This is a genomic window from uncultured Agrobacterium sp., assembly GCA_913777615.1.
GTDB lineage: Bacteria > Pseudomonadota > Alphaproteobacteria > Rhizobiales > Rhizobiaceae > Agrobacterium.
In genome coordinates this window covers 1-43968 of record CAJYTK010000010.1, presented here as the reverse complement: position 1 = coordinate 43968, position 43968 = coordinate 1, and the positions used below count along the sequence as shown (strand labels likewise).

At 57.7% G+C, this 43968-nt stretch carries 43 protein-coding genes, 3 tRNA genes and 1 pseudogene; 20 read left to right on the top strand and 27 right to left on the bottom strand.

Features of this window, described 5'->3' with window-relative positions:
- Positions 1-163, bottom strand: a 163-nt coding sequence (locus tag QZ862_RS09135) for a GTP-binding protein (RefSeq protein WP_296099205.1), incomplete at its 3' end; no start/stop codon positions are given.
- 350 nt (positions 164-513) lie between these two features.
- Between QZ862_RS09135 and QZ862_RS09130 the strand changes: the two genes are divergently transcribed.
- Both QZ862_RS09130 and QZ862_RS09125 read left to right on the top strand, forming a co-directional pair.
- Positions 514-1146 carry a TerC family protein gene (locus QZ862_RS09130; RefSeq protein ID WP_296099197.1) on the top strand — a complete coding sequence of 211 codons (633 nt, stop codon included), beginning with the start codon at positions 514-516 and terminating at the stop codon, positions 1144-1146.
- A gap of 246 nt (positions 1147-1392) precedes the next feature.
- Entirely contained in the window at positions 1393-1515 is a 123-nt protein-coding gene (locus tag QZ862_RS09125) for a hypothetical protein (RefSeq protein WP_296017134.1), read from the top strand.
- A 296-nt stretch (positions 1516-1811) separates the two neighbouring features.
- On the opposite strand, the gene QZ862_RS09120 is transcribed toward QZ862_RS09125, so the two are convergent.
- Positions 1812-1885, bottom strand: a tRNA-Gly gene (locus QZ862_RS09120).
- A gap of 25 nt (positions 1886-1910) precedes the next feature.
- Positions 1911-1995, bottom strand: a tRNA-Tyr gene (locus QZ862_RS09115).
- A 235-nt stretch (positions 1996-2230) separates the two neighbouring features.
- On the opposite strand from QZ862_RS09115, the gene rlmB reads away from it, so the two are divergent.
- Both rlmB and QZ862_RS09105 read left to right on the top strand, forming a co-directional pair.
- On the top strand, positions 2231-3112 hold the full coding sequence (rlmB, locus tag QZ862_RS09110) for a 23S rRNA (guanosine(2251)-2'-O)-methyltransferase RlmB (protein WP_296017132.1): 882 nt from the start codon (positions 2231-2233) through the stop codon (positions 3110-3112).
- Positions 3113-3176: 64 nt separating this feature from the next.
- Positions 3177-3587, top strand: coding sequence for an acyl-CoA thioesterase (locus QZ862_RS09105; RefSeq protein WP_296085279.1), 411 nt, complete (start codon positions 3177-3179; stop codon positions 3585-3587).
- Positions 3588-3666: 79 nt separating this feature from the next.
- Here QZ862_RS09105 and QZ862_RS09100 read toward each other — a convergent pair whose 3' ends face one another.
- Entirely contained in the window at positions 3667-4848 is a 1182-nt protein-coding gene (locus QZ862_RS09100) for a DUF1501 domain-containing protein (RefSeq protein WP_296017129.1), read from the bottom strand.
- Between the two features lie 3 nt (positions 4849-4851).
- Positions 4852-6423: a DUF1800 domain-containing protein gene (locus tag QZ862_RS09095; protein ID WP_296099195.1), complete on the bottom strand. Its 1572-nt coding sequence runs from the start codon at positions 6421-6423 to the stop codon at positions 4852-4854.
- Between the two features lie 175 nt (positions 6424-6598).
- Here QZ862_RS09095 and QZ862_RS09090 point away from each other — a divergent pair, with 175 nt between their 5' ends.
- Positions 6599-7003: a DUF2946 domain-containing protein gene (locus QZ862_RS09090; protein WP_296085273.1), complete on the top strand. Its 405-nt coding sequence runs from the start codon at positions 6599-6601 to the stop codon at positions 7001-7003.
- A gap of 176 nt (positions 7004-7179) precedes the next feature.
- Complete coding sequence (locus QZ862_RS09085) at positions 7180-8619, top strand: PepSY domain-containing protein (protein WP_296099193.1); 1440 nt, start codon at positions 7180-7182, stop codon at positions 8617-8619.
- Positions 8620-8656: 37 nt separating this feature from the next.
- On the opposite strand, the gene QZ862_RS09080 is transcribed toward QZ862_RS09085, so the two are convergent.
- Both QZ862_RS09080 and QZ862_RS09075 read right to left on the bottom strand, forming a co-directional pair.
- Positions 8657-9121, bottom strand: a complete 465-nt coding sequence (locus QZ862_RS09080; RefSeq protein ID WP_296099191.1) for a GNAT family N-acetyltransferase — start codon at positions 9119-9121, stop codon at positions 8657-8659.
- Positions 9118-9402, bottom strand: a complete 285-nt coding sequence (locus tag QZ862_RS09075; protein ID WP_296017116.1) for a hypothetical protein — start codon at positions 9400-9402, stop codon at positions 9118-9120. The genes QZ862_RS09080 and QZ862_RS09075 overlap by 4 nt, the downstream gene beginning before the upstream one ends.
- Here QZ862_RS09075 and uvrB point away from each other — a divergent pair.
- Together uvrB and QZ862_RS09065 are read left to right on the top strand one after the other, a co-directional pair.
- On the top strand, positions 9390-12350 hold the full coding sequence (uvrB, locus tag QZ862_RS09070; RefSeq protein WP_296099188.1) for an excinuclease ABC subunit UvrB: 2961 nt from the start codon (positions 9390-9392) through the stop codon (positions 12348-12350). The two genes, QZ862_RS09075 and uvrB, sit on opposite strands and share 13 nt — an antisense overlap.
- 86 nt (positions 12351-12436) lie before the next feature.
- Positions 12437-13395, top strand: a pseudogene (locus QZ862_RS09065) (alpha/beta hydrolase family protein).
- On the opposite strand, the gene QZ862_RS09060 reads toward QZ862_RS09065, so the two are convergent.
- Genes QZ862_RS09060 through QZ862_RS09050 form a run of 3 tightly spaced genes read right to left on the bottom strand, consistent with a single transcriptional unit; the run spans position 13392 to position 15402 of the window.
- On the bottom strand, positions 13392-14468 hold the full coding sequence (locus tag QZ862_RS09060; RefSeq protein WP_296099185.1) for a hypothetical protein: 1077 nt from the start codon (positions 14466-14468) through the stop codon (positions 13392-13394). The pseudogene QZ862_RS09065 and the gene QZ862_RS09060 overlap by 4 nt on opposite strands.
- Positions 14468-14974, bottom strand: coding sequence for an ImmA/IrrE family metallo-endopeptidase (locus QZ862_RS09055; RefSeq protein WP_113327949.1), 507 nt, complete (start codon positions 14972-14974; stop codon positions 14468-14470). Before QZ862_RS09055 ends, QZ862_RS09060 begins: the two co-directional genes overlap by 1 nt.
- Positions 14971-15402: a hypothetical protein gene (locus QZ862_RS09050; RefSeq protein WP_296099180.1), complete on the bottom strand. Its 432-nt coding sequence runs from the start codon at positions 15400-15402 to the stop codon at positions 14971-14973. The genes QZ862_RS09055 and QZ862_RS09050 overlap by 4 nt, the downstream gene beginning before the upstream one ends.
- A gap of 167 nt (positions 15403-15569) precedes the next feature.
- Between QZ862_RS09050 and QZ862_RS09045 the strand changes: the two genes are divergently transcribed.
- Together QZ862_RS09045 and QZ862_RS09040 are read left to right on the top strand one after the other, a co-directional pair.
- On the top strand, positions 15570-16046 hold the full coding sequence (locus QZ862_RS09045) for a PRC-barrel domain-containing protein (protein ID WP_296036447.1): 477 nt from the start codon (positions 15570-15572) through the stop codon (positions 16044-16046).
- A gap of 340 nt (positions 16047-16386) precedes the next feature.
- On the top strand, positions 16387-16938 hold the full coding sequence (locus tag QZ862_RS09040) for a DUF922 domain-containing protein (protein WP_296099203.1): 552 nt from the start codon (positions 16387-16389) through the stop codon (positions 16936-16938).
- Positions 16939-17067: 129 nt separating this feature from the next.
- Here the strand turns inward: QZ862_RS09040 and QZ862_RS09035 are convergent, their stop codons facing one another.
- Positions 17068-17670: a J domain-containing protein gene (locus QZ862_RS09035; protein WP_296014901.1), complete on the bottom strand. Its 603-nt coding sequence runs from the start codon at positions 17668-17670 to the stop codon at positions 17068-17070.
- 427 nt (positions 17671-18097) lie between these two features.
- Here QZ862_RS09035 and QZ862_RS09030 point away from each other — a divergent pair, with 427 nt between their 5' ends.
- The 3 genes from QZ862_RS09030 to QZ862_RS09020 all read left to right on the top strand — a co-directional run bounded on the left by QZ862_RS09030 (position 18098) and on the right by QZ862_RS09020 (position 19397).
- Positions 18098-18574, top strand: coding sequence for a VOC family protein (locus tag QZ862_RS09030; RefSeq protein WP_296099178.1), 477 nt, complete (start codon positions 18098-18100; stop codon positions 18572-18574).
- Between the two features lie 321 nt (positions 18575-18895).
- Positions 18896-18971 (top strand) — tRNA-Thr (locus QZ862_RS09025).
- Positions 18972-19157: 186 nt separating this feature from the next.
- The gene (locus QZ862_RS09020) at positions 19158-19397 is read left to right on the top strand and encodes a hypothetical protein (protein WP_296099175.1); all 240 of its coding nucleotides are present in this window, start codon (positions 19158-19160) and stop codon (positions 19395-19397) included.
- 82 nt (positions 19398-19479) lie between these two features.
- Here the strand turns inward: QZ862_RS09020 and QZ862_RS09015 are convergent, their stop codons facing one another.
- The 6 genes from QZ862_RS09015 to QZ862_RS08990 form a co-directional block, all read right to left on the bottom strand.
- Positions 19480-20589, bottom strand: coding sequence for an endonuclease/exonuclease/phosphatase family protein (locus tag QZ862_RS09015; RefSeq protein ID WP_296099172.1), 1110 nt, complete (start codon positions 20587-20589; stop codon positions 19480-19482).
- 61 nt (positions 20590-20650) lie between these two features.
- Complete coding sequence (locus tag QZ862_RS09010) at positions 20651-21679, bottom strand: ABC transporter ATP-binding protein (protein WP_296099171.1); 1029 nt, start codon at positions 21677-21679, stop codon at positions 20651-20653.
- A complete protein-coding gene (locus QZ862_RS09005) occupies positions 21667-23361 on the bottom strand; it encodes an iron ABC transporter permease (protein ID WP_296099169.1) in 1695 nt (564 codons plus the stop codon). Before QZ862_RS09005 ends, QZ862_RS09010 begins: the two co-directional genes overlap by 13 nt.
- 9 nt (positions 23362-23370) lie before the next feature.
- Positions 23371-24357, bottom strand: a complete 987-nt coding sequence (locus QZ862_RS09000; RefSeq protein ID WP_296099167.1) for an ABC transporter substrate-binding protein — start codon at positions 24355-24357, stop codon at positions 23371-23373.
- A gap of 89 nt (positions 24358-24446) precedes the next feature.
- Positions 24447-25280 carry a PhzF family phenazine biosynthesis protein gene (locus QZ862_RS08995; protein ID WP_296099164.1) on the bottom strand — a complete coding sequence of 278 codons (834 nt, stop codon included), beginning with the start codon at positions 25278-25280 and terminating at the stop codon, positions 24447-24449.
- A 165-nt stretch (positions 25281-25445) separates the two neighbouring features.
- Entirely contained in the window at positions 25446-26690 is a 1245-nt protein-coding gene (locus QZ862_RS08990; RefSeq protein ID WP_296014801.1) for a PLP-dependent aminotransferase family protein, read from the bottom strand.
- 240 nt (positions 26691-26930) lie between these two features.
- Here QZ862_RS08990 and QZ862_RS08985 point away from each other — a divergent pair, with 240 nt between their 5' ends.
- Positions 26931-27383, top strand: a complete 453-nt coding sequence (locus QZ862_RS08985) for an RbsD/FucU family protein (RefSeq protein ID WP_296099162.1) — start codon at positions 26931-26933, stop codon at positions 27381-27383.
- A gap of 48 nt (positions 27384-27431) precedes the next feature.
- Here the strand turns inward: QZ862_RS08985 and QZ862_RS08980 are convergent, their stop codons facing one another.
- The 4 genes from QZ862_RS08980 to QZ862_RS08965 form a co-directional block, all read right to left on the bottom strand.
- The gene (locus QZ862_RS08980; protein ID WP_296099160.1) at positions 27432-27935 is read right to left on the bottom strand and encodes a nuclear transport factor 2 family protein; all 504 of its coding nucleotides are present in this window, start codon (positions 27933-27935) and stop codon (positions 27432-27434) included.
- 135 nt (positions 27936-28070) lie between these two features.
- Positions 28071-29090, bottom strand: coding sequence for a ketol-acid reductoisomerase (gene ilvC / locus QZ862_RS08975; RefSeq protein ID WP_296014809.1), 1020 nt, complete (start codon positions 29088-29090; stop codon positions 28071-28073).
- 45 nt (positions 29091-29135) lie between these two features.
- Positions 29136-29789 (bottom strand): TetR/AcrR family transcriptional regulator, encoded by a 654-nt coding sequence (locus tag QZ862_RS08970; RefSeq protein WP_296014909.1) that lies wholly within the window; start codon positions 29787-29789, stop codon positions 29136-29138.
- A 156-nt stretch (positions 29790-29945) separates the two neighbouring features.
- Positions 29946-30374, bottom strand: a complete 429-nt coding sequence (locus tag QZ862_RS08965) for a helix-turn-helix domain-containing protein (RefSeq protein ID WP_296099158.1) — start codon at positions 30372-30374, stop codon at positions 29946-29948.
- A 110-nt stretch (positions 30375-30484) separates the two neighbouring features.
- Here QZ862_RS08965 and QZ862_RS08960 point away from each other — a divergent pair, with 110 nt between their 5' ends.
- Positions 30485-31372, top strand: a complete 888-nt coding sequence (locus tag QZ862_RS08960) for an SDR family oxidoreductase (RefSeq protein WP_296099201.1) — start codon at positions 30485-30487, stop codon at positions 31370-31372.
- A gap of 79 nt (positions 31373-31451) precedes the next feature.
- On the opposite strand, the gene QZ862_RS08955 is transcribed toward QZ862_RS08960, so the two are convergent.
- Complete coding sequence (locus tag QZ862_RS08955; protein ID WP_296036413.1) at positions 31452-32366, bottom strand: AraC family transcriptional regulator; 915 nt, start codon at positions 32364-32366, stop codon at positions 31452-31454.
- A 187-nt stretch (positions 32367-32553) separates the two neighbouring features.
- On the opposite strand from QZ862_RS08955, the gene QZ862_RS08950 reads away from it, so the two are divergent.
- Positions 32554-33600, top strand: coding sequence for an NAD(P)-dependent alcohol dehydrogenase (locus tag QZ862_RS08950; protein ID WP_296099156.1), 1047 nt, complete (start codon positions 32554-32556; stop codon positions 33598-33600).
- A 61-nt stretch (positions 33601-33661) separates the two neighbouring features.
- Here QZ862_RS08950 and QZ862_RS08945 read toward each other — a convergent pair whose 3' ends face one another.
- Both QZ862_RS08945 and QZ862_RS08940 read right to left on the bottom strand, forming a co-directional pair.
- Complete coding sequence (locus QZ862_RS08945) at positions 33662-34948, bottom strand: NAD(P)/FAD-dependent oxidoreductase (protein WP_296099155.1); 1287 nt, start codon at positions 34946-34948, stop codon at positions 33662-33664.
- Between the two features lie 82 nt (positions 34949-35030).
- Complete coding sequence (locus QZ862_RS08940) at positions 35031-35786, bottom strand: pyridoxine 5'-phosphate synthase (RefSeq protein ID WP_296014819.1); 756 nt, start codon at positions 35784-35786, stop codon at positions 35031-35033.
- Positions 35787-35810: 24 nt separating this feature from the next.
- Here QZ862_RS08940 and QZ862_RS08935 point away from each other — a divergent pair, with 24 nt between their 5' ends.
- Positions 35811-36755 (top strand): MerR family transcriptional regulator, encoded by a 945-nt coding sequence (locus QZ862_RS08935; protein WP_296099153.1) that lies wholly within the window; start codon positions 35811-35813, stop codon positions 36753-36755.
- Between the two features lie 14 nt (positions 36756-36769).
- On the opposite strand, the gene QZ862_RS08930 is transcribed toward QZ862_RS08935, so the two are convergent.
- The gene (locus QZ862_RS08930; RefSeq protein ID WP_296014833.1) at positions 36770-37897 is read right to left on the bottom strand and encodes an ATP-dependent RecD-like DNA helicase; all 1128 of its coding nucleotides are present in this window, start codon (positions 37895-37897) and stop codon (positions 36770-36772) included.
- Positions 37898-38036: 139 nt separating this feature from the next.
- On the opposite strand from QZ862_RS08930, the gene QZ862_RS08925 reads away from it, so the two are divergent.
- Positions 38037-39317 (top strand): SDR family oxidoreductase, encoded by a 1281-nt coding sequence (locus QZ862_RS08925; protein WP_296099149.1) that lies wholly within the window; start codon positions 38037-38039, stop codon positions 39315-39317.
- A gap of 7 nt (positions 39318-39324) precedes the next feature.
- Positions 39325-39807 (top strand): DUF2269 domain-containing protein, encoded by a 483-nt coding sequence (locus QZ862_RS08920; protein WP_296076930.1) that lies wholly within the window; start codon positions 39325-39327, stop codon positions 39805-39807.
- A gap of 21 nt (positions 39808-39828) precedes the next feature.
- Here QZ862_RS08920 and QZ862_RS08915 read toward each other — a convergent pair whose 3' ends face one another.
- Positions 39829-40422, bottom strand: coding sequence for a LysE family translocator (locus QZ862_RS08915; protein WP_296099147.1), 594 nt, complete (start codon positions 40420-40422; stop codon positions 39829-39831).
- Positions 40423-40563: 141 nt separating this feature from the next.
- On the opposite strand from QZ862_RS08915, the gene QZ862_RS08910 reads away from it, so the two are divergent.
- Positions 40564-41409, top strand: coding sequence for an aldo/keto reductase (locus QZ862_RS08910; protein ID WP_296014869.1), 846 nt, complete (start codon positions 40564-40566; stop codon positions 41407-41409).
- 160 nt (positions 41410-41569) lie between these two features.
- Here the strand turns inward: QZ862_RS08910 and QZ862_RS08905 are convergent, their stop codons facing one another.
- Positions 41570-43492, bottom strand: a complete 1923-nt coding sequence (locus tag QZ862_RS08905; RefSeq protein WP_296099145.1) for a methyl-accepting chemotaxis protein — start codon at positions 43490-43492, stop codon at positions 41570-41572.
- Between the last annotated feature and the right edge of the window lie 476 nt (positions 43493-43968).

The following is a 43968-nucleotide window of genomic DNA, read 5'->3' as shown; positions in this document are numbered from 1 at the left end:
CACGAGCCTTTTCTTCAGGAGCGGCGTCGATCTGGTCATACGCCTTGAACTCGCCGAAGAACTTCGTGATCGCTGCCGTCAGAGACGTCTTGCCGTGGTCAACGTGACCGATCGTGCCGATGTTGACGTGCGGCTTCGTCCGCTCAAACTTGCTCTTTGCCATGTGAATTGCTTCCTGTGAACGTGAAGTAGTTTCCCCGGCGAACCGGTTTGGTGTCGCCGTTTAAGGCTTTGTAACCGAATGCGCAAGACTTAATTGTCAAGGCACCGAATCCACAGCCGAAAGCGGCAGGATTGGCGCCATATGGGGATCTTCATCCGCGTTATCAACCACTTTAATGGCGAGCGGAGCGCCGCAGCGGCACTTACTCTTTACGCTCCTTCGATTCATGTCATATTGCAAAACGAAGTCGCCAGGGGGAAACGGCGATTTGAAAAGGACTCTCGCAATCTCAACACCTCTTTCGGCGTCGCGTCTTGCGCGGCCCTCGAGCATACGCTTCGGGATATAGAATGGAAATCTTCACAGCAGCAGGCTTCACAGCCTTTCTACAGGTCATTGCCATCGACCTGGTTCTTGCGGGCGACAACGCCATCGTCATCGGCCTTGCCGCAGCAGGCCTCCCGGCTCATCTGCGCCGCAAGGCCATCCTTGTCGGCATTATTGCCGCCACCGTATTGCGCATCGCCTTCGCGGCATTGACCGTGCAGCTCCTCGCCATCGTCGGCCTCCAGCTTTTCGGCGGCCTCCTGCTCGTTTGGGTGTGCTGGAAGATGTGGAGCGAACTGCGCGAACAAAATTCCTCGGGCGCAGACACGGTCACCGATGAGGAGGCCGATCTGACCAAGGGTCACAAGACCTTCTTCCAGGCGGCCACCCAGATCGTCATTGCTGACGTGTCCATGTCGCTAGACAATGTTCTGGCCGTTGCCGGTGCTGCGCAGGACCACGTGACGGTTCTCATTATCGGGCTCGTCGTGTCGATCGCACTCATGGGCCTTGCCGCCAACCTCGTCGCCAAGCTGCTCCACCGTTATCGCTGGATTTCCTATGTCGGCCTCGCTGTCATCGTCTATGTAGCAGCGAACATGCTTTACCACGGCGCACTGGAAGTCTGGCCTTACGTACAGCCTTACTTCAGCTGAGGCGAGAAGCGATCGCTCTCATATTGGAGAGCCCGAATACCGTATTTCGGGCTTTTCATTCCGGCTTCGGATGCATCGCCTGCGTGCGCGTTTATTACTATTGATTCTTCTTATGAGCGACTATCGCTTGGCAAGAGGCAAGCCAATGAATTTGCCTATCCGATCTGATAATTTCCGTCAGCTTCGCGCAAGCATAAAAGATCATTACTTTAGATGTAAAAAATAATCAGAAGGATGCCTGAATCAATGGCTTATGACTGGTCCGGCGGCCGCACACGGCGCTTTCGACAGTTAAAGATCGGCGCAGCACTCACCTTCATCCTGCTGGCCTTACTGGTCGTGCAGTTACTTTATACCGCAACGAGCTGACCATCCTGAGTTCTGACGACCTGTAGCGACAGCACAGACGTAAAGCAGACGCATTTGGCCTCAACCATTTACGTCACTGCCGATGCCCCGACCAGACCCGCAAAACAGCGCTGCGAATCCAAATTGGCAATACCGCGCCTGGGTTTGGACAATACGAAGTGCAGGCGATAAGGCCGCAGCCATACTCACTCTGATTCTGCTGACGGAATGGAATCACGTTGCCGAAGGTGGGCGTAGCAAAGAGCGACATCGACCGGTGATCGCTCAACAACATCAAATTAAAAAAGCGGGAAAATTGGAGCGGGTAGCGGGAATCGAACCCGCGTATTCAGCTTGGAAGGCTGCTGCTCTACCATTGAGCTATACCCGCGGCGGTGATTTCGATCCGTGCAGAATGGTGGAGGGAGTTGGATTTGAACCAACGTAGGCTGAGCCAACGGATTTACAGTCCGTCCCCTTTAACCACTCGGGCATCCCTCCAGTATTCTGCGAGGATCAAGCGACCAAGCTTAGTCCAGATATCCGTTCGGCGCTGCGCCGTTCGTCGTCTGTGGCCGCGTATATGACGGCCCTTCATCGTTCTGTCAACACGATCAGTGACGAAATTTCAGGAAAAAATTCCAACAGTGTCAAAGCCCTGTGGATGGCGTTGGTCGATGCCCTGCGCAACAGTGGGGGGACTGGTGCGGATGATGCGGCAACGATATAAGGCGACATGAGCAAAGACGATCCCAAAGACAAAACCACCCGCGACACGCACTATGCCAACCTTCGACGCGCTGTGCGCGACGGTAAGCGCGAACGCGGAGAAATCCCCACGCCGCCACAACAGAAGCGCCGCAACAGAGGCGCTGACGAATGGAAACCGCCGCAGCTTGGCGCGGATCAGGTCTACCTCTACGGCCTGCATACGGTGCGCGCGGCACTCGCCAACAAAGAACGGCAACTCATCAAGCTGTCCGTCACCCAAAACGCGTTCGCGCGCCTCGAAATCGGTGAAGCAAGCGCCCAGCCCTTCCCCGTCGAGATGGTCGCGCCGCAGGAGATCGACAAGGTTCTCGGGCCCGACGCTATTCATCAGGGCGTGATGCTGGAAACCCGGCCGCTGCCGGTGCGCAAGCTTTCGGCCTTGAAGGAAAGCCCGCTGATCCTGGTTCTCGATCAGGTGACCGATCCGCACAATGTCGGCGCCATCATGCGCTCGGCGGTCGCCTTCAACGCCGGCGCGCTGATCACCACCATGCGCCACAGCCCGACCGAATCCGGCGTCTTGGCTAAATCAGCCTCCGGCGCGCTGGAAATGATCCCCTACATCCAGATCACCAATCTTGCCGATGCTCTCTCCGAACTCCACAAGCTCGGCTTCACTTCCATCGGCCTCGATTCAGAAGGCCCCGCCCCCATCGAGCAAACCTTCAGCGGCAACAAGATCGCGCTCGTCCTTGGTGCCGAAGGCAAAGGCCTGCGCCAGAAGACACGCGAAACGGTGACGCATTTGGCGCGCCTCGACATGCCGGGCGAAATCAAGTCGCTCAATGTCTCGAATGCAGCCGCCATCGCACTGTATGCAACGCAGCAGTTTCTGGCGAAGGCGTAAGGCACGCAAAGAACAGACGCCTCCGCAATAGTAAGACTTAGAACAGCCCTGGAGAGACAACCCCATGAACCAAGCCCCCAAGCCCACCGGCGAACTGACGCTTCGCACGCTGGCCATGCCGGCCGATGCCAACCCGGCGGGCGATATTTTCGGGGGCTGGGTCATGTCTCAGATGGACTTGGCGAGCGGCATTCGTGCCGCCGAACGGGCGCGCTGTCGCGTGGTGACGGCAGCGGTGAAGGAAATGGCTTTCGAGCTTCCAGTCAAGATCGGCGATACGCTCTCCATCTACACCGACATCACACGCACGGGCCGCACATCTATCACCCTTTGCGTCGAAGCGTGGGCGCAGCGGTCGCGCTACGACAAGCTGGAGAAGGTCACGGCGGGCACCTTTATCATGGTTGCCATGGATGAGAACGGCAAGCCGGCACCGCTTCCCCCGCAAATCCCCGTCGAGACGATCGACGTCTGAGCGGCCGCTGTCACGACAGGCGCTCAGACTCAACACTGAAGCGTGAGAAGCGGATCAAGAAGATCGCGGCACGCTTCTGTCATATCTTGAGATAGGCCGACGATCTGTCAAAGGACAGTCCCGGAAAAATGCCATTGGTTAGAGCTTCGCTACCGACATCGAACTGGCGGTAGAGCATGGCGGCGGCCACTTCACGCACGTCGCCGGTCGGCATCAGATCCCGGTCGTCCAGCAACTTGCCCTCGCCCAGCTCCGGCCATTTGCCCAGCACCCTACCACCCTGGATGCCTCCACCTGCGAGAATGGCAACGCCGCCCGTGCCATGATCTGTGCCGCCAGTACCATTTTCCCGCACGGTGCGGCCGAACTCGGTCATCGCCAGAACCATGGTCTTCTTCCAAACATCGGCTCCCAACGCATCTTTCAGCGTGGTCAGTGCGATGGTCAGGTCCTTCACCGTGCGGGCGAACTGCGCCTTCTGGCCCGCATGCGTATCCCAACCATCGACGGAGAAGCTGGCGATGCGGTAATCCTCGCGCAGCATGCCGCCCGCAAGTTTCGCAATGTCGCGAATGCCCTGCCCGCGCTTTTCGTCCTGGAAAAGCTGCTCGGCCGCCATGTCGGTGCGCAAGGCTTCGGCAAGCACCCGGCTAAACTCGGCATCATTGGCATAGAGCCGCTTGAAGAAACCGACTTCATCCGCTGCCATCGTCATATTTGAACTCGAAGCCCAGACATCCGCCTCATTCGGCCCTGATAGAATAAGCTCCATCGATGTGTTGATATCGATGGCCTTGCGATCCTCCGACCGCGGAATGGCGGAAAGCGCCCGGTTCAGCCAGCCAGTGCGCTCGCCGTGCACAGCCTGCGAACCACTCTCCAGCATGTCCTGACCATCGAAATGACTCCGCTGGTCGCGATAAGGCGTCGAAACAGCATGGACGAAGGCCAACTCCTTCGCCTGCCACATGGGCATCAGAGCATCAGCCGCAGGGTTCAGGCCAAAATGTCCATCAAGATCGATCAGGCCGTCGTCTGGCTTCAGCGCCAATGTCGGACGAAACTGAGCGAAGGCGGGATCGCCATAAGGCTGCACCAGATCGAGCCCGTCCATAGCACCGCGTAGAACAATCGTGACGAAACGGTTCTCGCCCGGCATCGCGGCAAAGCTGACCGGGGAAAAAACCGGCACCGCCGCCGCACAACAAGCGGTCACCAGGAAGCTGCGGCGGCTCAAAATCATATCCTGAGAGAAGGCCATGTCCTATCTCCTGTTGAATTCGGGGGAAGACAACGCGAGCGTCAGACCGCTGACACGGTTCGGCGCCTGTCCCACCACACGGATCGTGTCGTCGCGCGCCTGTTCGGCCAGCGACACTTCGAGAAGCTTTTTAGGTTCCATGTCCTTGCCGAGCGTGCCGGCTGCTTTACGCGCCCAGAGAATGCGCTCGCTCATCTGGCTTGGCGAAAGCCAGGATGCGACGCCCTCCTCGAATCCGGCTGGGCTTGGCGGCTGCCAAACCGGCTGGCCCATGCGGCGAAGTGCTGCGACCGTCAGCGTCCGGGCAAGGCTTGCTTTCGGCTTTGGCAGTTGCGCTGGATCGGATGGCATCACGGCCTTCATACTCGCAGCAGGCTTGTCCATCGCCATCTGTCCGGCATCGCCAGGCATCGCCGGCGCCATCTCCTCACCGCTGCTCTTCAGCGCCTGCTGTGCCGCGGCTGCGGTCGGCGTATCAAACGGCGTGTAGCTGTCATCACCATCCGGAGACATGCGCTCTCGCCAGTTTTTACGGGTAATTCCGAAAGCCCGAAGTCCGGAGACGACGTAGTCGAATGGCAGTTTCATCTTGGCGCCGGGCTCCTGCCACGCGCGCGGGTGGTCGAGCATTGCGGCATAGACCTTGGCCAGATGCCCGTCGCTCGCCTTCCATTCTTGTACCATCGCAGTGACGACATCCGGGGGCGGATCGTCGGAAATGAAGTGGGTCACGAGTTTGCGGCAGATATGCTGCGCCGTCTCGGTTCTGCTCGCCAGATCGTCCAGCATGACGAGACAGTCATCGGCCGAGCGCGGGTTCCCACCGTATTTGACGCCCAGGACCTTGATCTCACCGGGTTCCGCCATGCGCGGGCGAAACAGCATCTCGTAATGATCGTCCACCGTCATACCGGTCAGCACCAGCGCCGCGGATCGCACATCGGCCTGCGTATAGCCGCTGCCCGCGCCCATCGTGTGCAACTCAATCAGTTCCCGACCAAGATTCTCATTCAGGCCCTTCTTGCGGTTCTGCGCCGCGGCAGACTGTGGGCCGGTCGATTGCGCCTGATCGAGATAGATCAGCATGGCGGGATGGAGAACCGCCGCCTGCAACAGGTCGCGGAACGATCCTGCAAGGTGCGGACGAATGGCCTCGACCTCATAGAGCGGCGTGATCATCCGCATTGGAAAAGACTTATGCGCATTGACCGAGAAGTGGTCGAACCAGAAAGCCGCCAGCCGCTCATGAAATCCATAGGGCGAGAATGTCGCCTGAAGCACGCGTGCAAGGCTATCGCGCTGGAAACTTTGCTCTGCTTTGCGTTGCAATTGCTGGCGAGTCGCGCGATCGTTCTCGGCGTCTTTCTTCGCAATCTTCAGAGCCTCAAACCCCTTGGCGAGGTCATCGGCCCGTTGCCGCGCATCAAAGGCACCGCCTATGGGAAAGAAGCTTTCCTTTAGCGGCGCGTCTACCAGTTGGACCAGTAGATCGTCCCTGTTCCGGCTGAGTATCTGGTCCGGCGCAAGACCGTAACCATAGCGGATCGCCGCTATCGTTGGAGAAAACGGAGCCATGTTTGCCACTCCTGCCAACTGTCAATGGCAAGAGAATCCCAGCCAAATCCGGCGGAAAAGCTGCAGAACTGCGGCATTTTGCCGACATGGACAATTTGTAACCCACCGCGGTGGTGTTTACCGTGTCACCTTTGCCGCAGTGACATGATGGCGAAAATGTGCCACTGCATATGCCATGAAGCTTATTCGCAGGATCATGCAGGATCGCAGTTCGGCTGGCGCTGTCGCAGTGCTGGCCCTGCTGCTGTTTCTGCTGCAAGGTCTTGCCAATGGCGTGGCGCACGGCAGCATGGCGGCCACCGCACTTGCGGCTGATGATATCATCTGTGCGGCTCATCTACCGGATGGCAGCGTTCAAAAACAATCGCCTGCCGAGAAGCTCGCCAATAGCTGCTGTGGCACACTCTGCCGCCTCGCTTCTGCATCCTTCACTGCTTTGTTGGCAAGTCCGAGCGAAATTGCCGGGCGTATCGTGCCGCATGTCCACGTCACGCTTTGGCGTTGGAGTGAAAGCAGGATCCCTGCGCCGCCCACGCACGAGCAGCAGCCCCGCGGCCCTCCCACTCCTTTTCACGCATGATCCGAGGCGCATCTCTGAAACAGAGAACGCGTCGATAACAATCAGCCTCGGCGCTGGTTACGGACATACGTCGCGTAGATCGCCTCGATTCCCGGCGGCGATTCTACTGTCCGACCTGCGTTGAAATCTCCAGCGGGCATGTCACCGACTGCCTGCACCCTTTCGCGGAGTCAATAATGTCGATCAGCACCACTTCCGTGGGTGAACGCGTGAGCGCGCCGTCATCGCTCAATCTCTATCGCGCCGTCTGGCGCTGGCATTTTTACGCCGGTCTCTTCGTCCTTCCCTTCATGATAACGCTGGCCATCACCGGCGGGCTCTATCTCTTCAGGGATGAGTTGGACAATGCTTTCCATTCCAACCTGAAGCGGATCGAGGTAACAGAAACCGCCGCTGTCCTACCGTCGACAATCGTCGCCAACGCCGTCGCAGCTTTCCCAGGCACTGCCGTCAAACTCACTCAACCCGCCGATCCCGGCGCATCAACGGAAGTCACCGTGAGCACACCGGAGGGTAAGCGCGCCGTCTATGTGAATGGCTACACCGGACAAGTACTCGGCTCCCTGCCGGATCGCGGCACCGTCATGTGGACTATCCGTACGCTCCATAGCCTCAAATACTTCGGCACCTACGCCCGCTACCTCATCGAGATCGCCGCGGGTTGGTCGATCCTGCTCGTGGCGACCGGCATCTATCTCTGGTGGCCGCGCAACCAGACCGGCGGCGTGGTTTCCGTTCGCGGTACGCCCAAGAAGCGTGTCTTCTGGCGGGATATGCACGCCGTTACCGGCATCTTCGTCGGCGGCTTCATCGTCTTCCTCGCCATCACCGGCATGCCATGGTCGGGCGTGTGGGGTGGGAAGGTCAACGAATGGGCCAACGGCAACAATTTCGGTTACCCGGCAGGCGTGCGCGTCGATATTCCCATGTCTGGTGAACGGCTCGACGATGTCTCGAAAACCTCTTGGTCGCTGGAGCAGGCAAAGATACCGACGTCAGAGGGTCACGATCATGGGCAGCACGTGGAGACCGCACCCTCAATGCCTACGGATCATATGGCGATGAACCACGACCATGGCGATGAGATGACGGCCCCCATCGGCATCGATAAGGCGATCGCTCGCTTCGATGAACTCGGCCTCTCAGCCGGTTATGCAGTGGCACTGCCGACCAAACCGCAGGGCGTCTATAGCGGCTCCATTTACCCGGACGATCTCTCCAAACAGCGGGTCATCCATCTGGATCAATATACCGGCAAGCCGCTGATCGACACGAGCTACGCCGATTACGGCCCGCTTGGTCGCGGGCTGGAATGGGGCATCAACGTGCATATGGGCCAGCAATTCGGCCTTGCGAACCAGATCGTGCTGGCACTGGCCTGCCTCGCCATCATCCTGCTTGCCGTGTCGGGCGGCGTGATGTGGTGGAAGCGTCGTCCGAAAGGCTCGCTCGGCGTTCCGCCCATGCCTCAGAGCAAGCGTGCGCTTTACGGACTAGCCGCAATCCTGGCCGTGGGTGGGATCATCTTCCCTCTGGTCGGCGCAAGCCTGATCGTCATGCTGATTCTCGATCTGGTGGTCCAGAAGGTCGGGCAAAAGCACAAGACCGCTTCATGAACTGAACGGTCCCGGCTCGGATGACGACCGGTCAGCGTCAACCGAGTCGATAGGCCTTGCAGACACGATCGTCCGTCGTACGATAGGTTCGGAACCCGATGGCTTCGTAATAAGCCTGCCCCATGTCATTATCGGCGCCAATACTGGCGTCGATATCCTTTAGGCCAAAAGCCTCGGCTGCTTTGAGTGTCACCTTGAACAGCGCCTTGCCAACACCGCGTCGCGCAGCGAAGGGGCTGACATGCGTGCCGATGATGCCCCAACCTTCAGCTACACCGTAAGGATTGCCAGCAGCGGTGGCGAGCTTCAGCGACTGAAAGCCAAGAATGCGCCCATCCTCATCGACGGCAACCGTGCAGGCGATTCGGGCCGGATCCGAGATATAGTTCGTCGTGACAGTCTCAACATCCGTCGGGGTGTTTCGCAGCCCCGCCGCAAAGATTTCGTTCTGCACTCCAGCCATACCTTGCGCGTCTTCTGCTGTTGCGGGGCGCGTAATCATGACACTACCTCTTGTCTGCAAGGTTCAAGCCAGACCTTGATCCGCCGTCCAGCGGCGATGACGAGAACCAATATCGTTTTGTCTCCTGCTGCGTAACCCACACTCAAAGCATTTGACCCCGACCAGAACTGCTTTTCGAAGCGGGCTAAAAAACGACGATAAGAACGCGGCGGATAGCCTCTTGTTCCAATAAAACCGTTGCCTTTTTGTACTCGTTTTTTAGCGCTCGCCTCTTCCCTTTGCGCATCAAGCTCTCCATATTCCTCGCATGGCCAGATCACCCAAAAAACCCTCCGAAAGCTCCCCCTCAAATGGTTTTGAAGAGATGCCGCAGGCGTCCTTCGAAGGCGCTCCCCTCTCCGGCTCTGTTGCCGATTGGGTGAAGCAGCTGGAAGCGGAAGCCGAAGCGACCTCCGTCGAAACCCAGCGCGAAGTCGCCTCCAAGGCGGGCAAGCACCGCAAGAAGATCGAGATCGAAGCGCGCAAGGAAGCGGAAAAAGCAGCCGCAAAGGCCAGCAAGACGCCGACAGCCTCCAAGACCTCACGCGGCGTTTCCATCGGCGGCTCGTCCGATCCGAAGACCCGCGCCGCTGCTGGCCTCAATCCGGTCGCGGGCATGGACATATCGCTGGAAGATGCCGCATCCCTGGCGCCCGGTGCGGTAACAGCCACGGTGGACGCACTCTCAAAGCTCATCGAAAGCGGCAACCCGCTCTTCAAGGATGGCAAGCTGTGGACGCCCCACCGGCCTGCGCGGCCGCCGAAGTCCGAGGGCGGCATCGCCATTGAAATGGTGACGGACTACAAGCCCTCCGGCGACCAGCCGACGGCGATTGCCGATCTGGTGGAAGGCATCAATTCCGGTGACCGATCCCAGGTGCTTCTCGGCGTCACCGGCTCGGGCAAGACCTTTACCATGGCCAAGGTCATCGAGGCCACCAATCGCCCGGCGGTCATTCTGGCTCCTAACAAGACGCTTGCTGCGCAGCTCTATTCCGAGTTCAAGAACTTCTTCCCCAACAACGCGGTCGAGTATTTCGTCTCCTATTACGACTACTACCAGCCGGAAGCCTATGTGCCGCGCTCGGATACATTCATCGAGAAGGAATCCTCGATCAACGAGCAGATCGACCGGATGCGCCACGCCGCTACCCGCGCCATTCTGGAGCGTGACGACTGCATCATCATCGCCTCCGTCTCCTGCATTTACGGTATCGGCTCGGTGGAAACCTACACCGCCATGACCTTCCAGATGCAGGTGGGCGACAAGCTGGATCAACGCCAGTTGCTGGCTGACCTCGTGGCGCAGCAATACAAGCGGCGCGACATGGATTTTCAGCGCGGCTCCTTCCGCGTGCGCGGCGATACGATCGAGCTTTTCCCGGCCCACTTGGAGGATGCTGCCTGGCGCATTTCCATGTGGGGAGACGAGATTGAGAGCATCACCGAATTCGACCCGCTGACTGGTCAGAAGACCGGCGATCTGCAATCGGTCAAGATCTACGCCAACTCGCACTATGTGACGCCGCGTCCGACGCTGAACGGCGCGATCAAGGCGATCAAGGAAGAGCTGAAACATCGTCTGGCGGAACTGGAAAAGGCTGGCCGCCTGCTGGAAGCCCAGCGCCTGGAGCAGCGCACCCGCTATGACATAGAAATGATGGAAGCCACCGGCTCCTGCAACGGCATTGAAAACTACTCTCGTTACCTGACGGGGCGCACGCCCGGCGAGCCGCCGCCGACGCTGTTCGAATATATTCCGGACAACGCGCTGATCTTCATTGACGAATCCCACGTCACCATTCCGCAGATCGGCGGCATGTATCGCGGCGACTTTCGCCGTAAGGCAACGCTGGCCGAATATGGCTTCCGCCTGCCCTCGTGCATGGACAACCGCCCGCTGCGCTTCGAGGAGTGGGATGCCATGCGTCCGCAAACCGTGGCCGTGTCGGCGACACCCGGCGGCTGGGAAATGGAACAGGCGGGCGGTGTCTTCGCCGAACAAGTCATCCGCCCGACGGGCCTTATCGATCCCCCGGTGGAAGTGCGCTCCGCACGATCTCAGGTGGACGATGTTCTGGGAGAAATCCGCGAGACCGCGGCCAAGGGCTATCGCACGCTCTGCACCGTGCTGACCAAGCGCATGGCCGAAGACCTGACAGAATATCTGCATGAACAAGGCGTTCGCGTGCGCTACATGCACTCGGACATCGACACGCTGGAGCGCATCGAAATCATTCGCGATCTGCGCCTCGGCGCTTTCGACGTGCTGGTGGGCATCAACCTGCTGCGCGAAGGTCTCGACATTCCCGAATGCGGCTTCGTCGCCATTCTGGATGCGGACAAGGAAGGCTTCCTGCGCTCCGAAACCTCGCTCATCCAGACCATCGGTCGCGCTGCGCGTAACGTCGATGGCAAGGTCATCCTCTATGCGGATAAGGTGACGGGCTCCATGAAGCGGGCGATGGAGGAAACAACCCGCCGTCGCGAAAAGCAGATGGCCTATAATGAAGAGCACGGAATTACGCCAGAATCGGTCAAGGCCAAGATCTCCGACATTCTTGATTCAGTTTATGAACGCGACCACGTAAGGGCCGATATTTCCGGCGTTTCCGGCAAGGGCTTTGCCGATGGCGGCCACCTTGTCGGCAACAATCTTCAGGCGCATCTCAACGCCATGGAAAAACAGATGCGCGACGCCGCAGCCGATCTCGACTTCGAAAAGGCTGCCCGCCTGCGCGACGAAATCAAGCGCCTCAAAGCCGTCGAGCTTGCGGCAATGGATGACCCGATCGCCAAGCAAGAGGCGTCGAATGCCGAAGGCGTACGGGGGAAAGACACCTCGGGCAAAGCCAGAAAGAGGGGACCGGAGGGGGACGCCAAGTCCTTAGACGCCAACGGCAAATCCCTGTTTGCCAAACCCTCGCTGGACGACATGGGCCCTGGCACCGACACGGCAAAGCCCCTCTTCCGCAAGAACACGCTGGACGAAATGACGGTTGGCCGCACGGAAAAACCCGTCCGCGGCGCAGCGCCGGAAAAGCCTGCGACCCAAACCGGCAAGCGAGTCTCCCCCCTTCTGGAAGGCCTGCCGGAAGTCGCGCATGGCGGCAAGGACGATCCTCGTCCATTGAAGCGTGGCAAGGTTGGCGTCGGCTCCTATGAGGATCCCGGCGAACAGAAGCGCAAGGGTCGCACAAAAGGCAAGACGGGCCGTCCGGGACGATAGCCCGCGCGCAGACAAACGTCTCTCGGGAACATTCAGGCGCGCAACGACATTGCCGTTGCGCGCAATGAAACGGAAGGAGAAGCGATATGCGGCTGCACACCCTGGCTCTTTCCGCCATCGCCCTCGTCTGCCTCACCTCGCCCGCCCTCTCCGGCACCCTCAGCGACGCAACGTTCCACAGCAATGCGCTAAACGCCGATGTGCCGGTGAAGATCTACCGCCCGGATGGCGGGCCCCCGGACAACGGCTGGCCGGTTCTCTATCTGCTGCACGGCCATGATGGCGACCAGAACAGCTGGCGCGATCTTGGCAATATCGAAAAGACGCTGGACGGAATGATCGCCGCCGGCACGATCCGCCCGCTGGTCGTCGTCATGCCGGGCGTAAAGAACAGCTGGTATGTCGATTCCGCCGCCGTTGATGGCCCCGGCGATTACGAAACCGCTCTCACCGGCGATCTGCGCGTCCATGTCGAAAAGACGTTACCGGTGCGCAACGACAGGCAAGGCCGCGCCATTGCGGGCCTCTCCATGGGCGGCTTCGGCGCGCTACACCTCGCCTACGCCCACGAAGACCTCTACGCCGCCGTTGCGAGCCTGTCAGGCGCCATCTGGCAGAACGTTCCCGCCTCCGACTCGACAAGACCCCGGCGGAGCTGAAACTCATTCAGGACAGCGCCTTCTTCCACCGCGTCGACCGCGCCACCGTCACCAGCGGCATCGTCCTGCCCTCCACCGGCGACCACTTCTCCGGCGCTTTCGGCACGCCCTTCGATGCAAGGCTCTTCAACGAAAAGAACATCTTCACCCTCGTCGCCCAGCACGTCCCCGAATCCCAGGACCTCCCCGCCACCTACCTGACCGTCGGAGACCACGACGGCTTCTTCCTCTGGCGCGGCGCCGTTGCGCTGCATGAAACGCTACAGGCCGACAACCGCAAATCGGAATTGCGCATTACCGATGGCGATCACGTTTGGTCGCTGTGGAAGGTGTCGATTGTCGATGCGTTGAAGTTTGTGGATGGGGAGTGGAGCGGTCGACTTTAGTCCACCCAATCCTCTTCAAAATCTCTAGATGTCAGAGTTGAGCCATACAACGCTTGGCGAGTTAGATGGATGTTGATCCTGCACGCAGTCGCTTTAGCGGGGGAGTTGATACCGAATTGAGATCCCAACTGGGTAATTTTTATGAATTGAGTTCCCCAAATATTTAACGAGGGGTCCCAATTACGACTTGTTACAGCAAGGTCGGCCATCCTCTTATATTCTTCGTCCCGAAGAGTGATATACTCGTCTTTTGACATATCATCCTTACGTATTAAATCACTTCTAAAAAAGTGCCATACATTATCCCGCGGCAAGTCGATCCGAGGCCGAGGCGTACCACCTCCTTTATCGTCGCTCACTCGAGTACTTCCGTGATCACTGTAAATCAGTGTATTTGAGGGTATTCCTTGCGCAACATTCGCATGAAACAACCGTTCATAAATATGTTCACTTTCGGCGTCGAATGATCCCGGAAAGGTCGTCGCAGATATAGCTAGATTAGCATCCGGCAAAGCATCCATTACAAGGCGGCAATCGCTGACAGCGGCATCTACGTCTCTCAACAGGCGGCTGTCCTTCTGACCATAGTCGAGTATCACGTATAGATCTGGCAAATTAACTGCTGAGAGTATCTCGACGAACGACCGGATATACACAAGTGATCGCCGATCAAAACGGACAGCCAGCCCTCGGCCGAGCAATGAAAGAGATTTTACCTGTTCTTTCACCTGTGCAAAATTGTTTGATAAAATTGCAGCAGGTATGCAGTTAGGCATATCCGCAATAAAGCTTTTCCAATTTGAATAGCCGTTATCTGGATTTTGAAGTCGCGACATCTGCATGGCGCTCTCTTCGTCCTCGCCCTCATAGTTAAGATCTAAGTCGGCTATCCACCTACGACCAGCTAGTGCATGCTGAACTCTGTCGGTCGCCCTTCTTAAGGAGCCCTTGCCTAACCAAGGTCGGACCAGAAATAACGGCAGCATTCGATCTTTAGCGACATCAGGAACCTCAGCTAACGCTACAATCTCGGAAGGCCGCACGCTCATAACTGGCAAATAGTTGACCGTCATTACTTAAGCCCTAGAGAAACGCGCATAGCATCCTCAGAGACTCCGAACGCTGCGGAAGCTCTGGAAATGTAATCTGCTGCTCTGCTCTCACCACAATCCTTCACCCAGTCCCGTAACAGAGGTTTTGGCATAAGGATGTCCGAAGCGAGTCTATTGGCTTCAGCCTCTTTTGCGTCTGTTAGCTTTGAGCGATATAGCACATTATCTGTCAGACCAACCCCGATCAGATCATGATGCAACAAATAATGCGCGATCTCATGAGCAAGCGTAAATCTCTGTCTATGCTTGGGCTCGTGCTTATTAATAGTTATTTTGAAACCGCTTCTGCTCGTCGCAGAAGGTTCAATCATTCCAGAGATTCCGACATCTAACGTTGTGACTTTGACCTCCAATCCTAAAGAGGCCGCTAATTCGCCTACTTTTACAGGCGGCACAGCTTGATGAGATGCAATTATCTCTCGATCGGACTCGCTTAAGCTCTCCCATTCCTTAGAAGGTTTCTTCATTCCCCGTACTCTGCTTCGGAATTGCCCCAATCGCTGTCAGACCGCGGCTTAAATCCCGCGTTCGCAGCAAGTTCATCAACACGTGCAAGCAGTATATTTCTCATCTCGCCACCCTCGGCCATTTGCGCGACTGCATGCTTCATGCCGGCATCGAAAGCCGCCCGCCTCAATGTGTTGAACCCGAAGGTTCCAACAATCGCTATTATAATCGCCAATACCGTGATGATCACTGACAAGGCTGATAGTATTATCGCAATGGAGGTTTCAAACGCCATCGATGGTCCGCTCCCGTCATGTTTATCGATCATTGCGGCAAGAGTGAAATGTGCAGCAACCCAACCGAAGAAAAAGCCTCCCATACAAATGCTGACTCGGAAGGGGTCGTCATATAGGCGAAGTTCACGTTGAGTTTGCATCGTAGCGGCCATTGGAAAGTCTGATTCGCTCCAACAAAGACGCGAACATTACTACCAGCACAACCTTTAACTTCATAGCTCCGTTTATTGCTGAAGTAAAATCTAAACGGAACCAATTCCACCTCCACCCGTTCTTCCCCCGAACAACATGTTCAGCATACAAAAGGGAAGAAACATTCATGAAAAACAAGGTTTTCGCACTGGCTGCCGTTGCAGCCCTGACCTCCTCTGTCGCCTTTGCCCAGACGGCTGCACCTGCCGCTCCGGCTGCAACTGCACCAGCCGCCGCTGGCTCTGACGCGATGATGTCTGGTCCAGGCTTCACCATGGGCACCAAGCCGGCTGGCCCGCTGAAGTTCGTCAACGTGCAGAAGACCGACCTGACTGCCGATCAGCTCGAAGGCATGAACATCTACAATGCCCAGAACGAAGAGATCGGTGAGATCGAAGACGTCGTGATCGGCGATGGCAAGGCTGTCATCGGCATCGTCGCAAGCGTCGGCGGCTTCCTCGGCATCAATGAGAGCTATGTCGTTCTCGACCCGACCTCCGTTGCTATCAACAATGACAATGGCACGTGGAAGGCACACGTCGACACCACCAAGGAAGCGCTTCAGAACGCTCCGAAGCTGGACTATGACAAGCTTGACGATTGATTGATCGCACGTGCCCTCGGGCGATCGATCAAAGGCCCCTGCGTTTCATGCGCAGGGGCCTTTTTCTTGTGCTTTCTCAGTTTCGGCCGAAAGATCGACAACGGCATTTTGTCCGTTGCGATCCGCCTCGCCCAATTGGGCAGTAGCGACACCGCCCGAGCGTGATAAGAAGCAGTGAGTTCTTCGTCGCCACCCAGACCTTGCGAGATTCAAAAGGCCGCTTGCCCGCCAAACTCCAGTTCGCTTATCGTCCGGCGCATGATCAAAAAGGACTTTTGCGTTGCTCACCTTCCGCTTCACCGCTGCCGTCGCCGGTCTTGTCACCGCTTTTCTCACACCCATTGCCGCCCAAGCCCAAAGTGGTAGCTGGAAGCCCTCCGAACAGATCAAAACCTATGCGATTTCCGGCAATTCTGGCATCGAGCTTTATCGTTCCATCGGCGAGCGCGGGCCGCAGGCGGGTGTCCAGGCGGTGGCGCACACCACATTCAAGCTCACCTGGCGGCGGGATTATCGCCCGCAGGCAGATGGTGCCTGCGTCCTGGCTACGGCGCGACCCAATCTCACGATCATCTACACATGGCCGAAGGCGCCCGCCAAACTGTCGCCGGAGGTCGCTGCGAGCTGGCAACGCTTCATTGCTGGCGTGGAAAAGCACGAGCGGGTGCATGGCGAGCATATTCTCGACATGGTGAGGAAGATCGAGGCCTATAGTGTGGGTCTAAGGGCGCAAGATGATCCAAAATGCCAGAAGGTTCGCGCCGTTTTGCAGCAGCGGCTGAAGGAATTGTCAGACGAACAGCGCCAGCGCGGGCGCGATTTCGACAAAGTCGAACTCACCGATGGCGGCGCGGTCCACCAACTCATTCTGGCACTGGTGAACGGCCCTTGAGAATCGATGGCGTCTGAAAGCATGACGTGGCTGCGCCGACGATTATCGAGAAAAACAGTGTGTGGAAGCACCGGGCATAGATCGGCGAAAGCGTAAAAGCCCTTGAGCAGCCCCCGTTGGATAAGCCCCCTACTCCGCCGCTTCGCCCTTCAGCGCCGGTTCCACCATCATCACCCGCTCAAGCTCATAGGAATAGCCTTCCAGCATCGTATAGGCCTGCTCTATGACCTCGATCTGGTGTTCGGCATTGCGGATCGCATCGGCAATCGACTGGCTGCGGGCGCGCAGCATCGAACCAAGAACATCCGTTTCCGGCTTTTTGCCCAGCCGGTCCATGTGTTTGCGCACGCGGGTGCGGTGGCGCTCCAGCTCCAGAATATGGAAGCGGCTTTTGAGAATATCGTCGGTCAGCTTGCGCCGCATCGCCGCGACGGGATCGAAGCTGCCCGGCTCACGTTCATCCAGAATGAACTCGTTTACCAGGGTTTCCAGCATCAGCAGACCCTTCAAATCCTTTGGATCGGCCAGTTGCGGATCGTATCCGGTATCGTCGAACACCTTGCGGCGCACCGGGTCTTTCAACAGATCATAGGCCAGTTGCAGCTTGGCAAACTGGTCGGCATCGCCGCCGCTGTCCGGATGGGCGTTCTTCGCCGCCTTGCGATAGGCAGCCTTGATAGCAGCCTCATCCGCCTCGCGCTCCACACCCAGCAAAACATAAGGATCGATCACCGAAACACCTGTACTCGCATTACCGAAATCCGCCTTTGTGGGTGATGCCACGCACAAAGGCTGGCGGGATCATACGCAATTTCGCCAGCCACGGCACCCCTCGCCCGCAGTTTTGAACGTAAAAGGCCAAACCGCCTGACCCAACGAAGCGCCCAAAGCGCCTTCGCCCGCAAATTTGTTCAGCGCGTGGCCATGATAGGCGAAGGAGGGACAAAATTGTGGAAAGCTGCTACGAAATCATACCTGAAAGCTATTCAGCACAGTCAGAGAGGACCTTATCCATTCCACATTCATCGTCGGCTCTGGCCGCCTTGAAGGTAATCGAACCCAGGCTATAAGTTGCTATAGGGATTGAAAATGCTGTGACTTGTAGCCGAATGGCTTACTGTAGCGTGACGCAACTGCCCCGATATGAGAGGACCCAAAAATGGCCGAAGATGCAGGCGTGATAGCTGTCGATCATACAGGGTTTTCGGTCGCTTCGTTGGAGGAGGCGATCCAGTTCTGGACTGAGGCGATGGGTTTCGACCTTGCTCGCCGGGGCGAGATGGGTGGAGAGTTCCTACGGGAAACGACGGGGGTTGCCGATCCGCGCTGCCGAATGGCGCTGGTGACGGCTCCAAATGGCTACCCTATCGAGCTTCTCGAGTACTCGACAGGCTCCACGCTCGGCCAGACACCTCGTAGCGCGGGCGCGATCGGCGCCGCGCACATCGCCTTCACGGTTACGGATATCCACAGGGCCATCTTACGGGTCCAAAAGGCCGGGTGGGCAGTGAATGGTTCGCCACAACCGATACCAGCCGGGCCTCGATGCGGAACGATCGTCGCGTATGTCTCCGGCCCGGATGGTATTACCATAGAGCTGATGCAGCCGCCTGCTGACAGTTCAGGCGTCGTTTAACGCCCTTCCGCTCCGGGAACGCTGAATCTCGTGTAGGTTTTACGTTGCGTTGCTTCGAGCCGCTAGCCCACTGGTTTTTTCGCCGCAAGATCGATCCTGCGAAGGATGCTCTCACGATTATGGTTCGTCGGCATCTGGTTGACGAGCTTGCGCTTTCTCAGTCTTCCCTCATCCGCGATCAGATAAATGATCGCGCGAGAAGGCGTCATATACGCTTTGGACGGGATCAATCACGCTCGACCGACCTGCCTTTTTTTGACGCGACAGAAAAGTTTTCCCTTTACAAGAAGGGGGAATCTGCTAATTCGGCGGCACTGGATTGCCCTTGTAGCTCAGTTGGTAGAGCACCTGATTTGTAATCAGGGGGTCGCGGGTTCGAACCCTGCCGGGGGCACCAGTTACATTTCCCTATTGGAAATCGCCTCCTCGAAAACATCTATGCTGCTTTGGCACGGCACCGGCTCTGTTATCCTGCCCGTTTGCTATCATTTTGGGTCCAACCGCCAAAAAGCTTGCGCTGCTGGAAAAAGTGTGGCTCTGACAACCGCACTTGGGCTGAGCATCAGCCGGAACGAATAGGAGCATGACGGTGAGTGAATTGACGGTAAAGGACGCAACGGATCGCATCTACGAATCCTTGCGCGCAGATAACGCCGATATCGATCTGCACATCGCCAATCTCAAGGCCGCGCTGAAGAGCGAAGGCTTGAAGGAAGCGACATTCGACGCGTCCAAGCTTTCGCATAACAACCGCTCCGGACGTAAGCTGATGCAGGCCTATTTTCGCCAGCGCGGCGTAACCGTTAAGTTCGACGGCGTTTAACACGCCTCTCGACACACGGTGTCGTAGGTCGTGCGACTTCGAACTGAACCACGCGGTATCCGCAGTGGCTTGGGGCGTCGGGTTATTCCAGATCCAGCGTCATTACCACCGGGCAATGGTCCGATGCCTTGGGCCGGTCCCAGCCGGTTCGTGGATAGCGCTCCACCTCCTGCCCCGGCGGGAAGACGGTGCGGTATGGCTGACCGGCGCGGATGATTTCCGGCACGCGCTCCGCATTGCGCTCCGCAAGGCTCTGTGAAAGCAAGATGTAATCGAGCTGGCAAAGATGCTGCTCCTGCGGGCCGCGGGAATGATAAAGCGTCCACCGGTCCATTTCATCGCGGCGTTGCATCGGGTTGATGGCAAAGCCATCTCTTGTCAGCAGGTCTAGCGCGCTGCGCGCCTCCGCCACCGGCGTAAAGCTGTAGCCGCTTCGGCGGTCGCCCTTGATGACGATCCGCTCCTGATAATCATTCATATCGCCGCAGATAGCGAAGTTCACATGCCGCGCCTGGTCAACGCCGAAGCGATCCTCAATGATGCGGCGGATGCCGCGCACCTCCGCCTCCCGCACCGGCATGGTGCCAAGCCTCGCATCAGTCGATTCGCGGGCATTGCTCATCGATTTCAGATGGGTAACGAAGAGCGAGAAAGGCTTGCCGCCGATCCTCAGATCAAGCTCGAGACAGTCACGTTTGAAGATCTTGTCATCAATAGCGTTGGTCAGTTTCAGCTCGTCATTGAAGAGATCGAAGTCGCGGTAGGTTTTCGATGCATGGCTGCGAATATCGACCAGTTCGATCTTCTCGCCGTCACGCGTTTCGTCGCGCATGACAACAGCCACATCGATACCGCGGCTGTCATTGCCTTCCAGCAGATATTTGTGCCGATAACCATTGCCGACCATGCGATAGAGATAGCCATATTCGAAGGCTTGCAAGGCCGCCATGTTATCGACTTCCTGCAGGCACAGAATATCGGCATCCGCATCGGCAATGGCAAGTGCCGAAAGCTGGCGTGTGTCATCGGTGGAAGCGAGCATTCGCGCGCTTTCCAGCGCATTATAGGTGGCTTCATCCCGCACATCGAAAAGCTGCATGGCGCGGTCGCGGCGGGTCTGGTTGCGAAACCCGGTGAAATCGAAGCGGGTCATCAGGTTTTCGATATTAAAGGTGGCAAGCCGAAGCGACATGAATCATTCCCGTATGAACGTCCAGCTTAGCCGCTTTCAAATGGAAACCAAGTCACCGACATTACAAACGCCAGGCCGAGCGTATGATGACGGGATAGGCCGCACCAAGCGCTGCAGAGTCTCGGGAATAGGCGCGCAGCACCTGTCCATCCGGTAGCGTCAAGCGCAGGGCGTATCGTTCTCCCTCGTAAAGAATATTGCTGATGCGGCAGACAATGCCCTGGGCATCCTGCAACACATCCTGCGGACGAACGAGAATGTCCCTCACTGGGGACATGGGCGCATCGTTCCGCATGGCTGGCTTCAGCATGTCCCAGCTCAATGCTCGCGGAGCATCGTCCGGCAGACCGAGTGAAATAATGGCGCCCTGCCCCACCAGCGAACCGACAAGCCGGCCTTCCGGCCTTGCGTAGAGCTCAGCGGGTGCAGCCATCTGCAACAGCCTGCCTTCCGACATGACAGCCACGTCTGTTGCAAGCGCCATGGCTTCGGCCTGATCATGCGTGACATAAACCATGGTTGCGCCGGAGGTCGCATGGAATTCGCGAAACGTCTCCTCCATCTCCTGGCGCAGATGCCGGTCAAGATTGGCAAGCGGCTCGTCCAGAAGCACCACGTCAGGCTCCGTCACAAGGCAGCGGGCCAGCGCCACGCGCTGACGCTGACCGCCGGACAGCTCCGAAGGGCGGCGATCGGCATAGGCATCGAGCCGCACGGTCGATAGCGCATCCATCACCTTGCGGCGATAACGCTCGCCGGAAATGCCCCTCACCTTCAACGGATAACCGGTATTCTCCGCCACCGTCATGTGCGGCCAGAGCGCGTAGGACTGGAAAACCATTGCCATATTGCGCCGTTCCGGTGGCACCATGCTGCCAGCATCAGCCAGCACCCTTTCGCCAAGAAGGATCGCGCCGTCGCTTGGCTGCTCGAAGCCTGCGATCATCCGCAGAACCGTGGTCTTGCCGCAGCCGGACGGGCCGAGCAGAGCGAGAAAGCCGCCATCGCGGATCGTCATCGACACATCGTTGACCGCGGGTTTGCCGCCGCCAAAGCTCTTCGAAAGGCGATTGAGGATCAGTTTCGCCAAGGCACAACTCCCTTCGGCAGCTTGCGGCCGAGCAGTTCGAGCAAGAGCATCAGCACGATCACCATCGCCACCACCAGCACGGAAAGTGCCGAGGCAAGATCGAAGCTGCCGCTATCATCGAGATTATAGATCACAACACCGAGCGTCTGGGTGCCTGCCGACCAGAGCAAGGCAGAGACCGTCAGCTCATTGCAGGCAATCAGAAAGACCAGAATGACGGAGGCACCCGCTGCGGGGCCGACGAGCGGCAAAATGATATCCTTCATCCTTCGCCAGAACCCGGCACCGGAAAGCCGCGCCGCTTCCTCCAGCACCGGATCGAACTGGGTAAAGGCGCTGACCATGGGTTTCAGGCTAACGGCGAAGAAGGAGGAGAAATAGGCAAGAAGGATGATCCAGAGCGTGCCGTAAAGCGTGATGCCGACAAGCGGGATGGGTGCAGCGAAGAGCAACACATAGGAGACGGAAATCACCACGCCGGGCAGCGCATAGGGAATATCGACCAGCGCCGACAGCAGGAACATGAACCGGCTTTTGCCCATCACAAGAAAATAAGCGGTCAGCACAGTCACCAGTAGGAGACATAAGGATGTGGCCGTCGCCAGAAACAGCGAGTTGACGAAAGCCGTGCGCGTCACCGACTGACGAAACAGGATTTCCTCATAGGCATGAATGGTCGCCGTCTTCAACGTCAGCGGCACGCCATAGGCGGGCGCAAGCGAACTTGCCACCAGCGCGGCCAGCGGCGCGACGAGAATAATCAGGATCGCGAGCCACAGAAGCGCCTCGACAATCAATCGCCAGCCGCCGAGCTGGAAGGTCGCAGCCTTGCCGGAAAGACCGATGATGCGGTAGTCACGCCCCTTCATCGCCCGTTCCTGAATGGCAAGGCCGAGAACGGAGATGATGGCAATCATGCCCGACAGCATGGCGATGTCGCCAAAGGTGCTGCTGCCGAAACTGGAGAAGCGGCTGTAGATCAGCGTCGGCAGGGTGAAGATGGAGGCCGGGATACCGAGGATGGCGGGAATGCCGAAATTGCCCACACCCGAAACGAAGGCGATGGCTGCGCCTGCAATCAGCCCCGGCATGGAGAGCGGCAGGATGATATCTTTCAGCACCTGCCAAGAGGATGCACCCGAAAGCTTCGCCGCCTCGATCCCGTCCTGCGGAAGCGCCAGCAGCCCTGAACGCAACGACAGATAGACGAGCGGCGCATGCTGGACGCCGAGAAGCAGCGAAATCCCGAAGATCGAGTAAAGCGGCTGGGCAGAGCCAAGCGCCGGCGCCATCCCGATGGCCTTCAACAACGTGCTGGACGGTCCGGTCATGCCGATCCAGGAAAGCGCCGTCACCTGCGGCGGAATCATCATTGGCAGCATGAAGAGGAAGCTTAAAATCGACTTGCCCCGAATATTGCAGAGCGTCAGCGCCAGCGCAAAACCACCGCCGATCGCAAGCGAAATCAGCATGCCGAAAAACGAGGTGGAGAGCGTGTTGACCGCGGCCTGCCACAGCGCCGGATCGCTGAGAAGCGGCCATATGTCACCCTTCAGTGATGAAAGGATGCCGGTATAGGCCAACCGTCCCAGCGGCAACGCGCTGAGCATGAAGACGACGATAATGACAAATGGAAACAGCCAGCGCGGCTGGCTGCTTCCCTTGGCTGATATGACTGGCATGAAAAAGGATCAGCCCTTGGAGCCGCCAAAGATATCGGAGAAGGTCTTGAGGTCCTTTTCGGAATTCTTCAGCGCTTCAACCGGGTTCAGTGGCAGCACCTTGATCTGGTCGCGCGACGGGAAGCCAGCTGGCAGGGCAACATCGTTGCGCGCCGGAATATAGCCGAGCTTGACGAAGCCTTCCTGACCCTTGGTGGAGAGCACATAATCCACGAACTTCTTGGCGGCATCGGCATGCTTGGTGTGGGCCAGAATGCCGACGGGCTCGGTGACGGCGGACACGCCGTCTGTCGGGAAGACGAACTCGACCGGAGCGCCCTTTGCCTTCTCGCGGATCGGCATGTAATCGACAACCACGCCGTAAGCCTTCTCACCGGAAGCGACGGATTTCAGCACAGCACCGTTACCACCGGCGGCAATCGCGCCATTGTCCTTCAGTGCCTTGTAGTAATCCCAACTTAGACTTGGAACAGCGGCAATCGTCTGCGCGTGGATCAAAGCCGCACCCGAGGTCAGCGGGCTTGGCATGGTCACCAGCCCCTTGGCTTCCGGCTTCTCCAGATCCTTCCAGCTCGTCGGCTTCATCGCGGCCTGCGTGTTATACATGATGCCGGTGGTGATGAGCTTGGTGGAATAGTAATAGCCATCCGCATCGTAGAGCGAGGCATCGTAATGCGCGGCCTCCGGCGACTTGTAGGCCATCAACTGACCGGCTTGCTTCATGCGTTCCAGCGTCACCGTATCGGCAATCAGAAGAACGTCGGCAACCGGATTTCCCGCCTCGATCTCGGCCATCAGCTTGGCCATGATCTTCGGCGTTCCGTCACGAACCCACTCGATGTCGATACCGGGATTGGCAGCCTTGAAGCCATCGACAGTCGCCTGGGCATCCTCATTCGGCTGGCTGGTGTAAAGCACCAGATCTGCGGCATTCGCGGCGCTCATCAAAAAGCCGAGCGACACGATGGCGGTGAAGGCGGAAAGAAGCGTTTTCATGAATCCAGTCCCTGTTTGGAGTTGGGACCGCTAAAACATACCTGCATAACATGTATGTGACAGACAGGATTTGTCTGTCACATTCGCCGTTAAAGCGTGATCTTTCCCTCAATCAAGGAGGTGACCTGCCCGCCGATCCAGATATCGTCACCGATCTTGTCGACGCTGACACGCCCTGCCCGGCCAAGAACCGTACCCTGGCTGGCGACATAGCGTTCTGGAGCCACGCCAGCACCGATCAGCCACTGTGCAACGCCCGCATTGAGGCTTCCCGTCACGGGGTCTTCACCACCTTCGAAGAAAGCGCGCACTTCGAAATCGGCATCGATCCCATCGTCCTGCTGGCATTGCGCAACCACGCCCACCTTGAACCCGCCGAGCGCCGCGAAGTCCGGCTCGATGCCGATAACATCGTCGCGACTTCTGAGAAGCAGCGATACCCAACCTGGACCATTATCCGTCCAGCTTGCATCCAGGATCACCTCTGGTGCCAGCGCCAGTGCCGCCGCGATCTGCGAAACAGAGGTCGGATCGACCGGACCGAACTTGCGCAATGGAGGCGCTGCAAAAGCCAGCCTTTCGCCGGTGACTCTGATCTTGATCAGCCCGGCCGCACATTGCTGGACGATCTCGTCTTTGCCTGTCTGCCCGGAATGCGCAAGATAGACACGGCAGGTGCCGAGTGTGGGGTGACCGGCAAAGGGCAGCTCGCCGGTGGGCGTGAAGATCCGAACCCGGTAATCCGCACCCGCCACCGTCGGCTTCATCAGAAACGTCGTCTCGCTGAGATTGGTCCAGTTGGCGAAAGCCGCCATCTCCTCATCGGACCAGTCATGCGCGTCGCAGACGACCGCAAGCGGGTTGCCCTTCAGAGGCATGGCGGAAAAGACATCGACCTGATGAAATGGGTAGGTTCTCGCCATGGCGCATATCCTTCGAATGGGAGGCGTTGTGTCTGTGCGAAGCGTCGTAACAGCAACGCCGTATCGCGCGGATGACGGAGCAAAGCATCACGTCAAATGCTGGCCGCATTCAAATCGGCCAGCAGAGGCTCGTCGGTTAAGGGCGTAACAAGCCCGCCCCTTGCCTTATACGATCGGCATTGTTGCCTTGGTCGTGGTCTCGGCATTGGCGATCAGACGACCAAGACGCTTGATGCCCTCATCGATCATCTGCTCATTGGCGCAGGAGAAGCTGATGCGTAGCGTATTGCTGCCCGAACCATCGGCAAAGAAAGCCTTGCCCGGAACGAAGGCAACACGCTCGCTGGCAAGCGATTGCGCCAGAAGCTCCGCGCCATCGAGACCTTCCGGCAGCGTCACCCAGATGAACATGCCGCCTTCCGGCTTTGTCCAGCGTGCAGTCTTCGGCATGTAGTTGTCGAGCGCCGTCAGCATGGCATCGCGGCGCGCACTATAGGCCGCCTTGATCTTGGCGACCTGCTTGTCGAAGCCGCGCGATGCCACATGCTCGATCGCCATCTGGTTGATCGTCGAGGAATGCAGATCCGCCGCCTGCTTCATTAGCACCAGCTTGCGGATGACGGGCATTGCCGCAACCACGAAACCGACGCGAAGACCTGGCGCCAGCGTCTTGGAGAAGCTGCCGGAATAGATGGTGCGGGTCTTTTCGATACCGCCATTGCGCTCGATATCGAGCGCCAGGATCGGTGTGACCGGCTCGCCATCGAAACGCAGGTTCTGATAGGCGCCATCCTCGATAACCGCGATATCCAGCTCATCGGCCAGTTCCAAAAGCTTCTTGCGGCCTGCAAGATCGACCGTCTCACCCGTCGGGTTGGAGAAGTCGGCAGAGAGATAAGCAAACTTGACCGAACCACCGGCCTTGGCGGCGTTGTCGCGATAGGTTTCCGGTGTGCGATTGCCACCCGGATTGAGCTGGTCATAGGTCGGCTCATAAGCATTGAAGGCAGACAGCGCACCGAGATAGGTCGGCCAGGTCACAAGCGCGGTATCGTTCGGCGACAGGAACAACTTGCCGAGATAATCCAGCGCCTGCTGCGAACCGGATGTGATGAAGACGTTATCGACCGAGCAGTCGATGCCGATCTTCGCCATATCCTTGACGATCCATTCGCGCAGTGGCTTGTAGCCTTCGCTCACCGAATATTGCAGAGCGGAGCTGACCTGGGCGCCAGAGAAAATATCCGCATAGGCCTGTTTGAAATCCGCATCGGGAAACAGCGCCGGATCGGGAATACCGCCTGCGAAGGAAATGATGTCCGGCTGATCCAGAAGCTTCAAGAGCTCACGGATTTCGGAGGCTTTCATCCGCGATGAACGCGTGGCGAAGATTTGTTCCCAATCGAGCATGGGTCTGTTTCCTCATATTTCGTTTTATGACGCAAATAGGTACAGAAACGTCGATAGGTCAGCAATACTGACTTATCGGTTTTCGGTACGGTTTTCGAGATTTTTTGCGTCCTCTCCCAAGTTGCGGACATCCCATACAATCTCTTCAAAGACTTCACAATCTGCTTGCCGATGGATTGACGGGCGACAAATTTAAGGATGGATTGCGGCCCAACTGATTTGCTGTTAGGAGGAGACGAAATGCTCAAGAATATCCACCCTGCGCTCAACGCCGATGTGCTGCACGCGCTGCGCGCCATGGGCCACGCCGACACGCTCGTCGTGACCGACACCAACTTCCCATCCGACAGCATTGCCCAGCACACCGCCGTTGGTCAGGTGCTGCGGATGGAAAACCTCACCTCCGCTCAGGCTATCAAGGCCATCCTCTCGGTCTTCCCGCTCGACACACCGTTGCAGCCCTCCGTCGGTCGCATGGAAGTGATGGGTGCACCGGACCAGATCGAGCCGGTCCAGCAGGAAGTTCAGGCCGAAATCGACGCTGCCGAAGGCAAGTCCGCGCCCATGTATGGCATCGAGCGCTTTGCGTTCTACGAGAAGGCCAAGGACGCCTACTGCATCATCACCACAGGTGAACTGCGGTTCTACGGATGCTTCATCCTGACCAAGGGCGTGATTTATCCTGAGGCATGATTTGACCGTGAACGCAGCTTGAACTGAAAGTTACGGTTTGGCGACCCATCAAGCCTGTGGCAGTTCTCGCCCAGTCACGTCATCGTTCTCAAGCTGCGCGATGGACTCGCGCAGCTTTTTTCCGTTCGCGCTGCTGGACAGCAGGTGGGACGCGTCATCCAGATCGACGCCAATAGGTGTCCCCTGATGAAAACGTAGTTTCCAGCCATCACCGTGACGGCTCCAGATGGAAGAGCGATTGGCCCGCTCAATCTTGTCGCCGTAGAGCACTTCGCTCACATAGGTCACCTGCACGACGTCCGTAGAGAGATGCCGCGCATGAAAATTCAAAAGCGGGATGGTCGATTTTATGTCCTGCCCAGGTTCAGCTTCGATCAGCATCTCCGCGCGATCATATGTTCTCCCGGATCGCCCAAACTCGAAAAAATCCTGAGCAAACACTTCGTCCATCAGCGAAACGTTGAAGCGCGTCTCAGCGATCCACAGGCTCTCTTCCAGTCTTCGGATGCCATCCAGCTCGGACGCCAGCAATGGTGTGTCGTGTTCGTGCATAATCACGTCCTTTGCAATCCCGAAAAACGAAACCAGCTTTCTCTTTCGACCGCAAGAAGAAGGGCGCGGAAGTTTCCCTCCGCGCCCTCGCATATTTCAGTCTGCTTTGCCTGACGGCGCAGGCGCCAGACCGTCTTAGTTGACGGCCTTGTCGACCAGCTTGTTCTTGCCGATCCAAGGCATCATGCCGCGCAGCTTCGCGCCGACTTCTTCGATCTGGTGAACGTCGTTCATGCGGCGGATACCCTTGAAGCGGGCAGCACCCGAACGGTATTCCTGCATCCAGTCGGAGGTGAACTTGCCGGTCTGAATGTCGTGCAGAACGCGCTTCATTTCAGCCTTTGTTTCAGCAGTGATGATGCGCGGACCGGTGACGTATTCGCCCCACTCAGCCGTGTTGGAGATCGAGTAGTTCATGTTGGCGATGCCGCCTTCATAGATCAGGTCGACGATCAGCTTCACTTCGTGCAGGCACTCGAAGTAAGCCATTTCAGGCGCATAACCGCCTTCGACCAGCGTTTCGAAACCAGCGCGGATCAGTTCGACGAGACCGCCGCACAGAACGACCTGTTCGCCGAAGAGGTCGGTTTCGCACTCTTCCTTGAAGTTGGTTTCGATGATGCCGGAACGGCCGCCGCCAACGCCACAGGCGTAGGAGAGTGCAAGTTCAAGAGCATTGCCGGAAGCGTTCTGGTGAACGGCAACGAGGCAAGGAACGCCGCCGCCCTTCTGGTATTCGCCGCGAACCGTATGGCCTGGGCCCTTCGGTGCGATCATGACGACGTCGAGCGAAGCCTTCGGCTCGATGAGGCCGAAGTGAACATTGAGGCCGTGGGCAAATGCGATGGCAGCGCCGTCGCGGATATTGCCGGCAATCTCAGCCTTGTAGATGTCAGCCTGAAGTTCGTCAGGTGTTGCCATCATCAACAGGTCGGCCCACTTGGCAGCTTCGGCAACCGTCATGACCTTGAAGCCATCGGCTTCTGCCTTCTTGATGGTCGGCGAACCGGCCTTCAGAGCGATGACGACATTGTTGGAGCCGCTGTCCTTCAGGTTCAGCGCGTGCGCGCGGCCCTGCGAACCGTAACCGACGATAGCGACATTCTTCGCCTTAATGAGATTGAGATCGGCATCACGATCGTAATAAACGCGCATTTCTTGGTCCTTCCCTATTCAAAACCAGATGATTGAAGCCGGAACTCAGGCGAGTTTGCCGCCCTTTTCCGAATGTACCTTTTCCGTCCCGTAGAGCGTCAGGAAGGCGGCAACCGCCTTGCGCGCCCGAGCGGAAAAATCCTTGGCCTGCGCTTCGCCGAGCAACATGCGCACATGCAGATCGGTAACGATCAGGCCATAAAAACTGCGATAGGCATCTTCCAGATCGTCAAAGCGCAGGTAACCGCAACGGCGCCCGGCCTCTATCAGACCACGAGCACGCTTGTCGATCTGACGACGCCCCCGCTCCAGAAGCAGATTGCCGAGCTTGGAGCCTTCACGGCTCGCCTGCCCGATGGCAAGACGGTTCAACGCCAGCGACACATCGCCTGCCAGAACGTCGAGCAGGTCATGCGCAAAAACTTCAAGGTGATCGACGAGTTGCGGAGCTGTGACACGATCGCCCGCCTTCTCGAAGGTGCGAACCTTGCTCTGCTGAAAGCTGATCATCGCCGCCAGCAGACCATCGCGGTCGCCAAACCACTTATAGAGGCTTTCCTTGGAACAGTTGGCTGCGCGTGCCAGACCAGAGGTCGTCAGCGCCTTTTCTCCACCCTCGACCAGAAGACGCAATGCCTGCTCCAGAACGGCGTTCTGTCGCGGCGAAAATTCCTGCGCTGTGATCGGATCGGTCCCCACCTTGTCCACTCCACTCTCGATTATGTACCGTACGGTACGGTTCGAGCGACATTTAAGCGGAGCGCTTGTCAGGGTCAAGCAGTTTTTTTAGACGAAGAATGCGAATTGATGCGCCGCAATATGAGACACGCTCAACTTGCGAGCTAAGACAGAGACTTACGGGATGGCGTCGAACTCTGTTCGCGCCTTCTTTACCGCATCATGGTTATCGAGCGCCCAATTGATGACCTCCGACAATGGCAGGTAAAGCGACCGCCCCAACGCCGTCATGCTGTATTCGACGCTGGGCGGCTTGGTGGGAAACACTTCACGGTGAATGTAGCCATCCCGCTGCAGGTCGCGCAGTGTTTGGGTCAGCATGCGTTGTGAGATATCCGGTACCATGCGGCGTAACTCGCCAAAACGATAGGGTCGCTCGGCGAGCGCCTGCAACAGCAGCGTCGACCATTTCCCACCAATGTGATTGAGTAGATCGCGCACCGGGCAATTGTCGAAATCAAGATTGGCAAAATCCGGTAGGGGTGCCGACGATTGGGCTCGAGCCGAGGTGTCGGCCGGTTTCAAGCGTGAGACTGTCGCGCCCATGGCGGTGGTTCCCTTCTGGTAACGTAGGGCGCTAGAACTGCCTTCTTTACACCGGTCAGTCAATTCCTATTTTAGAGCTACTCTCTTTTCGAGACCAGCAAAGGAAATATATTATGAGCAAGATTCTCGTGACCGGTGCCTCCGGTCATCTCGGCCAGGCCGTCATCCGTCATCTCCTGGAAACCTATCACGTCCCGCCCTCCGATGTTGTCGCCGCCAGCCGCGATACATCCAAACTCGCAGGCCTTGCCGCAAAGGGCGTCGAGACGCGCGCAGCCGATTTTGACGACACGGCCTCGCTGGAGAAAGCGTTCGAAGGCATCGACACGCTGCTCATTATTTCCACCGATGCGCTTGCCGTTCCGGGTCAACGTCTGAAGCAGCACAAGGCGGCGGTTGCCGCTGCTGCAAGGGCGGGTGTCAAGCACCTCGCCTATACGTCCATGCCAAACCCGGACAAGTCGCTCGTGACCTTTGCCCCCGATCATCTCGGCACGGAAGACGCCGTCAAGGCAAGCGGCCTGCCCTACACGATCATCCGCAACGCCTGGTATCTCGACAACTACCTGCACGGGATGCCGCACAATCTGGCGGGTGGGCAGTGGTTTACCGCAATGGGCAACGGCAAGGTTTCCAATATTTCGCGCGACGACTGCGCTCGCGCTGCGGCAGCGGCGCTGGCCAAGGGCAAGGCCGAAAACAAGACTTACACGCTGACAGGACCCGAACTTCTGGATGCGGACCAGATCGCAGCGCTCGTATCCGAAGCGGCTGGCAAGCCGCTCGAGGTCGTCAAGGTATCGCCGGAGGATCTGCAAAAGGGCATCGAAGGCGCCGGCCTACCCGGCTTCGTCGCGGCTATGCTGGCTTCCGCCGATGCTAATATTGCCGCCGGCAACTTCGAGATCCTGACGGATGATTATGAAACCCTGACAGGCAAGAAGCCTCAGCCTTCCGAAGACTTTTTTAAAGCGAACAAGGCAGCTTTGGCCGGCTAAGAACGAACGTTTTTCGCCGTGCTGGCCTCCAGCAGCACGGCGGAAGACACGAGCTTAAGCTTTGCGTAAAAGGCGCACTCTACTCCGCAGCAGTGCTCATGCTTTCGCGCGACGCCTCGACATCTCTCGCTGGTGACATGCCATAGACTCGGGCATATTCCCGACTGAACTGCGACGGGCTCTGATAGCCCACTCGATGACTGGCGGTTCCGGCATCCAGCCGCTCCAGCAGCATCAGGCGGCGCGCCTCATGCAGGCGCAACTGCTTTTGATACTGCACCGGCGTCATCGCCGTCACCGCCTTGAAATGCTGGTGGAAGGACGACACGCTCATTCCCACCCTTTCGGCAACATCCTCGATGCGGATAGGACGGGCGTAATTTTCTCGCAGCCACGCGATGGCACGGGCAATCCGGTTTCCGTGACTATCGACCGCCAGAATATTCATCAGCTGACCGCCCGCAGGTCCAGTCAGGATGCGGTAAAGGATTTCCTGCTCGATCAGCGGCGCCATGGCAGGGATCTCTGCTGGACGATCGAGCAAACGCAACAGGCGCGTCGTGGCGTCCAGAAGCTCGGGCGTTGCGGCATTCACCACGATGCCGCGCTGGCTGGGAACGGCAGTTGGCGAGCGCGCAATCCGCGCACGGCTCATCACATCCAGAAGCTTCTCACTACTGATAGCAATCGATATGCAGAAGTGTGGCACCTCGCGGCTTGCCTCCACCACGCGCCACGCCACCGGCAGATCGAATGACGTCAGGAGATAATCTCCCGCCCCGTAATTAATGGTGTCGGTGCCGAGCTGAAGGCTTTTGGCGCCCTGAATGACCATGGCGAAACAGGGATGATAACTGCCGTGGCAGGGCGCACTCGGGCTGGAACGTTTGCTGAGCCGCAGAGCGTCGATTTGGGTCGTCACTTCCCCTTCATCCTGCGCGTAGCGGGCGGCAATGGAAACGATTTCCTGGTAAGGGCTAAAAGGCAGCGTCATCGAGCGAAAACCTTGAGGCAAACGGCAGTTCCGTTGAGACATATCTAAAATGCCTTGCCCTTCTCGCAAAGAGGGCGCGTCTTACTTTTGTAGAATTATGCAAGAAGCTCGGAGGATCGCTCTACCGCTCTTTCGCGTTAGGGGCGCATGATCAACCATCCCATTCCACAGCTGAAAGGAACTTCAGATGGCTACTGCAAGAGGTTATGCTGCAACAGACGCGTCCAAGCCGCTAACGCCCTTCACCTTCGAGCGCCGCGAGCCGAACGAAGACGATGTCGTCATCGACATCAAATATGCGGGCATCTGCCATTCGGACATTCACACCGTCCGGAATGAATGGAAGAATGCGGTCTATCCAATCGTCCCCGGCCACGAAATCGCCGGCATCGTCACCGCCGTCGGCTCCAAGGTCACCCGCTTCAAGGTCGGCGACCATGTCGGCGTCGGATGCTTCGTCGATAGCTGCGTTGGCTGCGCCACTCGCGACGTGGATAATGAGCAATACATGCCAGGCCTCGTCCAGACCTACAACTCGGTCGAACGCGACGGCAAGACGGCAACGCAGGGCGGCTATTCGGACCATATCGTCGTCAAGGAAGGCTACGTTCTTTCCATTCCGGAGAACCTGCCACTCGACGCGTCCGCACCTCTTCTGTGCGCCGGCATCACCCTCTATTCGCCGCTCAAGCACTGGAACGCCGGTCCTGGCAAGAAGGTCGCTATCGTCGGTATGGGCGGTCTCGGCCATATGGGCGTGAAGATCGGCGCGGCCATGGGTGCCGATGTCACGGTCCTGTCGCAGTCGCTTTCCAAGAAGGAAGACGGCATGAAGCTCGGTGCGAAGGATTACTACGCTACGAGCGATGCCTCGACCTTCGAGAAGCTTGCTGGCGCCTTCGACCTCATCATCTGCACCGTTTCTGCAGAAATCGACTGGAACGCTTATCTTGGCTTGCTCAAGGTCAATGGCTCCATGGTCGTGGTCGGCGCGCCTGAAAACGCCATTCCGGTTCACGCTTTCTCGTTGATCCCAGGCCGCAAGAGCCTGTCCGGTTCGATGATCGGCTCGATCAAGGAAACCCAGGAAATGCTGGATTTCTGTGGTCAGCACAACATCGTCTCCGAGATCGAGAAGATCGACATCAAGGACGTCAACGAAGCCTATGAGCGCGTGCTGAAGAGCGACGTGCGCTACCGCTTCGTCATCGACATGGCAACGCTTGACGCGTAACTCGCCGCGATTACCGGTAGATAAGAGAGAGGCGGGCACCGGATGAGCCCGCCTCTTCTCGTTAAGACGCCTTCCCGACAGGCTGCGTCTCATCCTTCAGTGTATCGCACTGGGTAATCAAACGCGCACTGTGCTGGCCGCTGAGGTAAATCCAAAGCCAACTCCAGGCGACAGCAAGCCTGGAGCGAGTACCGATCAGGAAGTAAATATGGGCAAGTCCCCATATCCACCAGGCAACAACGCCCTTCAGCTTGATCTTGCCAAAATCGATGACGGCCGCGCGCTTGCCTATGGTGGCAAGATTTCCCTGATGCACATATTTGAACGGCGCTGGCTGTGACCGTCCGGTCAGTTGGGCCTTGATGACCTTGGCGACATGGCTGCCCTGCTGCTTGGCGGCGGGCGCGATACCCGGCACGGGTTTGCCGCCCTCTTGCTGAACAAGCGCCGTATCGCCAATGACGAAGACGTTCGGATCATCGGCAATATGAAGATGCGGGCCGACCTCGGTACGACCAGCCCGATCTGCCGTGACGCCAAGCCACTGCGCGGCGGGGGAAGCTTGCACCCCGGCCCCCCAGATAACGGTCCGCGCCGGAATGAAATGATCGCCGATCTTGACCCCCTCTTCGGTACAATCCGAGACAGGTGTGCCGAGCATGACTTCCACGCCGAGTTCTTCAAGCGCCCGCTTGCTATATTCCGACAGATCCTCGGTAAAGGCAGGCAGCACGCGCTGTCCAGCCTCCACCAGAATGACCCGCGTCTTGCGCGTATCGATATTGCGAAACTCCGGAGGCAGCACCTTTTTAGCGAGATCCGCAATCATACCCGCCATTTCAACACCCGTCGGGCCGGCGCCGATCACAACGAAGGTGAGATAAGCCTGTTTGACCTCCTGCGTCTTCTCCAACTCGGCGCGTTCGAAGGCAAGAAGCAGTCGCCTACGGATGGTGGTGGCATCTTCCAGTGTCTTCAGGCCGGGCGCATATTTTTCCCAGGCGTCATTGCCGAAATAGGCGTGGCGCGCACCAGTGGCGAGCACCAGCGTATCAAACGAGACCCTATCGCCATTGGTCAGATGAACGATTCGATTCGTCCGGTCGACGCCGGAAACCTCGGCCAGCATGGTCGAGACCTCCGGCCTGTCACGAAACAGATGGCGGATAGGCCAGGCGATCTCCGATGTCGCGAGCGCGGTCGTTGCGACCTGATAAAGAAGCGGCTGAAAAAGATGATGATTACGACGATCGATCAGGGTGATGCGCACTGGCGCGCCTTTCAGACCATGAACCGTCTGCAACCCGCCGAAGCCTCCGCCAACGACGACGACATGATGTTCCTGCATGACACTTGCCCTCACTGCAATGAGAAAATCAAACCGCGCAGGTTCTACGCGGTTTCATTGTAAGGGCAAAAACTGACATTAGTTATGAAATGGCCTGACCGCAGGCCCGGCAAAAACGCCGGACGGTTTCGGCCATACCGAACTCCAGCGCATCCGCTGTGAGCCCGTGGCCGATCGATACTTCGGCAAGGTCGGGGATACGCTTTACCAGCGCGGGCAGGTTTGCGACGGTCAGGTCATGACCGGCATTCACGCCCAGTCCTAATTCCGTGGCAATATCGGCGGTCCGTCCGAGTTTATCGATCCACTCGGCGGCAGCCTCGGGACTATCGTAGCAGCCACCATAGGGCCCGGTATAAAGCTCGATACGGCTGGCACCTGTGGCGGCAGCCAGTTCCAGCGCCGTCCGGTCTCCGTCACCATCCGCAAACAGCGAAACGCGCATGCCGCGGGCCTTGAGGCGCGAGACGACGGTCTTCAAAAAATCTGCGTGTTTGCGGAAATCCCAACCGTGGTCAGACGTCGCCTGCGACGGATCATCCGGCACCAGGGTAACCTGCTCCGGCTCGGCCTCTTCGCACAGCAGGAGAAAGTCCTCGGTCGGATAGCCCTCCATATTGAACTCCGCCCCCGGAAATTCATCATCGATCAAGGCGCGCAGAACCGGCAGGTCGGAGAAGCGAATGTGACGCTGATCTGGTCTAGGATGAACCGTCAGCCCACTTGCCCCGGCTTGAAGAGCAATGCGCCCAAAAGACGCCACATCCGGCCAAGGCAGATCGCGGCGATTGCGCAGCATGGCGATGGCATTCAGGTTGACGGACAATTTCGTTGGCATTTTTTCCTAATCCCGGACCTTATAATGATGGCCATTCAAGGCTTCATCTGTTCCCAATTATTTCGGCAACGCGCAAGTGCCAAAAAAATTACCTCTCCATGGAACCATTATTCATCCAGCGCGTTACGCAGGTTCTGGATGGGGACTGATATGACGCAATCTATTTCATTAGATAATACTAACGTTGACTTGACTTTAGACGCGGTTCTTCTGGATGATATTGGTGTAAACGGGGTGGCTGATCTTCCGGTTCGACCGGGTGTTGCAGCCCAAAACCGACCATGGAGCGATAAGTCCGTGAGTAAGGTCGATAATGCGTCCATGTCATCGCCTATGAAGGCTCAGAGAGCCTTTCTTCCAGAGGTCAAAATTCCGTCTTCTCTTCCAAGCGAGCCTGTCGTCATCGCCGATATGGCAAATCTTTTTGGCGTGACGCACCGGACATTGCATTTCTATGAGGAAAAGAAAATCCTGTCGTCAGGTCGAATGGGGCTGATGCGGGTATATTCTCACCAAGACGTACATCGCATGGCCGTTATAAACCTCCTGCGTGAAATCGGTGTTCCGGTCGCAGCCATCCAGGACATTATGGGTCAACTGGATAACGCATCCTCACAGGAGGAAGCTGACGATATCTTCCAGGTCGCACTCGAGACGCGCAAGGGCGAGCTTGCAATAGAAATGTCTTCCGTTCATCGCCAGATCGATCAAATCCGCAACCTTCTGGATTTCAGCGACGACCACGATTGCGATCCCGACCAGGACTCGATTGCCGATTTGACAGAGCAGGAAACCACCTGCCTTGAACTGATGTCGGAAGGTTATTCCTCAACCCGTATGAGCCGCACTCTCGGCATTTCGGCTGACGAGCTGAACCTGTTGGAGGAAAGTCTGCTCGGGAAATTTGGCGTCAACAACCGATTTCAGGTTGTCGCAAAAGCTCTGACCATGGGTGTCATCCAATCATAATGCAGGCCTGAACATCATCGAACGATGGTGAGGGTCTCCGCAGCACGCGTCACAGCGGTGTAAAGCCAGCGTTCGCGCGTATCTCGAAAAGCATAGCTTTCGTCAAACAGCACGACATTGTTCCATTGCGAGCCCTGCGCCTTGTGAACCGTCAGCGCGTAGCCATAGTCAAACTCGTCGTAACGCTTGCGCGTTGACCACGGTATCTCTGTCTCGCTCTCCTCGAAGGCAGCCTTCAATAATTTGATCTTCGCCGCACCGCGATCCATATCGTCGTCTTCCGGCCTGATCATCAGATTGATGCCTGGTTTGACCGTTTCCCGGGATGAACTCATCACCTGCCAGAGCGAGCCGTTGAGCAGCCCCTTTGCCGGGTCGTTGCGCAGACATACGAGCTTGTCGCCGGATTGCGGATAATCCGCTGAAAATCCTTTCAGTTCGCGCAGACGCTGATTGTAGCGCTTGCGCGTCCGGTTCGTGCCAACCAGAACCTGATCCGCATCCAGAACCAGCGACTGCGTCACCTCCGACTTGGAGATCACCTGCGCGGTGCCGTAGTCGCCGCGCATGATTTCGCGTCCCTCACGCACATCCATGGCAAGCTGGATAATAGGGTTGTCCTTCGCCTGACGATGGATTTCCGACAGAAGATAATCCGGCTCCTGCTCAGTGAAGAAACCGCCGCCCGAAACAGGCGGCAACTGGCCTGGATCGCCCAGAACCAGAACAGGCGTGCCAAAGCTCATCAGGTCCTTGCCAAGCTGTTCGTCCACCATCGAGCATTCATCGATGATGATCAACGCTGCCTTGGCAAGCGGACTTTGCCGATTGATCGTGAACATCGGCGCGATGGACGTCTTGCCGGTTTCCTCGTCTTCGACGGCCTCTTCGCCACGAGGCCGGTAGATCAGCGAGTGGATGGTGCGGGCATTGGAGGCCCCACGCGAACGTAAAACCTGCGCGGCCTTGCCGGTGAACGCTGCAAACAGCACTTCGCCGTCAACGTGTTCGGCAAAGTGCTTTGCAAGTGTGGTCTTGCCCGTGCCTGCATAGCCGAAGAGACGGAACACCGGCGAGCGGCCTTCCTTCAACCAGCGCGAAACAGCCTTGAGGGCCTCATCCTGTTGCGGAGAAAATTGCATTCTTCCTCTTCGCAGGATTCGAGCGGCAAGCGCAACAGAAAAAGAACGAAAGAAGAATGTCGCGCCCGAAAGCGACTGGAAATCGCAACTGCCGGAGGCAGACGATGGCATGCAACGTCACATTTGATTAGATAGAGGCATGAAGATATTGATTCTTGGCGCAAGCGGCTTCATCGGCTCGGATATTCTTCGCAGGCTTCACAATGACGGCCATGTAGTGACGGGCCTGGCCCGCAACACCGTTTCCGCCCGCCGAAAATTTCCTCTTGCCAACTGGATCGAGAGCGATCTGGCGCAGATGAAGGACGCTGCGAGTTGGACAGAGCTTGTTGCGGATCACGAGGTCATCATCAATTGCGCAGGCGCGCTCCAGGATGGTCTGGCGGACAATCTCTCCGCGACGCAGCTGGATGCGATGCTTGCGCTCTATGAGGCGTGCATCCGGGCACACGGCAGGCTGGTCATTCAAATCTCAGCGCAAACCTCTGGCACCGCTGCCGACTTACCGTTCCTGGCGACTAAACGCGGTGCCGATGATGCCCTTGCCGCAAGTGGATTGCCGCACGTCATCTTCCGCCCTGCCCTTGTTATTGGCCGCAACGCCCATGGGGGTACAGCCCTCATCCGGGCCTTGGCCGCTCTTCCCCGCGTCGTTCCGCTCGCACATGCAGAGAGTCCCGTGCGTGTGGTCTCGGTCAACGATGTCGCCTCTGCCGTGTCGCGCGCTGTCAGCGGTCATATCGCACCGGGAAGCGACCTGCACCTGGCAGCCGATGAAGTCATGACGTTGAGCCAACTCGTAGCACTGCATCGCCAGTGGCTTGGTCTCCCTCCTGCGAAGTCTGTAGCCCTCTCGCCTGCCATTGCGAAAGCCGTCAGCCTGATGGCCGACCTTGCGGGACATCTGGGATGGCGTTCACCGCTTCGGTCCACCGCCATGGCAGTCATGTCGGAGGGCGTCTCGACAAAGGCGCAGGCAAATACGCTTGCAGTCGCGACGGCATCCGAGACTCTCGCGCGTCATCCTTCAGCCGTACAGGATCTCTGGTTTGCGCGGCTCTACCTTTTGAAGCCGCTCATCATCGTTTGCCTGTCGACGTTCTGGTTGCTCTCGGGCCTCGTTCCGCTTGCCAACGTCGAAAACGCAGCAAGCCATTTCTTTGCACTTTTGTCTGGACCCGTAGCCACCGCGCTCACACTTGTCACCTGCGCGGTCGACATCGGCCTCGGCCTTGCTGTCGTCATCAAGCGGTTCTCAAGAAAAGCCATGCAGGGCATGCTGCTGGTGACGGCCTCATACCTCTTCGGCGCCACGCTTGTGGAACCCTCGCTCTGGCTCGATCCGCTCGGACCCCTCCTTAAGGTGTTGCCGTCGATCGTCCTGACGCTGGCCGCAATCGCGACGCTGGAAGAACGGTGAGCGCTCCATGCTGGAGGAATTGATCCGTGCGGCCCATGTCATCGGTGCTACGGTGCTTCTGGGCACGGGAGCAGGCATTGCTTTCTTCATGGTCATGGCGCGCCGGACCGAAAATCCAAGCCTCATCGCCCATGTTGCGGAAACAGTGGTGATCGCGGATACGGTTTTCACCGCAACCGCCGCGATCTTTCAGCCGATAACCGGATACATTCTCGCACGCCTTATTGGTTGGCCGTTGACGCAAGGCTGGGTGTGGGTCTCACTTCTGCTCTACGTTTTTGTCGGCCTCTTCTGGCTTCCCGTCGTCTGGATACAGATGAAGCTGCGCGATATCGCCAGAGCGTCCGCTGCCGCCGGCTCCCCCCTTCCGCCGCGATGGTTCAGTCTGTATCGCATCTGGTTTGCCTGCGGTTTTCCAGCTTTCTTCGCCGTCATCGCCATTATCTGGCTGATGCTGACGAAGCCCGACATCCCGTTCGGCCTCGGCTAAAGCTTTCCTCACGGGAGGTTTTCACTTCAGCATCGGCCAGAGGCTGACGACGAGCAACACCGCCATGGTGATGTTGAACCATTTGAGCCTCACCGGAACGGACAGCCATTCGCGTAGCGCAGAGCCAAACGCTGCCCATGTCGAAACGCTCGGAAGATTGACAGCCGCAAAGGCGATGCCGACAAGGACAACCGTCGTTGTATAAGCTTTGTCATCGGTATAGGTCGCCATTGCCGTAACCGCCATCACCCACGCTTTTGGGTTGACCCACTGGAACGCGGCTGCCGCCAGGAATGTCATCGGTTCGCCAACGGCCTCACCTTCGCTCAAGGTTCGCGACGTTCCGATTTTCCACGCGATCCATATGAGATAGGCGCCGCCTGCAAATTTAAGCACAGTGTATAATAAGGGAACGGCGTGCAGTAGCGCGCCAAGCCCTAACCCGACGCCGATCAAAAGCGAAAAGAAGCCTGCAGCGATACCGAACATATGCGGGATCGTCCGTTGAAACCCGAAATTTACCCCTGAGGCAAACAGCATCATATTATTCGGCCCTGGCGTTATCGATGTCGTGAAGGCGAAGAGCAGAAGTGCGATAAAAGTCTCGGTTGTCATGAAGGTCCCCTTGCGCACCACTTTAAGCGTTGGCCGGATCTAGAACCAGCAAGCGCCAAGAATGGGATGGCACAGAATTTTTGATGGATCGGGAGGCGAACCTTTCGGTTTACTGACAGATATCAGTCTGAGGAGACCTCCATGTATGACGAGATACCAACCCTCACTCTTCCTTCGGGAAAAAACATCCCAGCACTCGGCATAGGCACCTGGAACATGGGCGAACGGCAGACAAACGAGGCTGAGGAGATCGCAAGCATCCGCAAGGCAGTCGAACTAGGAATGACAGTGGTCGACACGGCGGAAATGTACGCTGACGGGCGCTCCGAAGACGTTGTGGGGAAGGCAATTCGCGATCTACGCCAGGACGTGTTTCTTGTTAGCAAGGTCTACCCATTCAACGCCAGCTCAAAAGGCACCATCGAGGCGTGCGAGCGCAGCCTTTCGCGCCTCGGCGTAGAACAACTGGACCTCTATCTCCTGCACTGGCGCGGTTCTCATCCGCTGGAAGAAACTGTAGCGGCCTTCGAAACGCTGAAGCGGTCCGGCAAGATCATCGATTGGGGTGTCTCGAATTTTGATACCGAGGATATGGAGGAACTGTTTGCAATCGAGAATGGCACCAATTGCGCTGCAAACCAGGTGCTCTACAATTTGTCCCGGCGCGGAATAGAATTTGACCTTCTGCCCTGGTGCCAGGATAAGGGAATCCCGATCATGGCCTACTCACCGATCGAACAGGGACGGATCTTGGGCAATCATGATCTGATCAAGATCGCCAAAGCCTATCAGGCCACCCCGGCACAGGTTGCACTCGCGTTCCTGCTTGAGCGAGACGGCGTGCTCGCAATTCCCAAAAGCGCCCGACCCGAACGGGTCGAAGAAAACCGAGGCACCACCGATCTGGAAATCAGCGACGACGATTGGGCGGTTCTCGACGCCGCGTTTCCTCCGCCAACCAGGAAGACCTCGCTCGCAATGTTGTAAAGCATTTTCATGGACTTGGCGTGATCAGCGGAATCGGTTTCGCAAGACAATGTGGACGCGACACTCAGGAAGAACGAAACCGCGCGATGTCGCCGCGCGAAAAAAAGCCGGACGACCTCAGCGTCCGGCTTTATCAATCTAGCGATGGCTCAAAGTCCTATCAGAACTCTTCCCAGTCCTGCTTGACGGCAGCGTTGCCACCGAAGGCCGTGGCGATCTTGCGACCAAGAGCGCGAGCCGGCGACGCAGCCGGACGTTCGGCGGAGGTTGCAGGCCGAACCGGAGCTTCGAACGTATCCGAGAGCTTGAACTGTCCGAGAAGCTGGTTCAGCGACGAAGCTTCGCGAGCAAGACCATGGCTCGCAGCCGTCGTCTCCTCCACCATCGCCGCATTCTTCTGCGTGTCCTGGTCCATCTGGTTCACAGCGGTATTGATCTGCTGCAGGCCGGAGGACTGTTCCTGTGCTGCCTCCACAATCGCCATCACATGGCGATTGATCTCCTGCACTTCCGACACGATCGTCTCCAGCGCCCGGCCCGTCTCGCCAACGAGCTCGACGCCTTCCTGAACCTGATTGTTCGAGGTGGAGATCAGGCCCTTGATATCCTTGGCAGCGCTGGCGGAACGCTGAGCCAGTTCGCGCACTTCCTGGGCAACAACGGCAAAACCCTTGCCCGCCTCGCCTGCGCGTGCCGCTTCGACGCCGGCATTGAGAGCCAGAAGGTTGGTCTGGAATGCGATCTCGTCGATAACACTGATGATATTGGAAATCTCACCGGAAGACTTCTCGATCCGCTCCATGGCAACCACGGCCTTGCGAACGACATCACCGGACTGTTCCGCGCCGGTGCGCGCCTTGGCGACCAGTTGACCGGCCTCCTGAGCGCGACGGGTCGAGTCCTTCACAGTCGTGGTGATCTCCTCCAGTGCCGCTGCGGTTTCCTCGACCGAGGCTGCCTGCTGCTCAGTGCGCTTGGCAAGATCGTCAGCCGCAGCGCGGATTTCGTTGGCACCGGCATCGATACCACGGGCATTTTCCGCGACACGGGTGAGAGCCGACTGAAGCTTCTCGGCAGAAGAGTTGAAGTTCTCGCGAACGGTATCGAGATGCGCGACGAAAGGTTGGCTGATGCGGTAGGACACATCGCCTTCCGCAAGACGCGAAAGCGCATTGGCAAGATTATCGACCGCAAACTGCGTGTTCGCCGCTTCCTTGGCCTTCTGCTCCTCGCGCGCAATTCGCTCCTTTTCCGACAGGCTGCGATTGGCGTCTGCTTCCTGTTCGAGGCGAACGCGCTCAAGCGCGTTATCACGGAAAACCGCGACCGCTTTCGCCATTTCGCCCAATTCATCCTTACGGCCAAGACCCTCAACCTCGTCGGTGACGTTGCCCGAAGCCAGTGTCTCCATCCGCTTGCGCAGCCGGTCGATGGGACCAGTGATCCCGCGAGACGATACCAGCAATGAAACGGCTATCGCGGATGCGAAGAGTAATCCAAGCGCGACGAGGGAGTAGAGTATCGTTGAGTTGGTAGTAGCAGAAAGAGTATCAGAATCAGCCACGACATCCTGCAGCGTCTTCTCATTCAACGCGCGGATATCCAGTCGCCAGGACGCGATTTGCGCGTTGACTTCGGTCAGCTTGCGGCGCGCGGTCAGAAAATCACCGTTCTTCATCATCACCCACACTTCATCTGTGGCCCTGACAATGGCATTCGCCCGATCGGTGATGCCAGAGAGAGTGGTACTGATTTCCGGAAGAAGTTTCGGCGCACTCTCAAGTCGGGACAGGAGCGCGGCGACATCCTTTTTGTATTCGTCCTGGATTTCGGTTGGCTTGAGGCCTTGCTCTGACCGCAACAAACCAAGCGTCGTGTCATAGCCCAAGGCCACCAGGGATGTGTTTGCCCGGAATAGCTCGGTCGCGGCGGCGCTATTGTTTGCAATGATGTTGGAGTACGTCGTATCGGCATTTTTGTAGTTGACTGCAACTAAGCCAACACCGCCCAGACCGACCAATGAAACCGGAAGAATGAGACTCAGTATCTTGGTCCGAATTTTTGCATTCTCAAAAAACGACATATGCCCTCGCTTAAGTCAGGCTGCAGATGACAATAGCGACCGCCAGCCGCCACCCCTCCTTGGGCTGCGGATCATTGCTTCGTCGATCTTGATGAGACGCACCATCATAGCGCGAAAACCGATGATCGTTATATGCCGCGACGAATGTATAAAAGTTTAACCGGGAGGGCGCCGACGAAGACGTTAAAAATAAAATCGTTATACATCATGACCTTACGTAACGTGAGACAACGATTGGGGGAGCCGAACGCTTACGACCAGTCGGCATCGTCGACCAAGGCATAGCTAACGATCGATACTTGATCTACAGCCCAGAAGCTTGTCGGAAGGCGACTTAGAGCGTTTCCTTGTTAAATAGAAACGTTCTGCCGGAGCAGGTTTTCGTCAGGGCAAAGGCGATTGGCGAAGGGCATACCCAAAGGTACGGTCGAGCCGATCGCCTTTGAGCCTGGCGGAAAGATGACCGGCCCTTCGGG

Coding starts and splice junctions, on each gene's coding strand:
- QZ862_RS09130 (WP_296099197.1), top strand. CDS start 514: ATGGAAATCTTCACAGCAGCAGGCTTCACAGCCTTTCTACAGGTCATT.
- QZ862_RS09125 (WP_296017134.1), top strand. CDS start 1,393: ATGGCTTATGACTGGTCCGGCGGCCGCACACGGCGCTTTCGACAGTTA.
- rlmB (WP_296017132.1), top strand. CDS start 2,231: ATGAGCAAAGACGATCCCAAAGACAAAACCACCCGCGACACGCACTAT.
- QZ862_RS09105 (WP_296085279.1), top strand. CDS start 3,177: ATGAACCAAGCCCCCAAGCCCACCGGCGAACTGACGCTTCGCACGCTG.
- QZ862_RS09100 (WP_296017129.1), bottom strand. CDS start 4,848: ATGGCCTTCTCTCAGGATATGATTTTGAGCCGCCGCAGCTTCCTGGTG.
- QZ862_RS09095 (WP_296099195.1), bottom strand. CDS start 6,423: ATGGCTCCGTTTTCTCCAACGATAGCGGCGATCCGCTATGGTTACGGT.
- QZ862_RS09090 (WP_296085273.1), top strand. CDS start 6,599: ATGAAGCTTATTCGCAGGATCATGCAGGATCGCAGTTCGGCTGGCGCT.
- QZ862_RS09085 (WP_296099193.1), top strand. CDS start 7,180: ATGTCGATCAGCACCACTTCCGTGGGTGAACGCGTGAGCGCGCCGTCA.
- QZ862_RS09080 (WP_296099191.1), bottom strand. CDS start 9,121: ATGATTACGCGCCCCGCAACAGCAGAAGACGCGCAAGGTATGGCTGGA.
- uvrB (WP_296099188.1), top strand. CDS start 9,390: ATGGCCAGATCACCCAAAAAACCCTCCGAAAGCTCCCCCTCAAATGGT.
- QZ862_RS09060 (WP_296099185.1), bottom strand. CDS start 14,468: ATGACGGTCAACTATTTGCCAGTTATGAGCGTGCGGCCTTCCGAGATT.
- QZ862_RS09055 (WP_113327949.1), bottom strand. CDS start 14,974: ATGAAGAAACCTTCTAAGGAATGGGAGAGCTTAAGCGAGTCCGATCGA.
- QZ862_RS09050 (WP_296099180.1), bottom strand. CDS start 15,402: ATGGCCGCTACGATGCAAACTCAACGTGAACTTCGCCTATATGACGAC.
- QZ862_RS09045 (WP_296036447.1), top strand. CDS start 15,570: ATGAAAAACAAGGTTTTCGCACTGGCTGCCGTTGCAGCCCTGACCTCC.
- QZ862_RS09030 (WP_296099178.1), top strand. CDS start 18,098: ATGGCCGAAGATGCAGGCGTGATAGCTGTCGATCATACAGGGTTTTCG.
- QZ862_RS09020 (WP_296099175.1), top strand. CDS start 19,158: ATGACGGTGAGTGAATTGACGGTAAAGGACGCAACGGATCGCATCTAC.
- QZ862_RS09015 (WP_296099172.1), bottom strand. CDS start 20,589: ATGTCGCTTCGGCTTGCCACCTTTAATATCGAAAACCTGATGACCCGC.
- QZ862_RS09005 (WP_296099169.1), bottom strand. CDS start 23,361: ATGCCAGTCATATCAGCCAAGGGAAGCAGCCAGCCGCGCTGGCTGTTT.
- QZ862_RS09000 (WP_296099167.1), bottom strand. CDS start 24,357: ATGAAAACGCTTCTTTCCGCCTTCACCGCCATCGTGTCGCTCGGCTTT.
- QZ862_RS08995 (WP_296099164.1), bottom strand. CDS start 25,280: ATGGCGAGAACCTACCCATTTCATCAGGTCGATGTCTTTTCCGCCATG.
- QZ862_RS08990 (WP_296014801.1), bottom strand. CDS start 26,690: ATGCTCGATTGGGAACAAATCTTCGCCACGCGTTCATCGCGGATGAAA.
- QZ862_RS08985 (WP_296099162.1), top strand. CDS start 26,931: ATGCTCAAGAATATCCACCCTGCGCTCAACGCCGATGTGCTGCACGCG.
- QZ862_RS08980 (WP_296099160.1), bottom strand. CDS start 27,935: ATGCACGAACACGACACACCATTGCTGGCGTCCGAGCTGGATGGCATC.
- ilvC (WP_296014809.1), bottom strand. CDS start 29,090: ATGCGCGTTTATTACGATCGTGATGCCGATCTCAATCTCATTAAGGCG.
- QZ862_RS08965 (WP_296099158.1), bottom strand. CDS start 30,374: ATGGGCGCGACAGTCTCACGCTTGAAACCGGCCGACACCTCGGCTCGA.
- QZ862_RS08955 (WP_296036413.1), bottom strand. CDS start 32,366: ATGACGCTGCCTTTTAGCCCTTACCAGGAAATCGTTTCCATTGCCGCC.
- QZ862_RS08950 (WP_296099156.1), top strand. CDS start 32,554: ATGGCTACTGCAAGAGGTTATGCTGCAACAGACGCGTCCAAGCCGCTA.
- QZ862_RS08945 (WP_296099155.1), bottom strand. CDS start 34,948: ATGCAGGAACATCATGTCGTCGTCGTTGGCGGAGGCTTCGGCGGGTTG.
- QZ862_RS08940 (WP_296014819.1), bottom strand. CDS start 35,786: ATGCCAACGAAATTGTCCGTCAACCTGAATGCCATCGCCATGCTGCGC.
- QZ862_RS08935 (WP_296099153.1), top strand. CDS start 35,811: ATGATGGCCATTCAAGGCTTCATCTGTTCCCAATTATTTCGGCAACGC.
- QZ862_RS08930 (WP_296014833.1), bottom strand. CDS start 37,897: ATGCAATTTTCTCCGCAACAGGATGAGGCCCTCAAGGCTGTTTCGCGC.
- QZ862_RS08925 (WP_296099149.1), top strand. CDS start 38,037: ATGAAGATATTGATTCTTGGCGCAAGCGGCTTCATCGGCTCGGATATT.
- QZ862_RS08920 (WP_296076930.1), top strand. CDS start 39,325: ATGCTGGAGGAATTGATCCGTGCGGCCCATGTCATCGGTGCTACGGTG.
- QZ862_RS08915 (WP_296099147.1), bottom strand. CDS start 40,422: ATGACAACCGAGACTTTTATCGCACTTCTGCTCTTCGCCTTCACGACA.
- QZ862_RS08910 (WP_296014869.1), top strand. CDS start 40,564: ATGTATGACGAGATACCAACCCTCACTCTTCCTTCGGGAAAAAACATC.
- QZ862_RS08905 (WP_296099145.1), bottom strand. CDS start 43,492: ATGTCGTTTTTTGAGAATGCAAAAATTCGGACCAAGATACTGAGTCTC.